39 protein-coding genes (1 of these 39 running past the window's edge) are annotated in these 41,536 nt (G+C 37.8%); 33 read left to right on the top strand and 6 right to left on the bottom strand.

What is annotated here, in order from left to right:
* The 10 genes from B1B04_RS18415 to mtnN all read left to right on the top strand — a co-directional run.
* Positions 1 to 940 carry the 3' portion of an LLM class flavin-dependent oxidoreductase gene (locus B1B04_RS18415; protein WP_079562855.1) on the top strand. The gene continues 404 nt to the left of window position 1, outside the view, so the window shows 940 of its 1,344 coding nt (coding positions 405-1,344); its start codon lies beyond the left edge, outside the window; the stop codon is at positions 938 to 940.
* On the top strand, positions 940 to 2,127 hold the full coding sequence (locus tag B1B04_RS18420) for an acyl-CoA dehydrogenase family protein (RefSeq protein WP_079562856.1): 1,188 nt from the start codon (positions 940 to 942) through the stop codon (positions 2,125 to 2,127). Before B1B04_RS18415 ends, B1B04_RS18420 begins: the two co-directional genes overlap by 1 nt.
* A 480-nt stretch (positions 2,128 to 2,607) precedes the next feature.
* On the top strand, positions 2,608 to 3,735 hold the full coding sequence (gene mltG, locus B1B04_RS18425) for an endolytic transglycosylase MltG (protein ID WP_079562857.1): 1,128 nt from the start codon (positions 2,608 to 2,610) through the stop codon (positions 3,733 to 3,735).
* Between the two features lie 547 nt (positions 3,736 to 4,282).
* Positions 4,283 to 4,915 (top strand): O-methyltransferase, encoded by a 633-nt coding sequence (locus B1B04_RS18430; RefSeq protein WP_079562858.1) that lies wholly within the window; start codon positions 4,283 to 4,285, stop codon positions 4,913 to 4,915.
* 5 nt (positions 4,916 to 4,920) lie between these two features.
* Positions 4,921 to 5,853 (top strand): peptidase U32 family protein, encoded by a 933-nt coding sequence (locus tag B1B04_RS18435; protein WP_079562859.1) that lies wholly within the window; start codon positions 4,921 to 4,923, stop codon positions 5,851 to 5,853.
* A gap of 14 nt (positions 5,854 to 5,867) precedes the next feature.
* Complete coding sequence (locus tag B1B04_RS18440; protein ID WP_079562860.1) at positions 5,868 to 7,148, top strand: peptidase U32 family protein; 1,281 nt, start codon at positions 5,868 to 5,870, stop codon at positions 7,146 to 7,148.
* Complete coding sequence (gene udk / locus B1B04_RS18445; RefSeq protein ID WP_079562861.1) at positions 7,148 to 7,786, top strand: uridine kinase; 639 nt, start codon at positions 7,148 to 7,150, stop codon at positions 7,784 to 7,786. Before B1B04_RS18440 ends, udk begins: the two co-directional genes overlap by 1 nt.
* A gap of 188 nt (positions 7,787 to 7,974) precedes the next feature.
* Entirely contained in the window at positions 7,975 to 8,463 is a 489-nt protein-coding gene (gene greA / locus B1B04_RS18450; protein WP_079562862.1) for a transcription elongation factor GreA, read from the top strand.
* Positions 8,464 to 8,915: 452 nt separating this feature from the next.
* A complete protein-coding gene (locus B1B04_RS18455; protein WP_079562863.1) occupies positions 8,916 to 9,563 on the top strand; it encodes a YrrS family protein in 648 nt (215 codons plus the stop codon).
* 540 nt (positions 9,564 to 10,103) lie between these two features.
* Complete coding sequence (gene mtnN, locus B1B04_RS18460; protein ID WP_079562864.1) at positions 10,104 to 10,796, top strand: 5'-methylthioadenosine/S-adenosylhomocysteine nucleosidase; 693 nt, start codon at positions 10,104 to 10,106, stop codon at positions 10,794 to 10,796.
* A 465-nt stretch (positions 10,797 to 11,261) separates the two neighbouring features.
* Here the strand turns inward: mtnN and sigK are convergent, their stop codons facing one another.
* Complete coding sequence (gene sigK, locus B1B04_RS18465; protein WP_049667745.1) at positions 11,262 to 11,969, bottom strand: RNA polymerase sporulation sigma factor SigK; 708 nt, start codon at positions 11,967 to 11,969, stop codon at positions 11,262 to 11,264.
* Between the two features lie 87 nt (positions 11,970 to 12,056).
* Positions 12,057 to 12,557: a CDP-diacylglycerol--serine O-phosphatidyltransferase gene (gene pssA / locus B1B04_RS18470; protein WP_079562895.1), complete on the bottom strand. Its 501-nt coding sequence runs from the start codon at positions 12,555 to 12,557 to the stop codon at positions 12,057 to 12,059.
* 136 nt (positions 12,558 to 12,693) lie between these two features.
* On the opposite strand from pssA, the gene B1B04_RS18475 reads away from it, so the two are divergent.
* From B1B04_RS18475 to B1B04_RS18530, 12 genes are all read left to right on the top strand, one after another.
* The gene (locus tag B1B04_RS18475; RefSeq protein ID WP_079562865.1) at positions 12,694 to 13,476 is read left to right on the top strand and encodes a phosphatidylserine decarboxylase; all 783 of its coding nucleotides are present in this window, start codon (positions 12,694 to 12,696) and stop codon (positions 13,474 to 13,476) included.
* A gap of 36 nt (positions 13,477 to 13,512) precedes the next feature.
* A complete protein-coding gene (locus B1B04_RS18480; protein ID WP_079562866.1) occupies positions 13,513 to 14,034 on the top strand; it encodes a YqeG family HAD IIIA-type phosphatase in 522 nt (173 codons plus the stop codon).
* A complete protein-coding gene (gene yqeH, locus B1B04_RS18485; protein WP_079562867.1) occupies positions 14,031 to 15,134 on the top strand; it encodes a ribosome biogenesis GTPase YqeH in 1,104 nt (367 codons plus the stop codon). Before B1B04_RS18480 ends, yqeH begins: the two co-directional genes overlap by 4 nt.
* Before the next feature lie 30 nt (positions 15,135 to 15,164).
* Positions 15,165 to 15,995 (top strand): shikimate dehydrogenase, encoded by an 831-nt coding sequence (aroE, locus tag B1B04_RS18490; protein ID WP_079562868.1) that lies wholly within the window; start codon positions 15,165 to 15,167, stop codon positions 15,993 to 15,995.
* Between the two features lie 5 nt (positions 15,996 to 16,000).
* Complete coding sequence (gene yhbY, locus B1B04_RS18495; protein ID WP_079562869.1) at positions 16,001 to 16,303, top strand: ribosome assembly RNA-binding protein YhbY; 303 nt, start codon at positions 16,001 to 16,003, stop codon at positions 16,301 to 16,303.
* 9 nt (positions 16,304 to 16,312) lie between these two features.
* Positions 16,313 to 16,903: a nicotinate-nucleotide adenylyltransferase gene (locus tag B1B04_RS18500; protein ID WP_079562870.1), complete on the top strand. Its 591-nt coding sequence runs from the start codon at positions 16,313 to 16,315 to the stop codon at positions 16,901 to 16,903.
* On the top strand, positions 16,872 to 17,444 hold the full coding sequence (gene yqeK / locus B1B04_RS18505) for a bis(5'-nucleosyl)-tetraphosphatase (symmetrical) YqeK (protein ID WP_079562871.1): 573 nt from the start codon (positions 16,872 to 16,874) through the stop codon (positions 17,442 to 17,444). Before B1B04_RS18500 ends, yqeK begins: the two co-directional genes overlap by 32 nt.
* Positions 17,441 to 17,785, top strand: a complete 345-nt coding sequence (rsfS, locus tag B1B04_RS18510; RefSeq protein WP_079562872.1) for a ribosome silencing factor — start codon at positions 17,441 to 17,443, stop codon at positions 17,783 to 17,785. Before yqeK ends, rsfS begins: the two co-directional genes overlap by 4 nt.
* A 2-nt stretch (positions 17,786 to 17,787) precedes the next feature.
* Positions 17,788 to 18,528: a class I SAM-dependent DNA methyltransferase gene (locus tag B1B04_RS18515; RefSeq protein WP_240518338.1), complete on the top strand. Its 741-nt coding sequence runs from the start codon at positions 17,788 to 17,790 to the stop codon at positions 18,526 to 18,528.
* A 198-nt stretch (positions 18,529 to 18,726) separates the two neighbouring features.
* Positions 18,727 to 19,299 carry a helix-turn-helix domain-containing protein gene (locus tag B1B04_RS18520; RefSeq protein WP_079562874.1) on the top strand — a complete coding sequence of 191 codons (573 nt, stop codon included), beginning with the start codon at positions 18,727 to 18,729 and terminating at the stop codon, positions 19,297 to 19,299.
* A 39-nt stretch (positions 19,300 to 19,338) separates the two neighbouring features.
* Entirely contained in the window at positions 19,339 to 19,584 is a 246-nt protein-coding gene (locus tag B1B04_RS26740; RefSeq protein ID WP_481817191.1) for a toxin-antitoxin system TumE family protein, read from the top strand.
* 405 nt (positions 19,585 to 19,989) lie between these two features.
* On the top strand, positions 19,990 to 21,165 hold the full coding sequence (locus tag B1B04_RS18530) for a DUF4085 family protein (protein WP_170939015.1): 1,176 nt from the start codon (positions 19,990 to 19,992) through the stop codon (positions 21,163 to 21,165).
* Positions 21,166 to 21,330: 165 nt separating this feature from the next.
* Here B1B04_RS18530 and B1B04_RS18535 read toward each other — a convergent pair whose 3' ends face one another.
* Both B1B04_RS18535 and B1B04_RS18540 read right to left on the bottom strand, forming a co-directional pair.
* Positions 21,331 to 23,916, bottom strand: coding sequence for an AAA family ATPase (locus B1B04_RS18535; protein ID WP_079562877.1), 2,586 nt, complete (start codon positions 23,914 to 23,916; stop codon positions 21,331 to 21,333).
* Positions 23,913 to 25,208: a methyltransferase domain-containing protein gene (locus tag B1B04_RS18540; RefSeq protein WP_079562878.1), complete on the bottom strand. Its 1,296-nt coding sequence runs from the start codon at positions 25,206 to 25,208 to the stop codon at positions 23,913 to 23,915. The genes B1B04_RS18535 and B1B04_RS18540 overlap by 4 nt, the downstream gene beginning before the upstream one ends.
* Positions 25,209 to 25,516: 308 nt before the next feature.
* On the opposite strand from B1B04_RS18540, the gene B1B04_RS18545 reads away from it, so the two are divergent.
* The 3 genes from B1B04_RS18545 (at position 25,517) to B1B04_RS18555 (ending at position 29,460) form a co-directional block, all read left to right on the top strand.
* Positions 25,517 to 26,164 carry a helix-hairpin-helix domain-containing protein gene (locus tag B1B04_RS18545; protein ID WP_079562879.1) on the top strand — a complete coding sequence of 216 codons (648 nt, stop codon included), beginning with the start codon at positions 25,517 to 25,519 and terminating at the stop codon, positions 26,162 to 26,164.
* A gap of 456 nt (positions 26,165 to 26,620) precedes the next feature.
* Positions 26,621 to 27,190 carry a ComE operon protein 2 gene (locus B1B04_RS18550; RefSeq protein WP_079562880.1) on the top strand — a complete coding sequence of 190 codons (570 nt, stop codon included), beginning with the start codon at positions 26,621 to 26,623 and terminating at the stop codon, positions 27,188 to 27,190.
* Positions 27,191 to 27,330: 140 nt separating this feature from the next.
* Complete coding sequence (locus tag B1B04_RS18555; RefSeq protein ID WP_240518339.1) at positions 27,331 to 29,460, top strand: DNA internalization-related competence protein ComEC/Rec2; 2,130 nt, start codon at positions 27,331 to 27,333, stop codon at positions 29,458 to 29,460.
* 50 nt (positions 29,461 to 29,510) lie between these two features.
* On the opposite strand, the gene B1B04_RS18560 is transcribed toward B1B04_RS18555, so the two are convergent.
* On the bottom strand, positions 29,511 to 29,648 hold the full coding sequence (locus tag B1B04_RS18560) for a YqzM family protein (protein ID WP_079562882.1): 138 nt from the start codon (positions 29,646 to 29,648) through the stop codon (positions 29,511 to 29,513).
* 164 nt (positions 29,649 to 29,812) lie between these two features.
* Here B1B04_RS18560 and holA point away from each other — a divergent pair, with 164 nt between their 5' ends.
* Complete coding sequence (holA, locus tag B1B04_RS18565) at positions 29,813 to 30,823, top strand: DNA polymerase III subunit delta (protein ID WP_079562883.1); 1,011 nt, start codon at positions 29,813 to 29,815, stop codon at positions 30,821 to 30,823.
* 142 nt (positions 30,824 to 30,965) lie between these two features.
* Here the strand turns inward: holA and rpsT are convergent, their stop codons facing one another.
* Positions 30,966 to 31,214 carry a 30S ribosomal protein S20 gene (gene rpsT, locus B1B04_RS18570; RefSeq protein WP_079562884.1) on the bottom strand — a complete coding sequence of 83 codons (249 nt, stop codon included), beginning with the start codon at positions 31,212 to 31,214 and terminating at the stop codon, positions 30,966 to 30,968.
* A 162-nt stretch (positions 31,215 to 31,376) separates the two neighbouring features.
* On the opposite strand from rpsT, the gene gpr reads away from it, so the two are divergent.
* From gpr to B1B04_RS25745, 7 genes are all read left to right on the top strand, one after another.
* Positions 31,377 to 32,393: a GPR endopeptidase gene (gpr, locus tag B1B04_RS18575; protein ID WP_079562885.1), complete on the top strand. Its 1,017-nt coding sequence runs from the start codon at positions 31,377 to 31,379 to the stop codon at positions 32,391 to 32,393.
* A 52-nt stretch (positions 32,394 to 32,445) separates the two neighbouring features.
* Positions 32,446 to 33,291, top strand: a complete 846-nt coding sequence (gene spoIIP, locus B1B04_RS18580; protein ID WP_240518340.1) for a stage II sporulation protein P — start codon at positions 32,446 to 32,448, stop codon at positions 33,289 to 33,291.
* A gap of 495 nt (positions 33,292 to 33,786) precedes the next feature.
* Complete coding sequence (locus tag B1B04_RS18585; protein WP_079562887.1) at positions 33,787 to 35,682, top strand: acyltransferase family protein; 1,896 nt, start codon at positions 33,787 to 33,789, stop codon at positions 35,680 to 35,682.
* 839 nt (positions 35,683 to 36,521) lie between these two features.
* The gene (gene fmdA, locus B1B04_RS18590) at positions 36,522 to 37,700 is read left to right on the top strand and encodes a formamidase (RefSeq protein ID WP_079562888.1); all 1,179 of its coding nucleotides are present in this window, start codon (positions 36,522 to 36,524) and stop codon (positions 37,698 to 37,700) included.
* Positions 37,701 to 37,720: 20 nt separating this feature from the next.
* The gene (locus B1B04_RS18595) at positions 37,721 to 37,990 is read left to right on the top strand and encodes an FmdB family zinc ribbon protein (protein WP_240518341.1); all 270 of its coding nucleotides are present in this window, start codon (positions 37,721 to 37,723) and stop codon (positions 37,988 to 37,990) included.
* A gap of 966 nt (positions 37,991 to 38,956) precedes the next feature.
* Entirely contained in the window at positions 38,957 to 40,783 is a 1,827-nt protein-coding gene (lepA, locus tag B1B04_RS18605; RefSeq protein WP_079562889.1) for a translation elongation factor 4, read from the top strand.
* A 497-nt stretch (positions 40,784 to 41,280) separates the two neighbouring features.
* The gene (locus tag B1B04_RS25745) at positions 41,281 to 41,436 is read left to right on the top strand and encodes a hypothetical protein (RefSeq protein WP_170939016.1); all 156 of its coding nucleotides are present in this window, start codon (positions 41,281 to 41,283) and stop codon (positions 41,434 to 41,436) included.
* Positions 41,437 to 41,536 lie beyond the last annotated feature (100 nt).

Below are 41,536 nucleotides of genomic sequence, written 5' to 3' on the forward strand. Positions count from 1 at the left end.
GGCTTTAAACTTTAGCCGTGACAAGCATTGGGAGCACGATCATCGTTACGAACGTGCGGAGGAATTTATCGATGTAGTTCAATCATTATGGGATTCATGGGAGGACGGTGCTTTTGTTTACGACCGTGATAATAATATTTTTTATGATCGTAATAAAGTACATGAAACCGCTTTTAAAGGCGAATATTTATCAGTGAAAGGTCCATTAAATATTGCACGTTCCGTTCAGGGGCAGCCTGTTATTATTCAGGCAGGCGCTTCAAAACCAGGGCAAAAATTAGCAGCGCGAACAGCGGAGGTTGTTTTTGTTCATTGGGACGATATTGAAAAGTCCAAGGAGCATTATCGTCATTTAAAGGCACAGCTTGCTCCATTTGGACGCACCGAGGAGGAGCTTCTTGTGTTCCAAGGGATATCGCCAATTGTGGGGGATACTGAGGAAGAGGCTATCCGTAAGTATAATGAATTACAGGCGTTGATTGACCCATATGAGAGCTTAAAATTTGTTTCAGGCTATATGGGAAATGTGGATTTTTCTAAATACTCGTTAGATACACCTGCAATCGAAGTGGATTTTCCTAAGGTCAACAGTATTCAAAGTCATTTCTATGAGCATTTAGAAATTATCAAAAAAGAAAATTTAAAGGTTGGCGAATTATATGCACGCCTATTTGGTCCTGCGAAGCGCGATGCTTTTGTTGGAACACCAACACAAATTGCTGATGAGATGGAGCGATGGATTACAGAGGAAGCGGCAGATGGCTTTATGTTAATGTTTCCGTTATTACCACGTGATTTAGAAGACTTTGTGAACAAGGTCGTGCCTATTTTACAAGAGCGGGGTATTTATCGAAAAGAGTATACAGGTTCAACACTAAGGGAACATTTAGGACTGAAAAAACCACAAAATCGATTTACGAAAAGTAAGGTGACTCATTGATGAGTGATATTTATATTCGTAACGATCGTGAGCAAAAGCTAGTCCAATATGCTAGTGAATTGGCACAACAAATTGACAAGACTGCTGGTAAATATGATGAGAGTGGAGAATTTCCGTTTGAGCAATTTAAAATTTTAGAGGATGCTGGTTATTTTAAATTAACCGTGCCGAAAAAATACGGCGGTGAGGAAATTTCTCTTTATGAAATGTTATTAGTACAAGAACAATTAGCAAAAGGAGATGGTTCTACTGCATTGTCTGTTGGCTGGCACTTATTAACCTTTTTGAACGTTCGTGAGGCGAAGACGTGGCCCGAGCCAATATTTGCGGAATTAAGTCGTAAAGCCGTTAAAGAAGGTTCTCTATTAAATATTATCAATAGCGAACGAGGAAAAGGTAATATTTCTCGCGGAAGTTTACCTGGCACAATTGCAAAAAAAGTGCCTGGAGGCTATATCATTACAGGTGAAAAGGCTTTTGCTTCCCTAGCCCCCATTTTAAAACAATTTACGATTATCGCCTATATAGAAGAAGAGAATTTAACAGCTGAATTTTTAATAACTAAAAATGATCAGGTAGAGGTTGTTAATACTTGGGATGCAATGGGAATGCGTGCAACAGGTAGTCATGATATTATTTTTCATGACACGTTTGTTCCGCAGGAGGCATTGCTATACAAGCATCGTCCAAATGAAATAAACCGTTTTTTAGCTGATGGCCGTATCTATTCATTAGAAATTCCAGCTGTTTACTTAGGAGTTGCTGGGGCTGCTAGGGATTATGCAATAGATTTTGCTAAAAATACTTATTCATACAGTTTAGAAAATACAATCGCACTCGCAAGTCATGTCCAACAAAAAATTGGTGAAATGGAAATACTTTATCAAACGGCACGCCGAACATTGTATAGTATTGCAGCGCAAGTAGAGCAAAATCCCGCGATTAAGGATCAACTTTCTGAAGATGTTAGCATTGCAAAGTATGTCATTTGTAATAATGCCATTGATATCGTAGCAAAAGCAATGCAAGTTGTTGGTGGACGAAGTCTGTCTAAGACTAGTAAATTACAGCGACTATTTCGAGATGTTCAATGTGGCCGTTTTAATCCTCCAGCAGATGATGTAGTTATAACACAGCTTGCAAAGGGATTATTAGTCGATGTCAAACAAGGAGCTTTTCAATTATAGGTTCACTTTATCTTGATGTTTTCCAACCGTTCTTGTGGAAAAAATATTATTGAGTCTGCTAACAATATTGTTGGCAGATTTTTGTTTTTTATGAAGGGGCTTTCCATTACAAATAATCAAAACGACTCATTATTATCTTTCTAGTTTTCTCTAGTATGTTATCAATGCTTTAAAACTGTTTTCGTCTCAGCTTTTTTTACTAATTCTAGGGAATCAACTTTTATTTATTATACTCATTCTATTGTCGCAAGCTATTTTTAACTTCTTTCAGCGGCTGTCCAAACACCCGCTGAAAGAAGTTAAAGCCTCCGGCGGATGTCACGGAATCGGAAAGGAGTTCTTTGTGCAAGCACAAAGCCGATTCCGGACACAATTATGCCAAGGCATAATTGATATGTGCTTTTTCTACTGAATTATCTATTTCTGTTTGTCGTGAAAGTTGATTTCTAGTATGATAATGGAGTGATAGGGGGGAAACCCGTGAATAACGGTTCAAAAAAACAAGAAATGTTTTCAAAAATGCAAGAAAGAAAATCCGAGGTAAAAGTTGTGAGAAAAATCGTTGCTATTGTTGCAATTGCTTTGGTCCTAATTCTAGGGATAGTCGGTTTAATTGGCTATAATTATGTGAAGAGTGCATTAAAACCAGTAGATCCAGATGCCACTAAAACAATAGCAGTTGAAGTACCAATTGGTTCAGGTTTAAGCTCTATTTCGACTCTATTAGAGAAAAAAGGGTTAATTAAAGATGCTCGTGTTTTTAAATACTATGCCAAATTTAAAAATGAATCTCAGTTTCAAGCAGGCAAATATGATTTATCACAGTCAATGACATTAGACGAACTAATCAAAAGTTTAAAAACCGGAAAGGTCTACCGTACGCCAGTCTTTGCAATGACCATTCCTGAAGGTTTAACACTTGAACAAATCGGTAATATTGTGGAAAAGAAAACACCATACACTCAAAAGGAATTTATGGACTTAGTAACAAGCGATACATTTGTTCAACAAATGAAGGCTAAATATCCTGAGCTTGTTACGGATGCGGTTTTAGCCGATAATATTCGTTATGATTTAGAGGGCTATTTATTCCCTGCAACGTATTCTTATTTTGAAGAAAAACCAACATTGGAATCGATTGTAGACGAAATGGTAGGGGCAATGGACAAGGTTGTGAAAAATTACAGCGATGCTCTTACGGAAAAACAAATGTCAGTACATCAATTAATAACATTTGCTTCATTATTGGAAGAAGAAGCTACTGCTCAAACAGATCGAGAAACAATTGCGAGCGTATTCTATAACCGTATCAATCAAGGAATGCCTCTGCAAACAGACCCAACTGTTTTATATGCACTAGGATCTCATAAAGATCGTGTGCTTTATAAAGATTTAGAAGTAGATAATGCCTATAATACGTACAAAAATAAAGGCTTACCACCAGGTCCTATTGCGGGTGCTGGAAAAACTTCAATTGAAGCAGTGCTTAATCCAAGTGAAACAGATTATCTCTTCTTCTTAGCGGATAAACAGGGTGTCAATCACTTCTCGAAAACATATGATGAACACTTACAGAAAGAGCAAAAATATTTGCGCAATGCAGAGTAATTTCAGTTAATTTGTGAGATGTTAAGTTACTTTTCAGCGTGTGTCCATACATCTGCAAAAAAACGTAATTATGCCGAGATATACTGGATATTATTAAAAAATAAATAGTAAAAATGTGGGTAGAAGGAAAGAAAAATAGCTTTCCTTCTATTTTCATGCTATTATAAGTTGTGATTTTTAATCGATCCGCATGGGAAAAATTCAATCAGTCCGTTAATGCGGAAAAATATACGTGGTGGCAATTGTTTAAAGCTTATAAAAACAATTGCTCATTTTTGTATGACGAAGTACCAAGACATCACGTTTGGTCTTTTTCTTTTTGTTGTTAAATGATGAAGTACAGACAACGGGGATTACTCGTTGCCTTTTAACTTCTTTCAGCGAGTGTTTTTGTAGCGAAAGCGTAGCTTAGGTACAGATGTCCAAGCATCCGCTGAAAGAAGTTAAAGCCTCTGGCGTATGTCACGAAATCGGCTGTGTGCTTGCACAAAGCCGATTCCAGACGCAATTATGTCGAGGCATAATTGATATGAGGGTGAACTTAAAAATGGAATTATCAGATGCATATATTCAATCATTTATTCAACCACGTAATGAATTGCTTTTAGAAATGGAAGCATTTGCGGAGGAGAATCATGTACCGATTATGCAGCTTGCAGGCATTGATGCACTAAATCAACTGCTACGTATTCAAAATCCGTCGAAAATTTTAGAGATTGGTACAGCAATTGGTTATTCTGCAATAAGAATGGCCGACGCTTTACCTAACGTGCATATCGTTACAATTGAGCGAGATACTGAGCGTGTTGCGAGAGCAAAGGCTTATATTGAACATTCTACAGTTTCAGATCGTATAACGGTCATTGAAGGTGACGCTTTAGAGGTGAACGATGAAGCAATTCATACGACCTTCGATGCAGTTTTTATCGATGCTGCAAAGGGACAATATCAACGCTTTTTTGAAAAGTATGCGCCTCTTGTAAAATCTGGCGGAGTTCTATATATCGATAATATGTATATGCATGGCTTATCAGATTTGGATTTAAAAGATGTACCGCGTCGCAAGCGTACAATGATTCGAAATTTAAAAAACTTTACCGATTGGATTATGGAGCACCCTGATTATACTAGTGCATTTTTACCGGTCGGTGATGGTTTATTACTATGTTTGAAGAGGTGACTATTATGAAAAAACCTGAATTGCTTGTTACACCGCAATCAGTGGACCATGTAAAAGCACTTTTACAGGCTGGAGCAGATGCTTTTGTCATTGGTGAACAACAATTTGGTCTTCGTCTAGCAGGGGAATTTACTGTTAGTGAAGTGGAAGAAGCTACAAAGTTGATTCATGCAGCGGGTAAAAAGGTTTATGTTGCGGTAAATGCGCTATTCCATAATGAAAAAATGGATGCGCTTGCCGAATATTTAAAGGAAATGCAACGTATTGGTGTTGACCGTTTAATTTATGGTGATCCGGCAGTATTAATCATCCGTCGTGAACAAGGTGTTACAATACCGCTACACTGGAATCCAGAAACGACTGCAACGAACTGGTTTACAGCAAATTATTGGGGGAAACGCGGAGCAACTCGCGCAGTACTATCACGTGAACTTTCTTTAGATGAAGTGCTAGAAATTAAAGAAAATGTAGAAATAGAGGTTGAGGTTCAAGTACATGGAATGACATGTATGTTCCAATCAAAACGCCCATTACTAGGCCATTATTTCTTATATCAAGATAAAGTAATGGAAATTGAAAATCGTAAGGAAAATCGCAATATGTTCCTTCATGATGATGAGCGTAATAATAAATATCCAATTTATGAAGATGCTAACGGTACGCATATTTTCAGTCCAAACGATATGTGCATTATTGATGAGCTTGGCGAATTATTCGAAGGTGGCATAGATGTATTAAAAATTGAAGGAGTTCTTCAAACACCAGAATATGTAGTCACAATATCAGAAGCTTATCGTCAAGCAATTGACACATATTTTGACGAATCAGAAGATGCGTATGAAGATATTAAAGATGATTTACTAGCTAAAATTGAAGAAATTCAGCCTGCCATCAGACCTCTTGATACTGGCTTTATCTTCAAGGAAACAGTTTACTAGGAGGTGGCAAGAACATGGCATTAGCATTAGAACAAAATGACAAAATTCGTGAGATTGTAGACGGGAAACGTGTCATTACAAAAAAACCAGAGCTACTTGCCCCTGCAGGTAGTTTAGAAAAATTAAAAGTAGCAGTTCATTATGGAGCAGATGCTGTATTTATCGGTGGACAAGAATTCGGTTTACGTTCAAACGCAGATAACTTCTCAATTGAACAAATGCGCGAAGGTGTTGAATTCGCTAATAAATATGGTGCGAAAATCTATGTTACGACAAATATTTTTGCCCATAATGAAAATATGGACGGCTTGGAGCAGTATTTAAAAGATATTGAATCTGCAGGTGTTACTGGCATTATTGTAGCGGACCCTCTGATCATTGAAACTTGCCGTACAGCTGCACCAAAGCTTGAAATTCATCTTTCTACGCAGCAATCTTTATCAAACTGGAAGGCTGTCCAGTATTGGAAAGAAGAAGGCTTACATCGTGTAGTATTAGCACGTGAAGTAGGCGGCGAAGAAATGAAGCTGATGAAGGAAAAAGTCGATATTGAAATTGAAGCATTCGTTCATGGAGCGATGTGTATCGCCTACTCTGGTCGCTGTGTACTTTCAAATCATATGACTGCCCGTGACTCTAACCGTGGTGGTTGCTGTCAATCTTGTCGCTGGGACTATGATTTATATGAGCTAGAGAATGGCGAAGAAAAGGCACTTTTCGATGATAATCACGCATCTTTCGCGATGAGCCCGAAAGACTTAAAGCTAATTGAAGCAATTCCACATATGATTGAGCTTGGTATTGATTCATTAAAAGTAGAAGGTCGTATGAAATCAATTCACTATGTTGCTACAGTTGTTTCAGTGTACCGCAAAGTGATTGACGCTTATTGTGCGTACCCTGACAATTTCAAAATTAAACGTGAATGGCTTGAGGAATTAGACAAATGTGCTAACCGTGACACTGCAGAAGCATTCTTCCACGATGCGCCTGGTCACGAGGAGCAAATGTTTGGTGTACATGGCCGTAAAACGACTTATGAGTTTGCTGGTTTAATTTTGGAGCATGACTCAGAAACGAAAATGGTAACAATGCAACAACGTAACTATTTTAAACCTGGCGATGAGGTAGAATTCTTTGGACCAGAAATCGAAAATTTCCGTGTTACAATGGGTGAAATTTGGGATGAAGATGGCAATAGCTTAGATGCTGCGCGACATCCTCTACAAATTGTTAAATTTAAATGCGACACACCATTAAAACCACATAATATGATGCGAAAGGAGAATAATTAATGGCAGCAAATCGTCCAGTCGTCATCGGAATCGCTGGTGGCTCATGCTCGGGAAAGACGAGTGTGACACGTGCTATTTATGATGTTTTCCGCGATCATTCAGTAGTTGTAATTGAACAAGATTTTTATTATAAAGATCAAAGTCATTTAACGTTTGAGGAGCGTTTAGGTACAAACTATGACCATCCGTTAGCGTTTGATAATGATTTATTAATTGAACAACTAAAAAAATTATTGGTCCGTCAACCAATCGAAAAACCAGTATATGATTATGTGCAGCATACAAGAGCTAAAGAAGTTATTCATGTAGAGCCTGTAGACGTTATTATATTAGAAGGTATTTTAGTGTTAGAAGATGCAGATTTACGTGATTTAATGGATATTAAATTGTATGTAGATACGGACTCAGATTTACGTATTATTCGTCGTATAATGCGTGATATAAAAGAGCGTGGACGTACAACAGATTCTGTCATCGACCAATATTTATCGGCAGTGCGACCAATGCATAATTTATTTATTGAACCAACGAAACGTTATGCTGATATTATTATTCCTGAAGGCGGGGATAATGAGGTTGCGATCGATTTAATGGTAACGAAGATTAAAACTATTCTTGAAACCGACAACGTATTGTAATAAGATAGAGTGGTATTGACAATATTTACATGCATATCTGTACATATTTCAGAAAGGCATGCATACTATTAGGTCAAAGCGTAATTTGAAAAAACGTTTAAAAATAATAAAATTCGATTAAATGATCCTACAAGGCATTTAATCGAGTTTTATGTTTTTATATTGACGAAAACAAGGAGTGAAGAACTTTGGCAAACGAAAAACAGTACCCAATGACAGCTGAAGGTAAAAGAAAATTAGAAGAAGAATTAGTGAAATTAGAAACGGAAACTCGTAAGGAAATCGTAGAACGTATTAAAATCGCTCGTGATTTCGGGGATCTTTCTGAAAATGCTGAGTATGATTCTGCAAAAGAAGAACAAGCCTTTTTAGAAGGTCGTATTTCTACATTAAAATCAATGATTCGTAACGCAGTTATTATTTCTGAGGACGAATCAGATAATAGTGTCGTATCATTAGGGAAAACGGTTACATTTGTAGAAATTATTAATGGAAAACCATCAACTGATGAGGAGTCGTATACAATTGTTGGTTCGGCTGAGGCAGATCCAATGGAATTCCGTATTTCAAATGAATCACCAATTGCTAAAGGCTTGCTAGGTCGTGCTGAAGGCGAAGAGGTTGTCGTACAAACACCTGGTGGTGAAATGAAAGTTAAAATTATTTCAATAAAATAATTTTTGTACAAGCAGTTAGCTTATCTTTGTAAAAGAGAGCTAGCTGCTTTTATCTTCATCCAGCACAATGTATTGTATCTACAGTACCGCCAAGGCGATACTGTTCTTGATTCTTTCGTCTATGTGAGTTTTTACTTCTTTTAGCAAAAGGCATTTGTAGCGACAGATACAGGAGTATCCCACTTTTATAGGTTGCGAGATGAATGCGGAGTATTGTAGCAATTTAACTGTGCGAATGCGAAGCGACAACAACATATGACTGAATAACCAACGTCAAGTTGGCCTAAAGCCGATTCCGTACACAATTACGCCGTTGCATAATTGATTTAATAGCCGAAATCCAATAAATACCTTAAGAGGGCTTTGGTTTTGTCTATGATATAATAGGAGCATAATTATTTTGCAAGTGCTGTTGAACTTGATAAAATATTGGCTAGAGAGGGGGAGACTTCATGAGTGAACGAAAAACTCGAAGCAGTCGTCATTTGCAGCCATCTCATAATAAAAAGCTAGATAAACTATTGAATGTATTAATTGGTATTGTCGTGATATTAATTATTATAGTAGCCACATTTGTGTTTAAATGGCAGGATGATGCAGGGCAAGTTGAGAAGGACGAGCCAATACAGGAGCAGAAGAACGATAAAGAAGACGTGAAGGAAGAGCCTTCTAAAGAGAAAAATAATGATGTAACAGCTCAAGAGGAAACAGAGAAAGAGCCTACAGATGAAACTCAAACATCTGAACAGGATGCTACTACTGAAACCACGTCAGACAACCCAAATGTTGATAAGGTTGTAACCAATAAAAGCTGGAAGCCTACACCTACAACACAAACAGGTCAGCATGTTTCTTCTTACGATGATAAATCTGTAGACTGGGCTGAAAAGGTGGCCACAGTTACAGCTGCTACTGGCATCGAAAAGGACAATATGATTATTTGGCGTTTACAAAATAACGGTGGCGCTAATTCGGCTATTGCAACAGTTTCAACTAATGATAAGACACAAATGTACCGTGTCAGCATGGAGTGGGTCGACAACGAAGGCTGGTTACCAGTCAAACTTGAGCAACTAAATACATTAAATGGCGCCTATTGACGAAAGTAACTCGTTTTATTATTTTTAACTTATATCAGCAGATGTACAAACATCCGCTGATATAAAGGAGCTCAGTCAAAGAACGCCACGTCCTGTGGCAATTTAACTGTGCGAAAGCGAAGCGACAGCAACATGGTTTTAACTGTGCGAAAGCGAAGCGACAGCAACATGGTTTTAACTGTGCGAAAGCGAAGCGACAGCAACAACAACAACACACGACTGAGTGACCAACTTCATGTTGCTGCCGCTACGTTGCACTACGCTTTCGCACAGAAAACATTTGTTGGCCCAAAGCCTCCGGCGGACGTCGCGGTAATCGGAAAGGAGTGCTTAAAAAGGATGTTAGCCTAAAATCATCGCATCCATGCGATAACGGCTAGCTGACCTGCATCGGTAAAAACGCCACGTCCTGTGGCATTTCCGAAATGACCGACATCGTGTCGGCCCTCGTGCAGGCCTAAGCACAAAGCCGATTCCCGGACGCAATTATGCCGAGGCATAATTGATTTGAAGTGCATAAAGAAGGGAAGTAACGTAGATATGAAAATCGCAGTAATCGGCGCAATGGAAGAGGAAGTAGAGCTTTTACGAGCGTCTATAGAGAATGCAAAAAGCACAACAATTGCAGGAAGTGAATATACAACAGGAACTTACAAAGGCAACGAGGTAGTTTTATTAAAAAGTGGTATTGGTAAAGTGAATGCCGCAATGTCAACTACTATTCTATTACATGAATTCAAACCTGATGTAGTCATTAATACGGGCTCTGCAGGAGGCTATGATGAAAAGCTTGAAGTAGGCGCAATCGTTATTTCAGATGAAGTCCGTCATCATGATGTAGATGTAACGATTTTCGGTTATGAAATGGGCCAAATGGCTGGTATGCCAGCAGCTTATAAATCAGATGAAAAACTTATGAAAGTGGCTGAAGAGGCAGTAGAGGCTGTTGGAGAGCACCAATATGGTATTGGTTTAATTTGCTCAGGTGATGCTTTTATGAATGATCCTGTTCGTGTAGAAGCAGTCCGTCGTCACTTCCCGCAAATGAAGGCAGTAGAGATGGAAGCAGCAGCTGTTGCACAAGTATGTTACCAATTTGGTACTCCGTTTGTTGTTATTCGTGCTTTATCAGATATTGCTGGAAAAGAATCGAATATTAGCTTCGATGAGTTTTTACCAGTAGCTGCAAAGCATTCAACACAAATCGTACTAAAAGCTATCGAATCGTTATAAAGTCTATTATCAGCAGAGTTTTCTTTATCCCCCTGAGTATTAGGTTTCACCAATCTGCGGGATAAACTACACAAAAAAGTCAAAATGAGTGCCTTTTAGTGTGAGGAAAATCACAGTTTAAAAGTCGCACGAATGCTAAACTGTTGTTAATTAAATCTCTTCATATTCAGATGGGAGGCATGCATAATGCTATTTTTAACAGCAGGTGTAGTCATTATAACAATGTTAATCGGTACACTTATTTCAGCAGAACTTTCAGAATCTGTTGAAATTCATTAAGAGAAAAAGCTCTCTTGCGACATTTTAATGACGCAAGAGGGCTTTCTTTATCTTAGCAATTGTTTTCGTAGCGAAAGCGAAGCGTCAGCTACAAATGTCTCCTTTTGTACCGATAAAAATACAAGATTCATTGCGGAATAATGTCATGTATTTATTGAATTATTATTAGTATCAATTTACAATATATTACTCAATAATTTTTTGATCTCGTTTATATAATTGATAGAGTTTAATAAGTGCTCGCTTTTCAATGCGAGATACATAGCTACGAGAAATATTTAAACGTGCAGCGATTTCCTTTTGTGTGAGTGCATCCTGCTGGTTAAGACCATAACGAAGTGTAACGATTTCGAGCTCACGTTCGTCGAGCATATGCAAATAGTGATATAGTTGTGCAACATGCTCTTTATGTTCAATTTTTTCAGTTGCACTTTCTTCATCGCATTGTAAGAGATCTCGGATTTGTAGGGCATTACCATCTTTATCTGTACCGATTGGCTCAAATAAGGAAACATCTTTTTGCACTTTTTTCTGTGTACGCAGATGCATTAAAATTTCATTTTCGATACAGCGGGCGGCATAAGTGGCCAGACGGGTTTTTTTGTCAGGCGTATAACTTTCTACAGCTTTCATCAGACCAATCGTACCGATGGAAATATAATCATCAAGTTGCTCATGCTTTGGGTGAAATTTTTTCACAACGTGTGCGACAAGTCTCATATTACGTTCAATTAGATCAAGACGCGCTTGCTCATCACCGCCTAAAAATCGTTCAATACAAGCAGCTTCCTCTTCTTTTGAAAAGGGTTTATGGAAAGTTTGCCCCTTTAAATAGCCAAGTAATGCTGGGATCTCAAGCCATAACTGCAACATAGATGTAAAAATTCCGCTCATTGAATGATTTCATCCTTTCCCCATTTTTCGACAGTATATGTTTTAAAGCTGTGTTAAATGAAAAAAAGTGCAACAGCAAATGCGCTGTTACACTTTTTTTAACGTGATTGTACTAATCATTAGTAATGCTAGTATTGGGAATAGGAAAAGATAAAATACTGGGTGGAACGTATTAGATGCGAAATACGTTAAAGTTAAGACTGTACCTGCCGCAGTAATCGGTAACCCTGTAAAATAGCCGTTTGCTTCTGAAATGTTGAAGCGGGCTAATCTCATCGCACCACAGACAATATACAATACTGTCATTGTCATACCGACAAAACCAAAGTCGCCTAAGACAACTTTATACATTAATAATGCAGGTGCCACACCAAATGATATAATATCACTCATAGAATCTAATTGTTTACCTAAATCAGACACTTGTCCAAGTGCTCTAGCCACCTTCCCATCATAGCGATCAAGAAGGGCTGCGATAAAGATAAACAAGACACTGTAGCTATAGTATTCATGTAGTGTAGTCATTATGGCCGCGCCGCCGAAAGACATATTACTGATTGTGATAAAATTTGCTGCTTGCGATTTCATTTTCTTAACCGTGGTATCCACCAACTTGTGATAAAAAAACAAGGGGGATCACTCCTTTGCACTTAAGATATTGTACCATTATACTTCGAATGCGAAAAAATTGACAGTCTAAATTAATCGATAGGGGTTTTGTTTTATGAAAGAAAAAATATATCAACGCTTGATTGAGTTAACAAACGGTAAGCAATCTTCCCAGCTTTTGCAATCTATTGCAAAAGCAAAGTGGAGTAAACGTATTATCCCTAGTTACATGAAAGTATACGATATTAAACTTGAAGAGGTTGCGAAACACCAACAACAATTTTCAAGTTTACATGATTTTTTTACAAGAGAGCTTTTAGAAGATGCACGTCCAATTGAACAAAATCCCAGTACTTATGTGAGTCCAGTGGATGCCAAAGTAGAATCGTTTGGGCGTATCGAATGGGATATGACATTCCTTGTAAAGGGTAAACCTTATTCATTACAAGATTTACTTGGCAATACAGAACGTGCTTCACAATATGCAGATGGGCATTTTATCGTGTTTTACTTGAGTCCGGCAGATTATCACAGAATTCATAGCCCGATTGATGGAAAGGTGCTACGACAGTATACACTTGGTCAAAAATCCTATCCTGTTAATCAGCTCGGTCTTTCATACGGTAAAAAGCCAATATCGCACAATTATCGTTCTGTAACGGAGCTGAAAGTGGCGAATAAACAACAGATAGCGTTTATTAAAGTTGGCGCTACCTTTGTAAACTCTATTGTGCTCACTAATACAACAACACAATGGCATAAGGGTCAAGAAGTCGGATATTTTTCATTTGGCTCAACAGTAGTTATGCTGTTTGAAAAGGATGCAATAGAATTTACGGAAAATGTTGTACAAGGAAGCCCAATTCAAATGGGTGAAGCCTTCGCAAATATGCTATAATGGTCGAATAATACGTTTAGATTAGGGGTCGCTATTTTGTATAATTTTTTATTACCAAATGAATTTGTCACGAGTATTTATGAAATTACACCGGAAAAGCTTCAAAACTTAGGTATTAAAGGGATTATTACGGATTTAGATAATACGCTTGTGGAATGGGACCGTGCAGATGCAACGGAAGAGCTTATTGTTTGGCTTCGCATTATGAAAGAATCTGGCATTCGTGTTATTATTGCGTCGAATAACAAAGAAGCACGTGTTAAGCAGTTTGCTGAGCCATTAGGTATTCCTTATATTCATAAGGCGAGAAAGCCACTTCGTAATGCCTTTTATAGCGCCATTATTCAATTGGGGCTACGACCACAGGAAGTAGTAATGGTAGGAGACCAACTACTAACAGATGTAATGGGCGCAAATCGTCTAGGCTTGCATACGGTACTAGTAAAGCCGGTTGCACAATCAGATGGGCTCGTAACAAAATTCAATCGATTTATTGAACGCCGTGTGTTCAATACTTTAAAACGAAAAGGAATCAGTACTTGGGAGGAAAAAGAATGAACGAAATGCCAAATTGTATTGGCTGTGGTACAACAATTCAAACAGAAGATAAAACAGCAGTTGGGTATGCACCCCCATCATCATTAGAAAAAGACGTGGTCATTTGCCAACGTTGCTTCCGTTTGAAAAATTATAATGAAATTCAACCAGTGTCATTAACAGATGACGACTTTTTACGTATTTTAAACGGTCTTGGAACTCAGCAAGGCTTAATCGTAAAAATTGTTGATATTTTCGACTTCAATGGGAGCTGGCTACCAGGACTGCACCGCTTCGTTGGAAAAAATCCTGTGTTATTAATCGCGAATAAGGCCGATCTATTACCGAAATCTGTGAAACCGAAAAAAGTGATTAATTGGCTAAAACGTGAAGCAAAGGCTCTAGGTCTACAACCTGTTGATGTACTTTTAGTAAGTGCTCATAAAGGAAAAGGGATGGCTGAAGCGATGGAAGCCATTGATGAGTACCGAAATGGACAAAATGTTTACGTTGTAGGCTGTACAAATGTTGGGAAATCCACGTTCATTAATCGCATTATCAAGCAGGCTACGGGTGAAGGTGAAGTAATTACAACTTCTCATTTCCCAGGTACAACTTTAGATATGATTGAAATTCCACTAGATGATGGAAGCTCATTATATGATACACCAGGAATTATTAATCATCATCAGATGGCGCACCATATTGACGCTAGCGAATTAAAATATATTATGCCTAAAAAAGAAATAAAGCCAAAAGTGTATCAACAAAATGCAGGACAAACATTATTTATTGGTGCCCTTGCTCGTTTTGACTTTATTCAAGGAGATCGTTCCGCATTTACGGTACATGTAGCAAATGACTTACCAATCCACCGTACAAAGCTTGAGAAGGCAGATACATTGTATGCAGAACATAAGGGGGAGTTGCTTGCACCTCCAACTGCTGAATTTATTGAACAACTACCGCCATTAGTGCGTCATGAGTTCTCAATCAAAGAAGCGAAAACAGATGTTGTATTCTCAGGTCTTGGGTGGATTACTGTTCAGCATGCTGATGTAGTTGTAGCAGCTTATGCACCAAAGGGTGTACAAGTTTCTATTCGCCCATCACTAATTTAAGTTGTACAAGTAGAGAAGAGGGACTAGGAAATGAAGAAATGGTTTGCGGTTATTGGTGATCCGATCGAGCATTCAAAATCCCCTGCGATGCATAATGCTTGGTTCGAGGAACTGTCGATAGATGCGACATATATTCCAGTACGTGTATCTTCTGAAAATTTGGAGGCAGCGGTTGCTGGTCTAAAAACATTAGGTGCAAGTGGTTGGAACGTTACAATTCCACATAAAACAGCGATCATTCCTTATTTAGATGAGCTAGATGAGTTGGCAGAAAAAATGGGAGCTGTCAATACGGTTGTCCGTACAAAAGAAGGAAAATTAAAGGGATACAATACAGACGGTGTTGGTTTTGTGCGCTCGCTTGAAGAGGCGGTTAGCAAGTCACATAAAGACAAGCCAGTTCTTCTGATTGGTGCGGGCGGTGCTGCTCGTGGCATTGCTTTTGCAATGCAGCAGCAAGGTTATACGAATTTAACCATTGCCAATCGCACAGTGGCAAACGCAAAGGCAATTGTCGATGAAATGGGTATAGGTAATGCTATTTCTTTAGCAGATGCGGAAGAATCATTAGCTGATTTCGGCATTTTAGTGCAAATGACATCGGCAGGCCTTGCTACGGGCAATTTTTCAATGCCATTTTCATTAGAACAACTTGCAGAAGGCGCAATTGTGGCCGATATTGTGTATAATCCATTAATGACGCCTTTTTTAAAAGCGGCTGATGAAAAAGGAGCAACCGTCGTTACGGGTCTTGGAATGTTTGTTCATCAAGGGGCTATTGCTTTTGAGCATTGGCTTGGTGAATACCCGAATACAAATTCAATGATTGCCCAACTAAAGGTGCAATTAGGAGGATATTAATTTTTATGTTAACAGGTAAACAAAAACGTTTTTTACGTGCAGAAGCACATCATTTAACACCAATTTTCCAAGTAGGAAAAGGCGGCGTTAGTGACGAAATGACAAAGCAAATTCGTGAAGCATTAGAAGTTAGAGAGTTGATTAAGGTACGTATTTTAGATAACTGTGAAGAAGACAAGCATGAAGTGGCAGAAGCACTTGCTAAAGGTGCTCATGCAGAGCTTGTACAATTAATTGGACTAACAGTTGTTTTATATAAAGAGTCACGTAATCATAAAAAGATTGCATTACCAAAAGCAGCGAAATAAGGTGAAACGATGAAAAAGGTCGGTTTACTGGGAGGTACATTTAATCCACCGCATATTGGACATTTAATGATGGCTAATGAAGTACTTCATGCTTTAGATCTTGATGAAGTTCGCTTTATGCCCAATGCATTACCACCACATAAGTTTGCACGTCATGATGCTAGTGATGTGGAGCGCCTTGAAATGGTGAGGCGTGCAATAAGTCCATATCCGTATTTTTCTGTGGAGTCGTATGAGGTGGATAAGGGTGGCGTATCCTATTCATATAAGACACTTTCTGCGATGTGTACAAGAGAGCCTAATGTGAAATTTTACTTTATCATTGGCGGCGACATGATTGATTCGCTTCATTCATGGTACTGTATTGATGAATTAGTGAAGCTTGTGCAATTTGTAGGAGTAAAGCGTCCAGGAACAGAGGCCACAACAGAGTATCCTATACTAATGGTGGAAGCTCCCCAAATCGATTTATCGTCCACACTGCTTCGTGAACGCCTTGCTACTGGAGGAACGGTTACTTTTTTACTGCCAGAAGCGGTAGAGACGTTCATACGAGAGGAAGGTCTTTATGGAACGCGAACAGTACCTAGCGGCGATTAAGCCACGCATGCCTGAGAAGCGCTATATTCATACCATTGGTGTAATGGAAACTGCCATTGAGCTAGCGAAATTTTATGGTGAGGATGAAAAAAAGGCTGAAATAGCAGCCATCCTTCACGATATTGCGAAATATGCAGATATTGAATGGATGGAGCAAATCGTCCTTGATGAAAAATTAGATGCTCGCCTTATTGGTTGGGGTAGTGAATTACTACATGGTCCAGTAGGTGCTTATATTGCAGAAAGCGAATTTGGCATTGTTGATGAGGATATGTTAAATGCTATTCGTTTTCATACAACAGGACGCGTGGGCATGAGCCGTTTAGAAAAAATTATTTTTGTTGCAGATATGATCGAACCGAATCGTAAATTTGATGGTGTTGATCGTCTGCGAAAAAAAGCAAAGAAAAATTTGGATAAAGTGATGAGCGCTTGTGTACGCCATACATTGGCATTTTTAATTGACACAAAACAACCAATTTATCCATTATCAATAGAATGTTACAACGATATGATGAAAAGAGAGGACAGTGAAGGATGACTTCAACTTTATTACAATCAGCTTACAAAGCAATTGACGACAAACACGGTGAGGATATTGTCGTTTTGAATATGGAGGGCATTTCACTTTTAGCAGATTACTTTATTATTGCTCATGGTAATTCTGATCGCCAAGTGCAAGCAATCGCACGTGAATTACAAGAGGTAGCAGTAAAAGAGGGCTATGAAATTCGTCGTGTAGAAGGCTTCGATGCAGCACGCTGGGTTCTTGTGGATCTTGGAGATGTTGTAGCGCATGTATTCCACAAAGATGAACGTGCTTATTATAATTTAGAACGTCTATGGGGCGATGCACCGCAATTAGACATACCAGAGGCTTAAGTGTGAGTAGCTACGAACGATTTGCACACGTGTATGACGAGTTGCAAACGGATATCCCTTATGAACGTTATGTAGGATGGGTTTTGCAGCATGCACCGAGCACTCAATATCAGAATCTTTTAGATATCGGCTGCGGTACAGGCGTGCTTAGCTTGTTGTTCGCGCAGGCAGGCTACAAGGTGAGTGGGGTTGATTTATCGGAAAGTATGCTCTCCATTGCTGCAGAGCGCTTTGCTGATGCAGGATTACATGTGCCTCTCTATTGTATGTCGATGGATGAATTAGATGGCTTTGGTGCGCTTGACGTTGTAACGATTGCTATTGATTCGTTGAATTATGTAATGGACGAAAAAGCTGTTTATTCAACATTAGAACGTATTCATGGTGCTTTACGAGATGAAGGCCAACTGTTTTTTGATGTACATTCGTTATTTAAAATGAATGATATATTTTTAGACGGTCCGTTTACGTATGACGATGGTGACATTAGCTATGTATGGCATACGGAGCCTGGAGATTTTGAACATTCCATTGTCCACCAAATGACGTTTTATGTGCGTGATGCTGCGAGTGATTTGTATGAACGCTTCGACGAGGAGCATAATCAGCGCACGTTCTCAATCGATCAGTATATGGCATGGCTTCAGGAAATTGGCTTTAAGCATGTAGAAGTAACAGCTGATTTTACTGATGAAGGTCCTGAATATGAAAGTGAACGCATTTTTATCCGTGCGGTAAAATAGAAGAACAGCTTGCTGGTAAACTGACCAGCGAGCTGTTTTTTGCTTTGTGAACAAATTCTTTACTAGAAAACAGAATTGTAATATCGATTTTGAAGTGGCGAATAATATTCTCTTGGGGATTCTATCCCTGATACATTTTCAGAATCAGTTCGATATATTCAATTAAGAGAAACGAAATTAAAGCCAGCTGAAAAATTCATGTCGGACACAATCAAGCTAGTTTTTGATCAAGTATTAGAACTATTGGATGAAAAAAATCAGAAAACAAATGAGTTAAGTGCTGTTAAGTTGGCATTTGAAAAATTGTTTTTAGAAACGACAGATTGCGGATATATAGATTATGATTACGATATAGCCGAGTTAGTCTCTACTGAGCAAGCAGCAGAATATTTAGGGGTTTCAAAGCCAACTATTTATAAGTATCTAAATAATGGTCTAGAATATAAAATAATTAACAACGTTAAAAAAATTCCTAGAGTTGCACTTAAATTATGGTCCGATCCAGTTACATCGTTTGAAATGCAACGGATACACCAAGAGAAAAATAGTAGAGCCCAAACACTGGAAGAAAAGTTGGAGGTTATCCAAGGTAGAATAACTGAATATGAAATTGAATATGGCGGAGAGTTTGAACATCTGTATGGAAATAAAAGTGATAGCCTAATTGATGGATTAGATGAGGCTGTAGACGTTTTTGATTGGAAGGGGTATATAGTGCAGAAAAATGCTTTATTAAAGCAAATACAGGCTAAGAAAGGTACAAATGCCTAAATTAACTGATTATGCGCCATATTAACTCGCTTTAATCCAATCTTACGTCAACCTACAGATTTATTAGTTGAAGATGATCCTATTAATCCAGACAATACAGTAATTAAAATTACATTCTACTTTCTTAGCGGTTTTTATAGCGAAACCCAACTTAGGGTTCGTGAGTGGTTTGATAAAAGTGACAATAAAATACAATACCGCTATTCATGGGAAAGAAATAGAAAGAAACCTGGTCATATCAGTGCCTGGGAAAATGAGCACCATTTTGTTCCGCCCACATGCTAACAGAAGTGCTCAAAAGTACCAGGGGATAGGGCACAATTGCAGGATAATTGGACAATAAGAGATTTAGAGAGCGTGTTAACCGTTGTGGAAGAGTTTATTCGTGAAAATAAACCGTACGATAGTAAGATGTTGTAATAAGAATTCTGAAAATAAAGAAAATGTTAAGAAGTGGTTTGTGTCTATGCATACAACCGCTTCTTTTAATAATGCTATAACCGAAGGGCTACCAATAAGTTCTTTAATGAAAATCCTGATTACAACAATTGAGTTTGTCACGAAAGTGAACAGAAAACTGCAAAAGAATAAGAGATAATTCATTTTCGATTCAGAATACATTGCATGCTAAATAAACGAAATAATTGTAAGAGTATTTTTTCTAACTACTCAATTAAAGGAGCTGAAATTATGTGGCACTTAACAATGCAAGATAAAAAAGCATATGAAAATGCGATGAGACTATTTATTTACGAATCAGATGAGGAATGGACAGATTACCTTGCCTATGCAAAGGAAAATGATATTGATCCATATAAGGAAAAGAAGCAAGAGTTAGATGTAATACGCGATAGTTTAATGAACTATTTACCACTGCGATTTCATACATATATTTTAGATAGTACGTTGAATACACCAGATGTTCCTAAACATATACGAGAAGATTTTTTAGGATGGAGAAATGAACAGGAGCAGCTATTTGAAAATATTCTCGATGCGGCATATGAGGAAAAGCAGAAAACGTTAGCTTATATGAAACCGAAGGAGAGAGAGGTCTTTGAACAAAGCCTTCATGATGCAACAGTAGTTAGTATTCAACGTAATGATACTCAAGTTGAATTAACATTTGATATGGCAGGGGGCTTTACTGCAAAATCAATCATCTCTCTAACGTTTAACAATATTTTAAGTGAGGTAGGTCAATTAAAACAAGAGCAGTTTTATATTTATGATGAGCTCAGAAAAACAGCGAATGGAATGGCACTACGTGTTATTTTTGATTGTCCAGAAGTGGAATGGACGATTGAAGCAGAGGAGTTAGACGTTGAATTTTATTATCGCCCAAAAACATATAGTGATTTTGCTGAAAACGGTAATTTTTCTACATACGTTCAAACATTGCAGCTAGGGCATGGCTTAATCTTTATTACACCTCAATTTAAAAAAAGAGTAATCGGGATTCAGCGACACGCACCGTTTTTAATTTTAGAAAATAGCAATCTATATGAAAATGACCAAGGCGTTTTTGTAGATACAATACGTGTGGGAGACAAATTAGATGATTGTATTCATTTTTTACATACAGATACATATGAAGATCCGTATGCACATTTTAGTGAGCCAGTACCTATACAGGACTTGGAGGAGGCGGCCCTCGGTATAGATTTAGAGTTAAAGGTGCGCGCATGGAATACGATGTATGCCAATCCAGTACAGCTCGCGGAGAAGATTAATCATATATTAATGCAGATGAATCCCGCACAAGAGGATGATATGATGCAAAATGTATTTATTCGCCATTTTTACAATGAGGGAATCTTAACGGCTGAGCTCCAAGTGAAATTTAATGACATCTTAACAGAATAACGCGTGTAGAAAGTAAAAGTGCCACACTGTCCAATATGCAGTGTGGCACTTTTTACATTATGACTAAAAAAATAAAAGTGACGGATAGAACGTCAGAAAAAGAGTTCTTCACCAAAATGTTTGAGAAAGCAACACATTGTGCTCACCCATGCATGGCGATCTTTACTAAAGTCTAGGGTCGACAGGATCACTTTCGAGTGCTAGCGTCCCGAGTACACATTCATGAATGCGGGCAGTCGATTCACCTTTAACAAAACGTTCTATTCCTTCTAGTCCGAGTGCGAATTCACGCAATGCATGCTTCATTTTTTTATTTGGATTACGTTCCTTCAGTTTCGTTAAATGTGAAGGCTCTAAATAGTCCATACCATAAATAATTCGTAAATACTCACGACCACGTACTTTAATCGCGGGCTGAATGAGCTTGCCATTATATTTTGTGACAAAAATTTCAGGTTTAATAACAATACCTTCATGACCAGCAGTAGTCATTTCCTCCCACCAAGTAATAATCTCTTGTTCAGAAGCTTCATCCGTAATGACTTTAAACGCTGTCTCAATAAATAGTGTTGAATTTTTGGCAAATAGTCGATTCATTTCCATATGCCATATATGCGGTTTATGGAAAAACGTTTCCGAACTATGTGCTAATACATGGAAGGGTGCAATTTGAATAGATGAAGCATCCTGGACATCCCAACAATAATTTTGGTAAACAGTTGAAAATCGTTGTGCATTTTCAAGTAACCCCTTATACTCCTGAAGCCATTGTGAAACATCGATTTGTACTGTGTCACGTAGTTTCTCCATAAGCTTTGTACGGTCCATTAATGCTTGCTCAGCTACATGTGTATACTGTTGATCGATTAATTGTTGCGCTTTTAAGTTCCAAGGTAAAATTTCTGCATCGAGTAGTACGAAATTTGTATTAAACTGTTCGAAATAATTTTTCTCTATTAATTCTGTATGAAGTTGTTGCAAAATTTTTTGTTCCGTCTCTTTATCGAAAAACCGTCTTCCTGCTCTAGTTGTAATGATACCAAGTGTTTCTGTATCAACGTATTCCTTTGCAATAAGCGCATCTTTAAACAATAAAAGAACAGCGCGACTGCCCATATGTTTCTTCTCGGCAATCATTGTCTGGACACCGTGCTTTTTATAATAAGCAAATGCCTCAGAAGGGTGTTCCAACGTATCTGCTAACGAAGATGTTTGTGGTGTTGGGCTCATCGTTGGTGGAATATAAACTAGCTGTTCTAACGGCAGTGCATAATGAGAAATACTGTCGATCGCTGCTTTTGCATGAGCACCGCCTATTTGTACATTGTTAAAGTAGGCAGTTTCCACTGTGAATCCTTCTAAAAATGCTCCGATGTTTGGTGGTGTAAAACGTTGAGCTTTTGCCTCAAGTAGAGGATTTCGTTCGATACCGGCATAGTTTTTATACGCCTTCACAAACTCAATAGTCTTTTCAGGATAGCGAAAAGCAGTTAGCTGCCCCCCAAAAACAACTCCTTGATCAATATTCAACGTATTATTTTGCTTTAACGGCTGAATTTTAGGATCATGCCCCCAAATAATAAACTGTGATGTTTGATGCTCTATAAACCAATCATTACGAATAGGTTTTCCAGATTTATCTTGCCCCTGAACATTTCCGTAACGACAGAAATCAGAAATTCTTGTCGATTGTTTGCCTATATAACGGTCACGGATACCTGCGTGTGTAACTACAGCTGAAGAAATGCCATTATTCACTAACAAATAGTGAGAGGGAGCAGCAAGTAAACATTTTGCGAGACGAGCTTTTAAGGCATTTGTTTTCTCCGCTCCGAAATCTTCTTCATAAACGTTAAATTCAGCTTCAACTAGCTCATCTCCATGATGTAATGTTACTTTGCGTCCATCTAACCAACGAGCGATCTTCCAGCCATGATTACTGTCAGTCATATAGGCAAGCCCACGCTCTATATGGCGCTCAAAAAAGTCCATTGTTGCGATCGATTTTGGTCCTCGGCTCATAATATCACCAACTGAAATAAAGCGTCGACCTTGTGGATGAATATAGTAACCTTCCTCATTTTCTTCGTAGCCTAGCTTACCAAGTAATTCAATAAATTCATCAAAGCAGGCATGAATATCACCAATAATATCAAGCCCAGCCTCTACATTTAACAGTAGCGGTGACTTTTGTTTTGATAATGTTAGTCCATCCGTCTCGGTCACAATATAGGTTTTAGCAAACGACTCTTTTTTAATAAATCGTTTTTCTGCTTTTAATAAGCGTGCCTGCTGTTTAATACGTTTACTACCTCTTGGGTCTTTGCGCAAAGTATCTCGATGTAACAATTCATCAAGAGGAATGTCCAACACAATTGCACTAACCGGAACATGTAGCTTTTTCCCAAGCGAAATATATTTTTGACGTTCCTCTGATTGTAAATGTGTAGCATCAACAAAGGTACATTTATTTAATGAGCTTCTAGCCTCTAATACGCGTTCCATAACTGCAAAGGCTTGTGCTGAAATAGCGAAATATTCATCATACAATAAATCTGCTTCTTCCTTCGAATGATGTTGAAAATCGATATAATCTGTATCTGAAACAAGTGTCCGATAAACATCAGAGCTAATAATTTCAGAAGGAGAAAGCATACCTGTATTAACCCATTGTTGTAAAAGAGTAGATTTTCCACTATTGGATGGACCAATTAGCAGAACAATCCCTGCATGTGGAATCTTGATGTTCATACATTCTCCTCCTTTTTCGTATAAATGCACATTTGGGTAGGTTGTCCGTAAATATCATGTTGATCGCCGATGCCAGTAAATGAAAGCTCATATTGTTCATTGCGACTCATCGCATGACACCACTCTTGAAATTGTTTGCGTGTCCATTCAAATCGGTGATCATCATGACGCATTTCATCTAATTTGTAAACAGCATTGTATTCAGCATTTGGTGTTGTCACAATTAATGTTTGAGGACTATATTGTGTTAAAAGCAACTCCATTATTTTAGGTAATCGTTCCTCATTAATATGTTCAATGACTTCACATAAAACAATGACGTCTTTATGTACTAATCGTGCATCGTAATAAAATAGCGAGCCCCATGTAGCTTTTGGGGTTACAAATGCATCCTCTAAGCCTTCAAAACGCTTGATTGCTTTTTTCATTGCAGCTTCACTTGGTTCAACCGCAAGCAACTCGTCAACTCCTTTGACGTAGGCAAGTAAACTTGAAAGCTTTCCTTCACCAGAACCAAAATCAACAATTAATGATCTTCGAGGTAGATTTTTAATGGTTTCAACAATTTTTTCGTAGCGCAATGTATTGAGTGACCGCGTTACATTTTGTGGTGCTGTGTTTCCATCATATAAATGGGAGAAGCGTAGAGCTTTTTTATAAATAAATTCTTTCATTGGATGTGTATCTAACCAGCCTTCTCCGAATCGTTTAAGCTTATCAACTTCCAATTCATCGATAAAGTAGTGCTTATAATCATCTAAAACAGGGATCAGTACAAAGAGATGCTGTAGAGCTTGTTGTAGCGTAATGTCCGCAGATAATGTGAGAAAACGCGCGCGATGGTCGTTAGACAAAGCTTCGATGTTGACAGTGTATCCAAGAGGCTGAAACAATTCATTTATCTTTTCATTTGTCATAGCAGAAGCGATTGGACCGAATTCAAATGAAAATGAAAATGTTTGAGCTACCCATTCAATATATTGTTCTTTTGGTTTGCCATTTAACGCAGTACCTAAAGCAGAACGGATAAGGGATAAAAAAATACTACTAGCGGCGAATTCACGGTCATTAATATAATGTGTAATATCAAGTGCATTGTCATTTTGAACAAGTGCGAGTGCATTTGGTGTAACAAATATTGTCACAACAAGGCTTGTTTCAGAAAGCTCATGATAAACAAGTCGAACTAAATGATCTTTTACACGCCGTTCATATAAATTATTCGGATTTTTTGATAGTAAGTAGGAGATAGCTTTCACATTTTCTCCCTTTGCCTGTATTGTTAGCTGCATATTCTTCCTCCATTCAGTACAAAGGCATAATGGGTCTTTTTTATTGTGGCTCATCACCAAAAGTGGTAGATGACAATTTTTTAAATATATGCGCTGTAAATTAGTTGATTTCCGTTCGGATGGTGAGCCTTTATGATTCCAATAATAACATGATTTCACATCATTATGTCAGTGTCATAATAAGCAAAGGGTAGGGATATCTTCGTTTTTGTCTTAATAGATAATTTATCTTTTCAACGCATGAATGATATTGTAAGATGAAATAGACTCCATATGATTACCTTTTGCAAAGGAAAGGATGTTAGTTGATGATCCAATCTTTTTGGCAAAAGTTTAAAAAAAGTATGTTGATCCCCGGCATACTTGTTATCAGTGGACTTAGTTACTTCTTTTTTTCGAGTTCTGACTCTTCACCTCCCCAAGAAGAGCTCATCGAAACAATCCAACCTATTGAACAACATGAAATAAAAGAATCTGTTGATGAAGCGGTCATACAGCAGGTGTTTGTTGATATAAAGGGTGCTGTTATGTATCCTGGTGTCTATGAGTTACAGCCTGATAAACGCATTATAGATGCCGTACATCTTGCAGGTGGCTATACCCAGGATGCTGATACGCAACTCATTAATCATGCGCAAAAAGTTGAGGATGAAATGGTTATTTACATTCCTCAAAAGGGTGAAAAGCTAGACGAGATTACCTCATCTATTTTGACGATGCCTACTAGTGGAACTTCACAAGGCGACAACGGTATGAAAGAGCAAAAGGTCAATTTAAATAAAGCAGATGAAGCAATGCTTACGACATTATCAGGTATTGGTCCATCAAAGGCACAAAGCATTATTTCGTACCGTGAGGAAAATGGTGGCTTTAAAACAATTGAGGATTTAAAAAAAGTGAGTGGTATTGGCGACAAAACATTTGAGAAACTGAAGGATTTTATTACAGTTAAGTAATGGTAGCAGGTATGTTTATTTGGAAAAATAGGTCGATAAAAGATATTTTTTTGTTGCTATTTTGCTAATATATTCCCATTTTCAACTGATTGTAGCGTAGGGCTACCCGACTCCAGCAGGGAAGCGAGACAGACGAGACCTACACGGAGCGAATGTTTTCCGTGCGAAGGCGTAGTGCTAACGCAGCGAAAGCAACCTAGCGGAGGAAGCGGCTCGACGCTCGTCCGCAGGAAGCCTTGCTTTGTGCGAAAGCGAAGCGGTAGCTCGTAGCGGAAATCAGTGCCTTCTAATTAATTAGAGTGGATAAGAATGGTTAATTAACACACCTGTAACGGCAGTAAGTTTTGAGATATTGACGACTCTTTTCAAAAAGGGCTACACTATAGTAGAAAAGGACTGTTGCAATAAAAGCACAGCGTAAATAAACAATATAAGTAAAATTTCGGAGGTAGTCATATGGAGCGAATTACTTGGGATCAATTTTTCATGGCGCAAAGCCATTTACTCGCATTACGTAGTACATGTACAAGGCTTGCAGTAGGAGCAACTGTCGTTAGAGATAAGCGAATTATTGCAGGTGGCTATAATGGCTCAATTACAGGTGATGAACATTGTATAGAAAATGGTTGCTATGTGGTTGATAACCATTGTGTGCGCACAGTGCATGCTGAAATGAATGCACTACTACAATGTGCTAAATATGGGACGCCTACAAAAGGTGCAGACTTATATGTTACACATTTCCCATGTCTACCATGTACGAAATCTATTATTCAAGCAGGGATTGAACGTGTGTATTACGCTACGGATTATAAAAATAACCCTTATGCACAAGAGTTATTTGAAAAAGCAGGTGTAGAGGTAGTACACGTTCCGTTTGATGAACGTAAAATCGACTTCTTAAGCGACGAAAAATTAGCCTTGTACATAAACATGCTAAACGAACTTCGTGAAAGTGGTATGCCAGCAGAAAAATTGCTTCCATATGAACAGAAGGTGAGTTCATTATTTGGCAAAAAGCTTTAAAGCATAAATGGATTTATGTAGCACTAGCTGTACTTGTTGCTTCAATAGCGGCACACAAGTCAGCTTGGCTACTTGCCGTTCTTCTACTTTTCGCATTCTGGATTAAATGGAAAGGTGAAATACGTTTAATTTCAGCGCTTGTGATTGTCTTTGGATTTCTTTCCTATTTCTTCATCATTACATTCCAACTGACGGGTTCTTCCCCTCTACCGTCAACATTCCCAATAACTTGGTCGAGCGAATATAAAATAAATGGTCAAAAGCTCAGAGGCTTTGTAAAAACTGAAACAGATGAGAAGCTGTATGTCGTCTATACTTTTTCGTCAGAAGATGAGAAACGCTTTTATGAAACTATGTCATTGACAGGTAGGACCTATCTTGTTCAAGGAGAACTAATAGCACCCCTTTCACCTGCACATGAGTATGCGTTTTCTATGGAAAAATATTTAATCAGTAAAGGTGCTAGGGGAATATATGAAGTTTCAAACTGGACCTTTATAGAAGAGAAAAAATCCATTCGTTCGTTTCTTGCTAAACAGAGACACTATATGAAAAAACATATTGAAATAACATTCCCGAAGTCGCTAGTTGCAGAGGCACAATCACTTCTAATAGGATTGCAGGATCAAGTCGACCATAATCTTCAAAGAGCTTATCAAAAGCTTGGCATCACACATATATTTGCTATCTCAGGTTTACATGTGGCGTTCGTAACATGGTTGTTTTTTGAAGGTCTTCTACGTATAGGCGTAAGGACGGAAATAGCGACCTTAGTGTTACTCATTATCTTACCTATATATGGGGTGATAGCTGGAGGTGCTCCTTCCGTATGGCGTGCAGTATCTGTCGTAGAATTAATCATGTTAATGCGGTACTTTAGGTGGCACGTATCTATTGATGATGCACTAGCCATTAGCTTTATTTGTTTTGTTCTTCTTGAGCCAGGTGTCATTTATCAGATTGGCTTTCAATTGTCATATTTAGCAGCGGTTAGTCTCGTCTATTCAGCTGTCATTTTTAGACTTTTCGCGAACTGGTTAATCCGCTTATTTTTCATTACATTCGTGTGCCAGCTTCTTGTTTATCCATTATTGCTCCATCATTTTTATGAAATTTCTATTTCTTCATTTCTAGCAAATATTATTTTTGTACCACTGTTTTCCTTTGTCATTCTGCCTTTTAATATGACCATGTTTGTTATAACAATACTATCAATGCCAGTAGCAAAAGCTTTATTTGATTTGTACGAGCCGCTCCGTGTTTGGCTTACGAAGTTTATTTTATATCTTCAGGATTTGCCGTTTCAGCTGTGGTCGCCAGGGAAGCCTGCTATATGGCTTATTTGCGTGGCGTTAATAAGTGTATTAGCAGGCCTCTATTTTATCGAGATAAAACAGTATGGTAAATTTGCAGTTGTGATCTTCATTCCTGCATTATGTATTCATTTTTTGCCGATGCTGTTTAGCGAAACTAAACTGACTTTTTTAAATGTTGGTCAAGGTGATTGTACAGTTATTGAATTACCGTTTAGAAAGGCTGTGTATGTCATTGATTCCGGTGGCTTACTACGCTTTGAGCAGCAGGATATATGGAAGACGTCAGAAAGTCCATATGAGGTCGGGTGGCAAGTTGTTGTACCGTTTTTGAAAGGAAAAGGGATACGAAACATTGATATTTTTATCGCCACTCATGCCGATGCTGATCACGTAGAGGGCGCTGAAGAGATTTTGCAAGAGATTAACATGCATGAAATTCACCTCACCCCTGGTTCAATGGACAAGCCAGTAATGCGGGATTTACTGATGGAAGCCAAAAAGAAAAGAGTTCCTGTGAAAGAAAAAATGCAGGGAACAGCGTGGCGCATCGGAAACACTAGTTTTCATTATTTATGGCCTCGAGACACTCTATATGAGGGCAATGATGATTCAATCGTTTTATATATGCAACAGGGCTCATTTCGAGCATTGTTAACAGGTGACTTAGAGGAGCATGGCGAACAGGAGCTTCTTCAACTTTACAACAAGCAGTTAGCGGATATGGCATTGTTGAAGGCCGGGCACCATGGTAGTAAAACATCAAGTATTGAGCCGTTTGTAGAGCTGTTACGGCCCGAACTAACCATTTTCAGCGCTGGGCTCAATAATCGTTACCGTCATCCAAATGAAGAGATTGTGGAGCGTTTTACAAGTCGACATTTATCTACATTAACAACTGGAATAGATGGGACGATTGAAGTAAGAATTCGTAAAAATAGTTGGTCTGTGCAATAGGAAAAAGACCTTGTCCAATGAGCAAGGTCTTTTCCTAGACATAAAATTAATTATCTAGATGCTACTTCTACTATAATTGCGATAAGAAACATAAGCGTAAACATCCCAAATGATACACCGAAGCCAACTCCAGAATCGGTTGCATCGTTACGGCTACATTGTATGTTTTTTCCTTCAAATGGATTCATTGTTATCCCTCCAATTCTGTTATTTATTATAAGACATCAATTTCATAAAAGCTATAAAGAAACGGAGAATTTGCCATATGGCAAGGAATCGACACAATTCGGTCAAAGTCACAGAGGAATAAAAATCATGTATACTAGTAGTATTGCTACATGGAGGGAAAATTATGATTTCAACGGTTTGGAATAATATTAAAAAAGGACAGCTCTCACCAGTTTATTTACTCGTTGGTGAAGAAAGCTATTTTATAGACGAAACAGTTAAACGGTTAAAAGAAGCGATAGGGTCCGAAGAAGAGATCGAGATGTCAACATTTGATTTGGAAGAAATGCCAGTAGATGTCGTTATAGATGAAGCAGATACCATTCCTTTTTTCTCTGAGCGAAAGCTTATTATTGCTAAAAACGCATCTTTTTTAAAGGCAACAGAAAAGGGAAAAGAAAAAATTGACCATGATATAAAGCGTTTAGAATCATGGCTCGCTAACCCTTCTGATTTTTCAGTAACAGTATTTATCGCGCCGTATGAGAAATTGGATGAACGTAAAAAAGTGACAAAGATGATGAAGGAGCATGCGTTATTAGTCCAAGCTGAAACTCCAAAGGAACAGGACTTAGCAGTGTGGATACAAAGTATAGTGAAAGCAGAAGGCAACAGCATAAAACAAAATGCGATTGAGCAGCTTGTCGCAATGGTTGGACCAAATATGCTACAGTTGCAAATGGAAATTGAGAAGCTGACTATTTATGTTGGAGATGGTGGTGAAATAACTGCCACGCTAGTCGAGGATTTAGTAGCAAAAACATTAGAGCAGGATGCCTTTAAAATGTTAAATGCTTACTTTGCAAACGATTCTGTTGGAGCATTGTCTATTTATCACGATTTACTACGTCAAAAGCAAGAGCCTATCATGCTTGTTGGATTACTTGCATCAAATGTGCGTACGATGTCCAATGTCTTTTATTTATTAAAAAAGGGTTATCATCCACAGCAAATCGCAAAAAATTTAAAAATACATCCTTATCGTGTCAAGTTAATGGTTGAGCAGCGTAATCGTCCGTCAGAGGAAAGCTTATTGAAGGCTTTATATCAGTTAGCAGAGGTCGATTTACAACTGAAATCAACAGGAGGCAATCGTGAGCGTTTTTTAGAACTCTTCTTACTTCGCCGACTTTAAGGGATAACGGTTGTGTAGAATAAAAACAACTATTGATGAGCTGTCCGAAGCGATATGGGCAGCTCTTTTAGGCGTAATTGATTTTTCTTATAAATAAAAAGATCAGCAACTCTTAATAGAGTATACTGATCTTTTACAACAATTACGCTTTTTTAGCAAGGCGAGACTTTTTACGAGCCGCCGCGTTTTTGTGGATAAGTCCTTTTGAAGCTGCTTTATCTAAAGATTTGTAAGCTGCTTGTAAAAGTTCTTGTGTGTTTTCAGCTTTAGCAGCAACAGCGTTTTCAGCTTTTTTCACTGTAGTACGCATTGCAGATTTAGCTTTAGTGTTAGCAGCGTTAGCTTTTTCGTTAACTTTTACGCGTTTAATCGCAGATTTAATGTTTGGCATATGTTTCACCTCCTAAAATAGGTACGAGATGATATCTTCTCATTGATTTCTTGTGTCAATACAACAAAAATCATTTTAACAAACGCTTGGCCAAATTGCAATAGATAAATGCAAAGAATATTTACTTGACAGTTTGAACAAACTACAGTTGAGGTGAACTGTATGCAAAATTTTAATTGGCAACGTACAGATTTAATCGATGAATCTGAAGAGGTTGTATTACATCAAACGAAAGAACAAAAAGAAACGCTTGAAGAGTCGAGTGGTATTCAAATTGAAGATCGGAATGCTGGTCGGGTAAAAATTACTGATGTAGTAGTAAGTGCAGAAGGCGAGCAGCAAATTGGGAAAAAGAAGGGGCAGTACATTACTCTCTCTGTGCCTACTTTGACGTTAGAAGATCGAGATGGATTTGAGCAGCTTGAGAAAGAATTGCTTGGGAATTTTAAAAAAATGCATGAATCCATGTCATGGAAAGAAGATGACAAAATATTAATTATTGGTCTAGGTAATCGTACAATTACACCAGATGCTATAGGACCATATCTTATTGATCATTTGCATAGTTTAGATGTAATTGATGAAAAGTTCGTCATGTATGCGCCTGGTGTAACGGGGCAAACAGGCTATGAAACTGGTGAATTTGTGGCGGCCATAGCTGAACGTTTAAAGCCAAAATTAATTATTGTTGTAGACGCACTTGCAACAAGAGCTAGTGATCGCTTATGTAAAACAATTCAATTAACGGATACAGGGATACACCCTGGTTCAGGCGTAGGAAATAAGCGTAAGGAGATCTCATATGAGATGTTAGGCATTCCTGTTACTGCAATTGGTATCCCTACAGTAGTTGATGCACCTGTATTAATTGCCGATGCTGTAGAGGTAATGCTACGCTCTATAGCTGCACGAGTGTCAGAGCGGAGTAACCCTTCATCAAAATTGTCATTGTCTTCTTGGCAACCAGATATAAATAAAGAACTAGACATGTCTTTAGTACAGCCGATTTTTGGTGAATGGGCTACGTGGTCTAAAGAAGAGCGTCAGCAATTGTTTGCAGAGACTTTCGCAGGCTCGCATAAACAGCTGATGGTTACTCCAAAAGAAGCCGATTATTGGATAGATAATTATGCAAAACTCATATCATCTATGCTTATGAATTGGGCAAATAATCTATAATTTTTTCCGTTCTAAAAGGCACATCCTCTCCATACGATAAGGGGAGGAGGGTGTGACTTTGCTAAAAAAACTACAGTGGTCATTTGGTTTATTATTGTTCTTCTTCGTATTACCTGTCATTGCTGGGCAACTTCCGTTCAACAAGCAAGCATCGACTCCGATTAAAGAGCCAGAGGATAAACCAGTCGTGTTTGCCGCTACTAATTTACCTGAACAAAGTGTCCTAGAGGAGACAAAAGAGGAAACTAAAGAGGAAATAAAAGATCCATTTAAAGTATTGTTAGTATTTACGCATTCACAGGAATCATATCAACCAATGGTGCAAGCTGTTAGCGGGAAAGCGGCAGTTTATGATGAAAAAACAAATATTTTTAATTTAAAAGATACTATTTCTAAGCATTTTAGTATGAACGGTATACAAACGGACGTTTTAGATGTTGATGTGATGAAGGAATTAAAACGTCAGAAAAAACTTTTTCCGGCAGCTTACAACGTTGTACGTCCTTATTTAGCAAAACGTTTACAAGAGCAATCCTACGATTTAGTGATTGATTTGCATCGAGATTCTGCCAGGAAAAATGCGACAACGATAACTCATAATAACGAATCATATGCACGGATTGCAATTGTCATTGGTGCAGAGCATAAAAATTATAGATGGAATACTGCGTATGCAGAAAGTTTATCAGCTACAATGAATGAAATCGTGCCGAAAATTTCTAGAGGTGTTATATCAAAAAGTGGTGACAATGTGGATGGACGTTATAATCAAGATTTAACAAAAGAAATGATTTTAATCGAAATAGGTGGAATTGACAATACAGAAGAAGAATTGAATCGTACAATTGCTGTAATAGGGAAAGCTATAGCAAAATCTTTCGTTACAGAAAAACAATAATATTAGAGAATATCATAATAGTCTCTATTTTTGCCAATTAGGTTACATTTAATATTTTTAAAAATAATAATTGTTTACAAAAATGCTAGAAATTTTTTTAGGAAAAATAGAGGTTAAGCCTTTTAATTATTCGTTTCTTGCCTTATAATTTTCGAGTCAGCACATAAAGATTTGACTTTGAATTGTAAAAGTTTTGCGGCATATGCAATAGGCGAAATACGCTTTTAAAGCATCTACCTTTTTGGAGATGCTTTTTTTATGGGGAAAATGAACCTTTATTCCAAAAAGGATAAAGGGGGCAACTATACATATGAGAAAAATTTCATGTTGTTTATGTGATAAAATGCAAACTTTTATCAATACTCATCCGTCATTTATATAAGTGAATGCACTGATTCAATCGTTAAAAGGGGACGATGTAACTTAAAACTAACGTTTACACTATAAAAATGTTGCAAAGGTTTATGGATTACCGGAAGAAGAGGACGGAATATTATGTCAGGCAAGGCAGTCAATCATCGTTATATCCCTGGGTTAGACGGGGTTCGAGCTTTAGCAGTACTAGCTGTGATAGCTTATCATTTTAACTTCAAATGGGCCAGTGGTGGGTTCCTAGGAGTTGATATCTTTTTTGTTTTATCGGGTTACTTAATTACTTCTACTGTTTTACCCTTAAAAGGAAATCAGTTAACGGTAGGATTAGGGGCATTTTGGATTGGGCGATTTCGACGCCTACTACCTGCTGCATACGTAATGATTATTACTTCATTCGCTTGGGCTACCTTATTTCATAAGGAGCTTCTAGATACATTGCGTGGAGATGCAATATCCTCTATTTTTTATTCAAGTAATTGGTGGTTCATTTTTCATAAACTCTCTTATTTTGATAGTTTTGGATCTCCTTCACCTATAAAAAATTTATGGTCTTTAGCCATTGAGGAACAATTTTATCTAATTTGGCCAATTGTGTTAATGCTAGGGCTTTATCTTGTTAAAAAGCAGGCTAAATTAGCCATTTATATCTTTATCGCTGCAATATGCTCAGCTGTGTTAATGGGCATAATGTATGAACCAGGAGCGGATCCAAGTCGAGTATATTATGGGACAGATACGCGTTCTTTTGAATTACTTATAGGCTGCTGGCTAGCGCTCGTTTGGCCGATGAAAAGACTATCTTCTCAAAAATTATCTACCGACCATGTCAATAAACTAAATGCAATAAGTTTGGTTGCTTTTAGTATTTTCATTTTAAGTATTATTTTTGTAGATGAATATCAAACTTTCTTATATAGAGGAGGTATGTTCCTATTCTGTTTGAATGCAGCTATATTAATAGCGTGTGTTTGTCATCCAATTAGCATTTTAGGAAAAATACTTTCGTTGAAGCCTCTGCGTTGGATAGGTTCAAGATCGTATGGAATTTATCTATGGCATTATCCGATTATGGTATTGGGTACGCCAGTCCATGAAATAGGTAATCCTGCGTACTGGCGAGTTGCATTACAATTAGTTCTTATTTTAATGATTGCTGAATTATCGTATCGATTTATCGAAATGCCAATACGGAAGGAAGGATTCCGTGCCTACTATCGACAGCACCTTGTCGTTAATAAAAATAAGTGGAGCAGCCTTACAATTGCTAGAAAAATTTCAACGGTGCTCGTTCCACTATTCCTGTTAGTATTTTTTACTGGGATGACAGGTGTAGTAGGTGAAGAAAAAACGGAGTCAAAAGAGTCTCAACCAACAGAAATTAAAATCGATGGTGGAGAACAACCGTCTAAGCAGAATGATGCCGTAGCGGAAAAAGAAGCACCAGAAAGCGACTCAGGGAATGTTGAGAATGAAAAAGCTGAAGCTAGCCCTCCTGACAAAGAAGAACCTAAGCAGGGTGAAAATGATACAACTGCTAACCCTGAAAGTGAATCCTATAATGGAATATTAGCAATTGGAGATTCTTTAATGATAGACATCGCTTCAAGTTTGCATAATATCTATCCAAACATTACGATTGATGCAAAAATTGGCCGCCAAGTTTCACAAGCAATCCAATTGGCACCTAATTATGCTAGTTTTAATCAGCCAAATAAAGCTGTTATTATTCAACTTGGCACAAATGGTTTCTTTACGAATGATCAGATTGATGCACTACTTGGAGCTTTCGTCAATGCCGATATTTATTTAGTGAATACTCGGGTACCACGTGCTTGGGAAGGTAAAGTGAATTATTCATTACAACAAAAAGCTCAAGAGCATGATAATATTACATTGATTGATTGGCATTCGACTGCTATTAATCATCCAGAATTTTTTGCTCCAGATGGCGTACATTTAGAACAAAAAGGTATTAATACGTTAACGAGCCTAATTCAACAATCAGTCAATATATAATTTAGTAATAAAATATCCAGAGTGCACGTAAGTGTAGCTGGATATTTTTTGTAGGAAAATCTTAAGCACTCTGGCACTCTATTTAAAATAACCATTGATTTAACTTCTTTCAGTGGTTGTCCAAACACCCGCTGAAATAGAGGAACTCAGTCTAAGTACGCCAAGTCCTGTGGCAACGACTGAGTGACCAACATCGTGTTGGCCCAAAGCCTCCGGCGGATGTCACGGAATTATACCGTTCTAATGTTGTGGTTTGTATAAGGTTCATACTAGTTTGAAGTATCCCATTTATATCAAGGGTTCAGAGCGTGTGGGACTAGTTGTTAGTCCTGAAATTTGCCACGCTTGCCAATAAATTTTGACTAAACAGTGTTACAGATTCCTCCCCTAATTCCTTCAATACATAACCGTAAATTTTTATAGACTCAGCCTACAGTCCAGATACGAGATTTTCATTCTACATTGGCGTTCCAGTATACTGTACTTTATTGTCGATACATATTTGCATAAAAAAAGATTAATGAGCCTAGTTACAAACCATTTTTAGATGCACAATAAATGACAAAGAAATTAAATAATCCAACTTTATATAAATAGTTGTATGCATCCATTTTTCTGCTAAATAATCAGAAAATTTAGGTAATTAAGATGAGTTGAAGGGAATACTGAGTGTGTGTGGTTTTTAAATAAGAAATAATACATTTGACTACCCTCAATTCATTCTAGTTTATTTCTCAATCTAGAGATAGAATATTCAGAATAATTTGACGTTACTATTTATCTTTGATAATATGAAATCGCATACATCACTTACATAGAAACTGGGGGGAGTAAAGCAAATGGTGAAAACTCTGTATAAACTAGATTTAAGCAAATCAATGGAAGAACAGGCGCATCCTGGTCACAATCGATGGCATCCAGACATACCAGCAGCATTTTCAGTAGATCCAGGCACTTCTTTTAGAATGGAATGTAAAGACTGGACAGATGGACAAATTAAAAATGATGATAGTCCAAATGATATTCGGGATGTGAATCTTGCACGTGTTCATGTGTTGAGTGGACCGGTTTATGTGAACGGCGTTGAACCTGGAGATTTACTTGTCGTAGATATTTTAGATATTGGTACTTTTCAAGATTCGGCGTGGGGGTTTAACGGCATTTTCGCAAGAGAGAATGGGGGAAGTTTCTTAGTTGACGAATTTCCAGAAGCAACTAAATCAATCTGGGATTTTGAAGGCATTTATACGACTTCGAGACATGTACCTGGTGTGAAGTTTGCTGGGATTGTCCATCCTGGCTTAATAGGCGTTGCTCCCTCTATGGAACTTTTGCAAAAATGGAATGAACGAGAAAAAGAACTCATCATGACCAACCCGGCCCGGGTTCCAACGTTGGCCAATGCACCGACTCCGGAGAGGGCAGTGCTCGGCACATTAAAAGGGGCTGAGTTTGATCGAGTAGCTAAGGAAGGAGCTCGAACAGTACCACCAAGGGAAAATGGCGGAAACTGTGATATTAAAAATCTATCTAAAGGGTCGAAAATCTTCTTCCCAGTATTTGTGGAAGGGGCTAAGTTATCGGTAGGAGATCTTCATTTTTCACAAGGGGATGGAGAAATCACATTTTGTGGTGGTATCGAGATGGCAGGATGGATTGATCTAAAGGTGGATGTCATTAAAGGTGGCATGGAAACCTATAAAATTTACGAGAATCCTGTATTCCAACCGGGCCCAGTAGATCCAAACTATAATGATTTCCTCGTTTTCCAAGGGATTTCAGTAGATAATAAGGATGGGAAACAACATTATTTAGATGCTAATCTTGCGTTTCGTCGGGCATGCTTGAATGCCATTGAGTATTTAAAAACGCTTGGTTATACAGGTGAGCAAGCCTATATGTTGCTGAGTACAGCACCAGTTGAAAGTCGAATCAATGGCATAGTTGATGTTCCAAATGCTTGTTGTACCATTGCAATCCCTACAAAAATATTCGATAAAAATATTATGCCAAAATGATAGGATAAGGAGGTTTATTCTTGCCTAGTTACACATTTCGTTGCAATGATTGTGGAGATTTTACGTTATTTTTTAAATCGATGGCAGGGAATAAAGACAAATCAATTTGTCCTATTTGCCAATTAGAGTCAAATCGAGTCTATTTTGCACCGAATGTGTATACACTTTCGAGAGCACTTAGTTCGCAAATCGAAAAGGGAATGGAACCGCAAATTATGAGTCGAGAAGAATTAGGGACCAATAAGCCAAGGAAAAAGGCGGGCGCAAATCGTCCGTGGCAATTCGGGTAAGCACCTATTGCTTCATTGGATATATTGGATAAAGATGCCATTCTATCGTTCAGAGGCGCCTACTGTGATAGGCGAAAATAATTGTCGGTAGGTTTTTTTTTCAGATCCCGACAGAAGACTCCCACTTCAAGCGTTAGCTAAGTGGCGAGTAGTTTTCAATTCAACGTATATTAATCATCTCTAAACGACAAAAAAGCTGATTGCCCGTTGTAAAATGGCCAATCAGCTTTTTGTGGAGTCTTGAAGTGCATTATTAAAGCGCCTAGCGGTTTAACAGATTGTCTGGACATAACTTAGACACAATTCTGACAAACGGAGAGGCATATCATTTGTTATGTAATTTGTTCGATTTCTAATAATTAAGTTAGAACCGTAACATAATCCACGAATATCTTCATCAAACATCAGTGTATGGATCTCTAGCCAATTCCAACAAATACTCCTAATATTTCGCAGTAGATTTGATCATTTTCATCTGTGAGGAAGAGGTCGATCTCTTGATATCTGCCTCGTAAATCTTCTGGAAATTTTTCGAATTATACTCGTGAAGTTTATTATTAATCGGATAAACAATGGCATGTCTTTTTAGAGAGTGGTATTTTACGTGATAAAATTGTAGATAAATGCGAAAGATGTTCTGAACATATTCCTTGGACAAATATGTATAGTGCTATTTTTATGTAAGTGAGATATTCTTATAATTTACCAACAAAAAAGATTGAAGCAATTAGCCTCACTCTTTCTGACTTACGCATTCTTTTACTCACGCTCGCCGTATTTTATTAGTCCCAAACTAGCCCCAAATAGCCTCGAAATCATGCTGTAATATACATTAACCTGCAAAATCTAAAAACCGCATAAAACACTTACAAGTATTGATGTAATAGGCTTTCTAGTCTAGTTGTTGTTGTACTTTGCATATCATTCATAGTATAATTCATTATAGTTTAATTAGGAGTGGAAAAGATGAACCGAGAAGCACGTTTAAAAAGACAAGAGAATATTCGAAATTTCTCTATTATTGCACATATTGACCACGGGAAATCAACGCTTGCTGACCGTATTTTAGAGCAAACGAAATCATTAACATCTCGTGAAATGAAGGCACAGCTCCTTGACTCAATGGATTTAGAACGTGAGCGAGGCATTACGATTAAATTAAATGCGGTACAATTAAAGTACGAAGCAAAAGATGGCGAAGTGTATACATTCCATTTGATCGACACACCAGGGCACGTCGATTTCACATATGAAGTATCACGTAGTTTAGCTGCTTGTGAAGGTGCTATTTTAGTTGTAGACGCAGCACAAGGTATTGAAGCACAAACACTAGCAAATGTTTATTTAGCTCTTGATAATGACCTTGAAATTTTACCAGTTATCAATAAAATCGATTTACCAGCTGCAGATCCAGAACGCGTTCGTCAAGAAGTTGAAGACGTAATCGGGTTAGATGCTTCTGAAGCGGTTTTAGCTTCTGCTAAAGCTGGTATCGGAATTGAAGATATTTTAGAACAAATTGTAGAGAAAGTGCCTGCACCAACTGGTGATCCAGAAGCACCTTTACAAGCCCTTATTTTTGACTCTGTTTATGATGCTTATAAAGGTGTTATTATTTCCATTCGAATTATGAATGGTACAGTAAAACCTGGCGATAAAATTCGAATGATGGCTACTGGAGCAGAATTTGAAGTTATCGAAGTTGGTGTACACACACCGAAAGTTGTAGCACAGTCTGAATTAACAGTTGGTGACGTAGGCTATTTAACAGCCTCCATTAAAAATGTAGGGGATACTCGTGTCGGGGATACAGTTACATTTGCTAATCGCCCAGCAGCTGAGCCATTAGCAGGTTATCGTCGTTTAAATCCAATGGTATACTGCGGATTATATCCAATCGATACAGCGAGATATAATGACTTACGTGAAGCGTTAGAAAAGTTAGAGCTTAATGACTCTGCACTTCAATATGAGCCAGAGACATCGCAAGCACTGGGATTTGGTTTCCGCTGTGGCTTCTTAGGGCTTTTACACATGGAAATCATTCAAGAGCGTATTGAGCGTGAGTTTAACATTGATCTAATCACAACGGCGCCTTCTGTAATTTACAATGTTCACATGACAGATGGATCTTCAGTTAAAGTTGACAACCCGTCATTTATGCCGGATCCTCAAAAAATTGATCGAGTGGAAGAACCATATGTAAAAGCTACAATTATGGTACCGAACGATTATGTAGGAGCTGTTATGGAGCTTTGTCAATTAAAACGCGGTAACTTCATGACAATGGATTATATCGATACTACACGTGTCAGCATTATCTATGAAATGCCGTTATCAGAAATCGTTTATGATTTCTTTGATTATTTAAAATCAAATACGAAGGGCTATGCGTCATTTGACTATGAACTCATTGGTTATCAGACTTCAAAACTAGTGAAGATGGATATCTTATTAAATGGTGAGCAAGTCGATGCACTAAGCTTTATCGTGCACCGTGACTTTGCGTACGAGCGAGGTAAAGTCATCGTTGAAAAACTAAAAGAATTAATCCCACGCCAACAATTTGAAGTACCAATTCAAGCAGCTGTTGGACAAAAAATTGTCGCTCGTTCAACAATTAAAGCGATGCGTAAAAACGTTTTAGCAAAATGTTACGGTGGGGATATTTCTCGTAAACGAAAACTTCTTGATAAACAAAAAGAAGGTAAAAAACGTATGAAACAAGTAGGTTCAGTCGAAGTACCACAAGAAGCATTCATGGCTGTTCTGAAGATGGATGATTCGAAGTAATTCAGTAGTGATAAGTCAGTAGTGATAAGGGTTTGTAACGTATTTAGATAATTTATATAAGGGTTAAATGGTAGGGTTCCCCACCATTTAACCACCATAAAAAAATACGTTATCAATTCTTATATATCTTGAGCGAATGAATCAAAGATGTTCGCATCATCTCTGGCCATTTTCTCGGTGAGGTGGACATAGCGATCTTCTGTTACGGCAGCTCAGCTATGCCCCAATCTTTTTTATACAGTTTTAACAGGTGAGCCATTCTCATTAATATTGTTGCATGTGTGTGACGCAATGAATGATGGTTAAACTGATTTTAATGTTTCACTAATTTTCCAAGTATTATATTTGATGACACTTGGCGTACAATGTGCGCCATTTTCTTTTTTACATACATAATCATGTTACAGTAAACGAGTAAACGCAGCATAAGCTAGCGTTATTTTTATGCCTTCATCCATCTTTTTGTTATGATTAAGTAGCATCAAGGAGGGAACAAAATGAAAATATATAAAAATGATGACGAAATGATTGATGATTTATATACAATCATTCGGTACATTCAATCGAATCACCAAGAAAATTCTGAGGTACTTGAAACATCTTATGAAATAGAAGATGCAGTAAGCAAAATAAGAGAATCTTTAGGCGTTTAATTCGTAGCCCTCCACAATCATTGAAGTGACCCCTAAAAGTTAGACACGGTTATTTCATTAGGCAGCTTGAGTAAAATGAGTTCGGTATTGAACCGGACTC

Source organism: Lysinibacillus sp. KCTC 33748 (assembly GCF_002237755.1).
In the GTDB taxonomy this organism is placed as follows: domain Bacteria; phylum Bacillota; class Bacilli; order Bacillales_A; family Planococcaceae; genus Lysinibacillus.

Excerpts from the sequence above, each read along its gene's own strand:
- B1B04_RS18535 (WP_079562877.1), bottom strand. The coding sequence starts at position 23,916 with ATGAACATCAAGATTCCACATGCAGGGATTGTTCTGCTAATTGGTCCA.
- B1B04_RS18530 (WP_170939015.1), top strand. The coding sequence starts at position 19,990 with ATGTGGCACTTAACAATGCAAGATAAAAAAGCATATGAAAATGCGATG.
- yqeK (WP_079562871.1), top strand. The coding sequence starts at position 16,872 with ATGGAACGCGAACAGTACCTAGCGGCGATTAAGCCACGCATGCCTGAG.
- rpsT (WP_079562884.1), bottom strand. The coding sequence starts at position 31,214 with ATGCCAAACATTAAATCTGCGATTAAACGCGTAAAAGTTAACGAAAAA.
- udk (WP_079562861.1), top strand. The coding sequence starts at position 7,148 with ATGGCAGCAAATCGTCCAGTCGTCATCGGAATCGCTGGTGGCTCATGC.
- B1B04_RS18455 (WP_079562863.1), top strand. The coding sequence starts at position 8,916 with ATGAGTGAACGAAAAACTCGAAGCAGTCGTCATTTGCAGCCATCTCAT.
- B1B04_RS18420 (WP_079562856.1), top strand. The coding sequence starts at position 940 with ATGAGTGATATTTATATTCGTAACGATCGTGAGCAAAAGCTAGTCCAA.
- B1B04_RS18550 (WP_079562880.1), top strand. The coding sequence starts at position 26,621 with ATGGAGCGAATTACTTGGGATCAATTTTTCATGGCGCAAAGCCATTTA.
- yhbY (WP_079562869.1), top strand. The coding sequence starts at position 16,001 with ATGTTAACAGGTAAACAAAAACGTTTTTTACGTGCAGAAGCACATCAT.
- B1B04_RS18430 (WP_079562858.1), top strand. The coding sequence starts at position 4,283 with ATGGAATTATCAGATGCATATATTCAATCATTTATTCAACCACGTAAT.
- fmdA (WP_079562888.1), top strand. The coding sequence starts at position 36,522 with ATGGTGAAAACTCTGTATAAACTAGATTTAAGCAAATCAATGGAAGAA.
- B1B04_RS25745 (WP_170939016.1), top strand. The coding sequence starts at position 41,281 with ATGAAAATATATAAAAATGATGACGAAATGATTGATGATTTATATACA.
- gpr (WP_079562885.1), top strand. The coding sequence starts at position 31,377 with ATGCAAAATTTTAATTGGCAACGTACAGATTTAATCGATGAATCTGAA.
- B1B04_RS18500 (WP_079562870.1), top strand. The coding sequence starts at position 16,313 with ATGAAAAAGGTCGGTTTACTGGGAGGTACATTTAATCCACCGCATATT.
- lepA (WP_079562889.1), top strand. The coding sequence starts at position 38,957 with ATGAACCGAGAAGCACGTTTAAAAAGACAAGAGAATATTCGAAATTTC.
- B1B04_RS18520 (WP_079562874.1), top strand. The coding sequence starts at position 18,727 with ATGTCGGACACAATCAAGCTAGTTTTTGATCAAGTATTAGAACTATTG.
- B1B04_RS18585 (WP_079562887.1), top strand. The coding sequence starts at position 33,787 with ATGTCAGGCAAGGCAGTCAATCATCGTTATATCCCTGGGTTAGACGGG.
- B1B04_RS18545 (WP_079562879.1), top strand. The coding sequence starts at position 25,517 with ATGATCCAATCTTTTTGGCAAAAGTTTAAAAAAAGTATGTTGATCCCC.
- mtnN (WP_079562864.1), top strand. The coding sequence starts at position 10,104 with ATGAAAATCGCAGTAATCGGCGCAATGGAAGAGGAAGTAGAGCTTTTA.
- B1B04_RS18560 (WP_079562882.1), bottom strand. The coding sequence starts at position 29,648 with ATGAATCCATTTGAAGGAAAAAACATACAATGTAGCCGTAACGATGCA.
- aroE (WP_079562868.1), top strand. The coding sequence starts at position 15,165 with ATGAAGAAATGGTTTGCGGTTATTGGTGATCCGATCGAGCATTCAAAA.
- B1B04_RS18440 (WP_079562860.1), top strand. The coding sequence starts at position 5,868 with ATGGCATTAGCATTAGAACAAAATGACAAAATTCGTGAGATTGTAGAC.
- pssA (WP_079562895.1), bottom strand. The coding sequence starts at position 12,557 with ATGAAATCGCAAGCAGCAAATTTTATCACAATCAGTAATATGTCTTTC.
- sigK (WP_049667745.1), bottom strand. The coding sequence starts at position 11,969 with ATGAGCGGAATTTTTACATCTATGTTGCAGTTATGGCTTGAGATCCCA.
- B1B04_RS18540 (WP_079562878.1), bottom strand. The coding sequence starts at position 25,208 with ATGCAGCTAACAATACAGGCAAAGGGAGAAAATGTGAAAGCTATCTCC.
- holA (WP_079562883.1), top strand. The coding sequence starts at position 29,813 with ATGATTTCAACGGTTTGGAATAATATTAAAAAAGGACAGCTCTCACCA.
- B1B04_RS18475 (WP_079562865.1), top strand. The coding sequence starts at position 12,694 with ATGAAAGAAAAAATATATCAACGCTTGATTGAGTTAACAAACGGTAAG.
- B1B04_RS18435 (WP_079562859.1), top strand. The coding sequence starts at position 4,921 with ATGAAAAAACCTGAATTGCTTGTTACACCGCAATCAGTGGACCATGTA.
- yqeH (WP_079562867.1), top strand. The coding sequence starts at position 14,031 with ATGAACGAAATGCCAAATTGTATTGGCTGTGGTACAACAATTCAAACA.
- rsfS (WP_079562872.1), top strand. The coding sequence starts at position 17,441 with ATGACTTCAACTTTATTACAATCAGCTTACAAAGCAATTGACGACAAA.